This window comes from Armatimonadia bacterium, assembly GCA_039679385.1.
Taxonomy (GTDB): domain Bacteria; phylum Armatimonadota; class Zipacnadia; order Zipacnadales; family JABUFB01; genus JAJFTQ01.
Genome location: JBDKVB010000016.1, coordinates 1 through 57,671 on the forward strand (window position 1 = coordinate 1; position 57,671 = coordinate 57,671).

The 57,671-nt window shown below is 64.7% G+C and carries 42 protein-coding genes (1 of these 42 running past the window's edge); 23 read left to right on the forward strand and 19 right to left on the reverse strand.

Features of this window, described 5'->3' with window-relative positions; translation table 11 throughout:
- Positions 1 to 514 precede the first annotated feature (514 nt).
- Together ABFE16_01110 and ABFE16_01115 are read left to right on the forward strand one after the other, a co-directional pair.
- Positions 515 to 1,087 (forward strand): biotin transporter BioY, encoded by a 573-nt coding sequence (locus ABFE16_01110; protein MEN6343865.1) that lies wholly within the window; start codon positions 515 to 517, stop codon positions 1,085 to 1,087.
- 24 nt (positions 1,088 to 1,111) lie between these two features.
- A complete protein-coding gene (locus tag ABFE16_01115; GenBank protein MEN6343866.1) occupies positions 1,112 to 1,888 on the forward strand; it encodes an NAD-dependent deacylase in 777 nt (258 codons plus the stop codon).
- An 85-nt stretch (positions 1,889 to 1,973) separates the two neighbouring features.
- On the opposite strand, the gene ABFE16_01120 is transcribed toward ABFE16_01115, so the two are convergent.
- The gene (locus ABFE16_01120) at positions 1,974 to 3,011 is read right to left on the reverse strand and encodes a DUF362 domain-containing protein (protein MEN6343867.1); all 1,038 of its coding nucleotides are present in this window, start codon (positions 3,009 to 3,011) and stop codon (positions 1,974 to 1,976) included.
- 133 nt (positions 3,012 to 3,144) lie between these two features.
- Here ABFE16_01120 and selB point away from each other — a divergent pair, with 133 nt between their 5' ends.
- The 3 genes from selB (at position 3,145) to ABFE16_01135 (ending at position 8,545) form a co-directional block, all read left to right on the forward strand.
- Entirely contained in the window at positions 3,145 to 5,070 is a 1,926-nt protein-coding gene (gene selB / locus ABFE16_01125; GenBank protein ID MEN6343868.1) for a selenocysteine-specific translation elongation factor, read from the forward strand.
- An 86-nt stretch (positions 5,071 to 5,156) separates the two neighbouring features.
- Entirely contained in the window at positions 5,157 to 6,401 is a 1,245-nt protein-coding gene (locus ABFE16_01130) for a type II secretion system F family protein (protein MEN6343869.1), read from the forward strand.
- Positions 6,398 to 8,545, forward strand: coding sequence for a hypothetical protein (locus ABFE16_01135; GenBank protein MEN6343870.1), 2,148 nt, complete (start codon positions 6,398 to 6,400; stop codon positions 8,543 to 8,545). Before ABFE16_01130 ends, ABFE16_01135 begins: the two co-directional genes overlap by 4 nt.
- A 19-nt stretch (positions 8,546 to 8,564) precedes the next feature.
- On the opposite strand, the gene ABFE16_01140 is transcribed toward ABFE16_01135, so the two are convergent.
- The 7 genes from ABFE16_01140 to ABFE16_01170 all read right to left on the reverse strand — a co-directional run bounded on the left by ABFE16_01140 (position 8,565) and on the right by ABFE16_01170 (position 17,000).
- On the reverse strand, positions 8,565 to 10,373 hold the full coding sequence (locus tag ABFE16_01140) for a hypothetical protein (protein MEN6343871.1): 1,809 nt from the start codon (positions 10,371 to 10,373) through the stop codon (positions 8,565 to 8,567).
- Positions 10,370 to 11,203 carry a class I SAM-dependent methyltransferase gene (locus ABFE16_01145; GenBank protein MEN6343872.1) on the reverse strand — a complete coding sequence of 278 codons (834 nt, stop codon included), beginning with the start codon at positions 11,201 to 11,203 and terminating at the stop codon, positions 10,370 to 10,372. The genes ABFE16_01140 and ABFE16_01145 overlap by 4 nt, the downstream gene beginning before the upstream one ends.
- On the reverse strand, positions 11,200 to 13,164 hold the full coding sequence (locus ABFE16_01150) for an N-acetylneuraminate synthase family protein (GenBank protein MEN6343873.1): 1,965 nt from the start codon (positions 13,162 to 13,164) through the stop codon (positions 11,200 to 11,202). The genes ABFE16_01145 and ABFE16_01150 overlap by 4 nt, the downstream gene beginning before the upstream one ends.
- Before the next feature lie 3 nt (positions 13,165 to 13,167).
- Positions 13,168 to 13,875, reverse strand: a complete 708-nt coding sequence (locus ABFE16_01155) for an acylneuraminate cytidylyltransferase family protein (protein ID MEN6343874.1) — start codon at positions 13,873 to 13,875, stop codon at positions 13,168 to 13,170.
- A gap of 3 nt (positions 13,876 to 13,878) precedes the next feature.
- On the reverse strand, positions 13,879 to 14,895 hold the full coding sequence (locus tag ABFE16_01160) for a hypothetical protein (GenBank protein MEN6343875.1): 1,017 nt from the start codon (positions 14,893 to 14,895) through the stop codon (positions 13,879 to 13,881).
- A 282-nt stretch (positions 14,896 to 15,177) separates the two neighbouring features.
- Positions 15,178 to 15,843: an endonuclease III gene (gene nth / locus ABFE16_01165; protein MEN6343876.1), complete on the reverse strand. Its 666-nt coding sequence runs from the start codon at positions 15,841 to 15,843 to the stop codon at positions 15,178 to 15,180.
- A 47-nt stretch (positions 15,844 to 15,890) separates the two neighbouring features.
- The gene (locus tag ABFE16_01170) at positions 15,891 to 17,000 is read right to left on the reverse strand and encodes a DUF362 domain-containing protein (GenBank protein ID MEN6343877.1); all 1,110 of its coding nucleotides are present in this window, start codon (positions 16,998 to 17,000) and stop codon (positions 15,891 to 15,893) included.
- Positions 17,001 to 17,192: 192 nt separating this feature from the next.
- On the opposite strand from ABFE16_01170, the gene ABFE16_01175 reads away from it, so the two are divergent.
- From ABFE16_01175 to ABFE16_01215, 9 genes are all read left to right on the forward strand, one after another.
- A complete protein-coding gene (locus ABFE16_01175; protein MEN6343878.1) occupies positions 17,193 to 18,116 on the forward strand; it encodes a hypothetical protein in 924 nt (307 codons plus the stop codon).
- Between the two features lie 62 nt (positions 18,117 to 18,178).
- Complete coding sequence (locus ABFE16_01180; GenBank protein ID MEN6343879.1) at positions 18,179 to 19,225, forward strand: hypothetical protein; 1,047 nt, start codon at positions 18,179 to 18,181, stop codon at positions 19,223 to 19,225.
- A gap of 54 nt (positions 19,226 to 19,279) precedes the next feature.
- A complete protein-coding gene (locus ABFE16_01185; GenBank protein ID MEN6343880.1) occupies positions 19,280 to 20,302 on the forward strand; it encodes a hydroxyacid dehydrogenase in 1,023 nt (340 codons plus the stop codon).
- Between the two features lie 44 nt (positions 20,303 to 20,346).
- Positions 20,347 to 21,108 carry a dolichyl-phosphate beta-glucosyltransferase gene (locus ABFE16_01190; GenBank protein ID MEN6343881.1) on the forward strand — a complete coding sequence of 254 codons (762 nt, stop codon included), beginning with the start codon at positions 20,347 to 20,349 and terminating at the stop codon, positions 21,106 to 21,108.
- A gap of 80 nt (positions 21,109 to 21,188) precedes the next feature.
- Entirely contained in the window at positions 21,189 to 22,220 is a 1,032-nt protein-coding gene (galT, locus tag ABFE16_01195; GenBank protein ID MEN6343882.1) for a galactose-1-phosphate uridylyltransferase, read from the forward strand.
- A gap of 105 nt (positions 22,221 to 22,325) precedes the next feature.
- Positions 22,326 to 24,917 (forward strand): ATP-binding protein, encoded by a 2,592-nt coding sequence (locus ABFE16_01200; GenBank protein ID MEN6343883.1) that lies wholly within the window; start codon positions 22,326 to 22,328, stop codon positions 24,915 to 24,917.
- Positions 24,918 to 24,985: 68 nt separating this feature from the next.
- Positions 24,986 to 25,372, forward strand: a complete 387-nt coding sequence (locus ABFE16_01205) for a response regulator (protein ID MEN6343884.1) — start codon at positions 24,986 to 24,988, stop codon at positions 25,370 to 25,372.
- A 20-nt stretch (positions 25,373 to 25,392) separates the two neighbouring features.
- Positions 25,393 to 26,628 (forward strand): glucose-1-phosphate adenylyltransferase, encoded by a 1,236-nt coding sequence (gene glgC, locus ABFE16_01210; GenBank protein ID MEN6343885.1) that lies wholly within the window; start codon positions 25,393 to 25,395, stop codon positions 26,626 to 26,628.
- On the forward strand, positions 26,625 to 28,070 hold the full coding sequence (locus ABFE16_01215; protein ID MEN6343886.1) for a glycogen/starch synthase: 1,446 nt from the start codon (positions 26,625 to 26,627) through the stop codon (positions 28,068 to 28,070). Before glgC ends, ABFE16_01215 begins: the two co-directional genes overlap by 4 nt.
- Before the next feature lie 108 nt (positions 28,071 to 28,178).
- Here the strand turns inward: ABFE16_01215 and ABFE16_01220 are convergent, their stop codons facing one another.
- The 11 genes from ABFE16_01220 to ABFE16_01270 all read right to left on the reverse strand — a co-directional run bounded on the left by ABFE16_01220 (position 28,179) and on the right by ABFE16_01270 (position 46,439).
- Complete coding sequence (locus ABFE16_01220) at positions 28,179 to 30,092, reverse strand: ATP-binding protein (GenBank protein MEN6343887.1); 1,914 nt, start codon at positions 30,090 to 30,092, stop codon at positions 28,179 to 28,181.
- Between the two features lie 210 nt (positions 30,093 to 30,302).
- Complete coding sequence (locus tag ABFE16_01225; GenBank protein MEN6343888.1) at positions 30,303 to 31,328, reverse strand: AIR synthase family protein; 1,026 nt, start codon at positions 31,326 to 31,328, stop codon at positions 30,303 to 30,305.
- Positions 31,304 to 32,020 (reverse strand): HAD family hydrolase, encoded by a 717-nt coding sequence (locus ABFE16_01230; GenBank protein ID MEN6343889.1) that lies wholly within the window; start codon positions 32,018 to 32,020, stop codon positions 31,304 to 31,306. Before ABFE16_01230 ends, ABFE16_01225 begins: the two co-directional genes overlap by 25 nt.
- Before the next feature lie 42 nt (positions 32,021 to 32,062).
- Positions 32,063 to 35,014, reverse strand: coding sequence for a UPF0182 family protein (locus ABFE16_01235; protein MEN6343890.1), 2,952 nt, complete (start codon positions 35,012 to 35,014; stop codon positions 32,063 to 32,065).
- Positions 35,015 to 35,044: 30 nt separating this feature from the next.
- Positions 35,045 to 35,557 (reverse strand): bifunctional nuclease family protein, encoded by a 513-nt coding sequence (locus ABFE16_01240; protein ID MEN6343891.1) that lies wholly within the window; start codon positions 35,555 to 35,557, stop codon positions 35,045 to 35,047.
- Between the two features lie 83 nt (positions 35,558 to 35,640).
- Positions 35,641 to 36,432 (reverse strand): hypothetical protein, encoded by a 792-nt coding sequence (locus tag ABFE16_01245; protein MEN6343892.1) that lies wholly within the window; start codon positions 36,430 to 36,432, stop codon positions 35,641 to 35,643.
- Positions 36,433 to 36,827: 395 nt separating this feature from the next.
- On the reverse strand, positions 36,828 to 37,196 hold the full coding sequence (locus ABFE16_01250; protein ID MEN6343893.1) for a transcriptional regulator: 369 nt from the start codon (positions 37,194 to 37,196) through the stop codon (positions 36,828 to 36,830).
- Positions 37,193 to 37,894, reverse strand: coding sequence for a hypothetical protein (locus ABFE16_01255; GenBank protein ID MEN6343894.1), 702 nt, complete (start codon positions 37,892 to 37,894; stop codon positions 37,193 to 37,195). The genes ABFE16_01250 and ABFE16_01255 overlap by 4 nt, the downstream gene beginning before the upstream one ends.
- 258 nt (positions 37,895 to 38,152) lie before the next feature.
- Entirely contained in the window at positions 38,153 to 39,214 is a 1,062-nt protein-coding gene (locus ABFE16_01260) for an Ig-like domain-containing protein (GenBank protein MEN6343895.1), read from the reverse strand.
- A 122-nt stretch (positions 39,215 to 39,336) separates the two neighbouring features.
- Entirely contained in the window at positions 39,337 to 42,750 is a 3,414-nt protein-coding gene (locus ABFE16_01265; GenBank protein MEN6343896.1) for a S8 family serine peptidase, read from the reverse strand.
- Positions 42,751 to 43,013: 263 nt separating this feature from the next.
- The gene (locus ABFE16_01270) at positions 43,014 to 46,439 is read right to left on the reverse strand and encodes a M6 family metalloprotease domain-containing protein (protein MEN6343897.1); all 3,426 of its coding nucleotides are present in this window, start codon (positions 46,437 to 46,439) and stop codon (positions 43,014 to 43,016) included.
- A 706-nt stretch (positions 46,440 to 47,145) separates the two neighbouring features.
- Between ABFE16_01270 and ABFE16_01275 the strand changes: the two genes are divergently transcribed.
- From ABFE16_01275 to ABFE16_01315, 9 genes are all read left to right on the forward strand, one after another.
- Positions 47,146 to 48,654 carry a hypothetical protein gene (locus tag ABFE16_01275; protein MEN6343898.1) on the forward strand — a complete coding sequence of 503 codons (1,509 nt, stop codon included), beginning with the start codon at positions 47,146 to 47,148 and terminating at the stop codon, positions 48,652 to 48,654.
- A 147-nt stretch (positions 48,655 to 48,801) separates the two neighbouring features.
- Entirely contained in the window at positions 48,802 to 49,992 is a 1,191-nt protein-coding gene (locus ABFE16_01280) for a phage portal protein (protein MEN6343899.1), read from the forward strand.
- A gap of 56 nt (positions 49,993 to 50,048) precedes the next feature.
- A complete protein-coding gene (locus ABFE16_01285) occupies positions 50,049 to 50,990 on the forward strand; it encodes a hypothetical protein (GenBank protein ID MEN6343900.1) in 942 nt (313 codons plus the stop codon).
- Complete coding sequence (locus tag ABFE16_01290) at positions 50,991 to 51,932, forward strand: phage major capsid protein (protein ID MEN6343901.1); 942 nt, start codon at positions 50,991 to 50,993, stop codon at positions 51,930 to 51,932.
- Positions 51,933 to 52,074: 142 nt separating this feature from the next.
- Positions 52,075 to 55,476, forward strand: a complete 3,402-nt coding sequence (locus tag ABFE16_01295) for a hypothetical protein (GenBank protein MEN6343902.1) — start codon at positions 52,075 to 52,077, stop codon at positions 55,474 to 55,476.
- Positions 55,458 to 56,126, forward strand: a complete 669-nt coding sequence (locus ABFE16_01300; GenBank protein MEN6343903.1) for a hypothetical protein — start codon at positions 55,458 to 55,460, stop codon at positions 56,124 to 56,126. The genes ABFE16_01295 and ABFE16_01300 overlap by 19 nt, the downstream gene beginning before the upstream one ends.
- Before the next feature lie 139 nt (positions 56,127 to 56,265).
- Positions 56,266 to 56,808 carry a hypothetical protein gene (locus ABFE16_01305; GenBank protein MEN6343904.1) on the forward strand — a complete coding sequence of 181 codons (543 nt, stop codon included), beginning with the start codon at positions 56,266 to 56,268 and terminating at the stop codon, positions 56,806 to 56,808.
- A 96-nt stretch (positions 56,809 to 56,904) separates the two neighbouring features.
- Positions 56,905 to 57,597 (forward strand): hypothetical protein, encoded by a 693-nt coding sequence (locus ABFE16_01310; GenBank protein ID MEN6343905.1) that lies wholly within the window; start codon positions 56,905 to 56,907, stop codon positions 57,595 to 57,597.
- 54 nt (positions 57,598 to 57,651) lie between these two features.
- Positions 57,652 to 57,671, forward strand: partial view of a phage tail tube protein gene (locus tag ABFE16_01315; GenBank protein ID MEN6343906.1) — the start only. 886 nt of this gene lie beyond the right edge of the window; 20 of the gene's 906 nt are visible here — the first part of the coding sequence; its start codon is at positions 57,652 to 57,654; the stop codon falls past the right edge of the window.

A 57,671-nucleotide genomic window follows, 5' to 3' on the forward strand; every position in this document is an offset into this window, starting at 1 on the left:
GCTTTGAGCACCTGCTTCGCGCGCCGATTGAGACGCTCGTCGTGAAGGTTGAGCGTAGCGAGTTCCAACAGAAACCAGGTAGGCATGCTTGAGTCACCTCAAGCACCGATACTTCTTGCCGACCGGCCAAGAACCTCCTCCCCCCCCACGAAAAAGATGTGGGTAATGTATAGACGCGTGGCGAGGGGGAGTCGAGCGGCAGCGAGACGGGGGTGAGGTCAAGGCCCGTGGCGCCCCATCCTCAGCCATCAAGAGGACACCCTTCTCTCGAGGTACTGACGGGCACCGGCTCGGTTCTGGTCGACAGCTCTGGTTCCGTCCCTCACCAGGAAGTGGGTAACCGCCCAGGTCTGGCTCGCCTTGATACGCACCGCCCGGGGTGGTAGAATCGCCCCACGTGCCGAGCGCTGGGCCGCGGTGGCTGCAGGAAGGCCGAAGAGGCTGAGGAGCAGGGAACCGGCTGCTTGAGCACCCCGGGGACGCCTTGTATCTCACGTGGAGACGGAGCCTTTGGATGACGCAGGGAACACTGACCTTCGCAGTGCAGCAGGTCGTAACCAGGAAGTCGACGTGGGTTGAGCTTGGAGCTGTCTGTGGTGTGGCGGGAGCTATGGCCCTTGCCGGACAAGTGCGAATCCCGCTTCCCTTCACGCCGGTGCCGCTGACCCTGCAGACCATGCTGGCACTGCTGTCGGGTGCAGTTCTTGGAGCACGCACCGGCGCCCTGGGACAGGTGCTGTACCTGGGCCTGGGTGCAACGGGGCTGGGAGTGTTCGCGGGCGGGGCCAGTGGCCTCAGTGGGGCGACCGCCGGCTACCTCGTCGGCTTCGTTGCAGCAGCGGCCGTCGTGGGGTTGATGACCCGGCGACCCTCGCACGCAAGGGTGGGCGCGGGGCTGCTCGCCGGGACACTGGCGATCTACCTGTTCGGCGCCGGCTGGCTCGTCCTCGGACTGGGCCGAAGCGCTACGGAAGCAATAACCCTGGGCGTGATTCCGTTCTTGCCGGGCGACGCCATGAAGCTGGTAGTGGCAGGGATGTTGGCACAGCCGCTGCGCGCGATGTGGGGCCGTACTCGCGGAGCGTAGGAACGCCAGAGTGTGGGAGCCCTTATGCCCGAAGCCACCTTACACGAAGTCGCCGTCGCGGTCGTTGACAGGCTGGGGCCGGAGGCGATCATCGTCGCCTCGACCGGGGCCGGTATCTCCAAGGCGAGTGGGATCTCCACCTTCCGCGGCTCAGAAGGCCTGTGGAGCACCTACCGCTCGGAGGACGTGTGCACGCATGATGTACTCACGCGCGACCCGGCCATGTTCTGGCGGTTCCATGACCACCTGCGGGCGATGATCGTCAACGCCGTGCCTAATCCGGCGCACATGGTCCTGGCCGAGATGGAGGAGGTCCTGGGGGAGTCGGCTGAGTTCGCCGTCATCACCCAGAACATCGACCGTCTGCACCAGCGCGCAGGCAGCCGGCATGTGATCGAGCTGCACGGCGATGCACTGGAGTACGAGTGCATGCGCTGTGGACACGAGCCGGAGGACATCCCGGTTCCGACCCCTGAGTACCCGCCTCGTTGCGAGAAGTGCGGCGCGGTGGTGCGGCCGAAGGTAGTGCTGTTCGGCGAGTCGCTGCCATCTGAGGCCCTGGATGAGGCGCGCGATCTGTGCTCCGAGGCGGACGTCATGTTCGTCATCGGGACGTCGGTGGTCGTGGAGCCCGCTGCGTCGCTGCCCTTCCTGGCCCTCGCAGCAGGAGCGCTGGTGGTCGAGATCAACCCTTCGAAGACGCCACTAACAGGAGCTGCGCAGTACTCCGTGCAGTCGTCTTCGTCCTCGGCGCTGCCCGCTCTGTGGGAGCAGATGCAGGAGGCCCTGCGGGAGTCCTAGGCGGGCGCCCTAACCAAGCTTCGGAAAGAGACAGGGCCGGCAGATGCCGGCCCTGTTTTCGTAAGCGAAGCAGCCCTGCTCTGAGCTAGACGCGCGCGATCTTGAGGGCGTCGAGGTCCATGCGCCCGGCACCGGCCTCGGCAGCCAGCTTGATATGGGGCACCTTCTCAACCTTGATCCCCAGCATCTGCGCACTGAGCGTGTCGGCGGTGACCATGTCATGGGTGACGATGACGGCGCGAGTGTCCTTGAGGTCACCGGGACCCTTGGGGCCGTTCGTCACCAGCCCGGCGATGGCGTCCACGATGACGATGGTTGGACGCAGGGCTGTGGCAAGGTCGGCGATGTTCTGGTGAAGGTTGGGGCCTCTGGCAGCGGGCGAAGTGGCGTCGTGGTAGCGCTGCGGCCGCCAGATGGCACCCATCTGGTTCTTCATCGCCACAGACAGGACAGTGCCACCGTGGGTCTTGAGGCACGGCAAGTTGATGTAGACATCGCACTCGAGGAGGTCACGGGGGATCTTCTCCGACTTGATCGTGACTCCCTGAGGGATGGGGCGTTCCTCGTACATGGCCTCGTTGTCGAGGCTGAGGAGCTTGACGCCCAGGGAGGAGCAGACCTCCTTCGCGCCGGTGAGGTCGAAGGTGACCTTCGAGGGGTCGCAGGAGTGCTCGACGACCAGGACCCTGCTCGCACCGGCTTCCTGGGCCATCTTGATCACGGCGCCGAGAATCTCCGGCCTGGTGTTGGCTCCGACGTCCGGGGTGCGTCCCCAGGCGAGATTGGGCTTGATGACGACGACATCGCCCTTGTGGAGGAGAGTCTGTGGGCCGCCGTAGGCATCGACGGCAGCCTTGACCAACTCCGCGGGCTCCTTGTTGGTGGCGATCGCTGCATGGACGCGCGTGGGAGGCTTGTCGAAGACGCGGTGCTTGCCTAGCTTCCCGGCGGCCGGCGGAGTGGTTGTGCTGCCTGGCGAAGGGGATGGAGCTGAGGCTGGACTCTGGGCGGTCAAGGGCGCTCCGGCAGTGCCCTGGGCACCGCTCTTGCAGCCCGCCACTCCGAGAGTCGCCAGGGCTCCGGCTACACAGGCTCCCCGGGTGATGAAGTCCCTGCGTCTCATAGGATCTCCTTCTGGAACGCGGCGTCATGGGCAAGAACGCCCCTCAAGAGTCGAGGGTTCCACAGGGAGCCTGGACCGTCCTCCTGGCGCGGACGGGGCAGGGAATGCGGAACCGTCGGAGAAGCATAGGTGCATGAACACGCCAAGTCAGCCGCCAAACCTCATTCTTGGTACTGCCGGGCACGTGGATCACGGGAAGACGGCGCTCATCGAGCGGCTGACCGGGATCAACGCCGACCGTCTGCAGGAGGAGCGGGACCGTGGCCTGACCATTGACCTGGGCTTCGCCTGGCTGCGGCTCCCCAGCGGCGCCTGGGCCGGAATCGTGGATGTGCCCGGGCATGAGCGATTCGTCAAGAACATGCTGGCCGGGGCAACCGGGATCGACCTGTTTCTGCTGGTGGTCGCTGCGGATGAAGGCGTCATGCCGCAGACCCGAGAGCACCTGACGATTCTGAGGGTGCTGGAGATCGACGCCGGAATCGTGGTGATCACCAAGTCCGACCTGGTGGAACCGGAGATGCTGGAGCTTGTCAAGGAAGACATCGCCGAGGCGCTGAGAGGGACGGTCTTCGAAAACGCGCCGAGGGTGGCGGTGTCCTCGAAGACCGGCGCCGGGATCGAGGAGTTGCTCGGCAAGCTGGAGGAGGTCGCGGCGAAGGTGCGTCCGCACGACATCGCCGGGCCGGTACGAATGCAGATCGACCGCAGCTTCACGGTCAAGGGCTTCGGCACCGTCGTCACCGGGTCGCTGATTCGCGGGAGGCTGGCGCTGGATCAGGAGCTGGAGGTGGCGCCCCGAGGGCTGCGCACTCGTGTTCGTGGGCTCGAGGTGTACGGTGAGCACGTGCAGGAAGTGGTGGCACCGTGCCGCGTGGGAGTGAACGTGGCCTCGCTAAGCCGAGAGGAAGTCGCGCGTGGCGACCAGCTCATCGCCCCGGGGAGCATGAGTCCAAGCTGGATGCTAGATGTGCGGGTGCGACTCTCGGCTGAGGCGCAGCGGCCTTTGGTGTACCGTGAGCGGGTTCATGTACACCATGGTGCGGCGGAGCTGCTGGGCCGAGTGGTGCTGCTGGATGCAGAGCAGTTGCTGCCGGGCGAAGAAGGTCTGGCGCAACTGCGGCTTGAGGCACCGGCGGTTGCGGCTACTGGTGACCATTTCGTACTGCGTCGCTATTCGCCACCCTATGCCATCGGCGGCGGCGTGATTCTCGACCCCAGGCCGACTCGCCATCGACGTCGCGAGGAAGGGACCATCGAGCGACTGCTGACGCTGGAATCGGGGACCAGCGCGGACCATGCTCGGGACTGGATCCACTCGGAGGCCCTGCGCGTCTTCGGGGTGCGAGACCTGGCAAGCGGCTTGCAGCTTGACCCGGCCGAGGCCCAGCAACTCGTGGAGGCCCTGCAGGAGTCCGGAGCGGTGTCTGAACTCGCTCCCGGCCGGTTCGTCGATAGCGAGGAGGCCGATGGCCTGCTGCAGGCGATCCAGGAGGCTCTTGCGGAGTACCATGCGGCGAACCCGCTGCGGGCGAGCATGCCGCTTCACCATCTGCAGAGGACCGTCGGGAATCCGGCGCCGGAAGTCATGCAGTGGGCGCTCGGGGTTCTGAAGAAGGGTGAGCTGATCGTCGCGGAGCCCGGCGGTTGGCGCAATCAGGGACATGAGCCACGAATAGAGGAGTCGCAACGGGCACTGCTGAGGGCGGCTATCGCCGAGGCTGAGGCCGCCGCGAAGGCTCCTCCGATGCAAGAGCAAGTTCTGGCCAGGCTGGGCGGGACGGCGAATTCCCGGGCGCTGCTGGAGCTGGCTGTGTCCGAGGGCGACGTGGTCCTGGTCGGCGACTTTGTGATGGGGCGTCGCGCGCTGGAGCAGGCAGTCGAAGAGCTTGCCGAGCTGTACCGCCGCAGTGGGGCCTTCGGGGTCTCCGAGGTGCGCGACCTGTGGGGCTCGAGTCGCAAGTATGTCGTGCCGATCCTGGAGTACCTGGACGGAGCCGGAGTCACGCGGCGTGAAGGTGACCGGCGGCACTTCGTCCGTTCCCTGGCCGCGAAGTAGGCAGTTCCCGGCGGCTGTCGCGAGGCCGGGTCTTCTCACGTTTCTTGAGCGCTGCGGGCGAAGGTGCAGCGCAGTCTTCCTTACGGGTGATCCCCATTCCACTGTTCCGCTATCGTGCGAAGACCGAACGCGGCGCTGAAGTCACGGGCACGATCGAGGCGGCCACCAAGGCGCAGGCGATCGTAAGGCTGCGTCAGCGCGGGTTGTGGGTGGAAGTGCTGGCGGAGCCGGAGGCGATGGCCCGACGCACTCGTGTGGCAAGTGCTCCGGCGACCGAGGAGCCCTCTGCGCCACGGCCTCGGGAGCGCTGGTCCTTTCTCTATGGTCTGCTCCCGGTGACGGCGGGCGCACTGAGCAACTTCTTCGAGCAGCTCTCCAGTCTGTATCACGCCGGTGTGGGGATGCCGAGTCTGGTGTCCGACACGGCCTCCCGGGTCAACAGCCTGCGTCTTCAGCATGTTCTGGAAGAGGTTGCCCCGCGAGTGCAGAACGGCGAGAGCCTGGCCGCCTGTCTGGACGACTACCCACAGGTCTTCCCGCGTGGCGTGATTGGCTATCTGCGCGCCGGTGAGCTGAGCGGCAATCTGGACGAGGTCGCGCGTAACCTGGCCGACGATTACCGGGGCGAGCAACGGGTCTGGTGGCTGCTGATGATCCCGAAGCTGTACTTCGGCATCGTGTTGCTGCTGGCGATTCTGGTGCCAAGCTTCCCGTGGTTCATCAGCAAGGGTCTTCCCTGGTGGATCCATCATGTCCTGACGCACATTCTACCCATGCTGGGCCTGGTGGTCGGCGCATACATGCTGTGGCGGATTCTGTGGCACCTGCCACCGCTGTTTGGGCTGCGAGACCAGATGGCCTTCCGCCTGCCGGTGTGGTCGGCGCTGACTCGTCGCGCCGGTCTGACGCGCTTCTACCAGGCGCTTCAAGTGTGCATCCGTGCCGGTGTGGACTTCCCGCAGGCGATGCAGACGTCGGCGGAGGCAGCGGGTAACCGAGTGATGGTGCGGCGAATGCATGAGGCGGAGAGTCGGGTGCGAGCAGGCATGCCGCTGCATGAGGCTCTGGATGGCTGCGGGTTCGTGTCGCGCTCGGATGCGGGGATTCTGGGCTCGGCGGCGCTGGGCGGGACCTTCGATGAAGCGCTTCCCAGGATGGCAGAGCAGACCAAGGAGAGCCGCGACAACATGGTGCGCGGTCTGCGTATAGCGGCCATGGTGGTGGGGTACGGGATAACCTCGGTCATCGTGCTCATCGCCTGCGTGAGGGGATACACGGCGATCCAGGATGCGTTTGCACAGAAGTTCGGGGCGGAGGACTTGCTGCAATGAGACGTTCCATGATGGTGTTTGCGGTAGTGCTGGGTCTGGCGGGCGTCGCCGGCGCCCAGAATCTGGATTTCGAGGCCGGCCTCGAGGGCTGGACGCAGGTTGCCGGTGTGGTGTCGGCGGAGCCTGGGGCAGCCCAGGGGAAGCAGTGCCTCGGCCTTGCTGCGACGGGCACAGAGGGCGCCTGGGCTAGGTCGGAGGCGCTGCCCGGTGTGGAGCCGGGGAAGGCCTTCGAGCTGAGCCTGGCACTGCGCAAGGTGGAGGGTGACGGGTCGGTTGCAGTCGCGCTTGTGGGCGAGAAGGGGCGTCCCGCGCGACCCTATCTGTGGGAGGGTTCGGTTCGCGAGGATAGCCGGTGGCACCGGCTGGTCCTGCAGGTAGTGACGGGACTGAGCAGCCCGCGAGTGGCCCTGGGAATCACGGGCTCCGGGCGATGGCTGGCCGATGACCTGCGGCTCCGACCGGTGCAACTGCGGGACGTCACGAAGCCGGTGGCGAAGAAGCTCCAGCCTCAGTATGCGGGCGAACTGCCCCAGGGCTGGGTTCCGAAGGATAAGCTGGACCTGCAGACGCGCAACTTCCTGGGCCGCGACAGCTACTATGTGCGTCCCGGTCCCTTCGAGCTGAACCCGCAGGGAGAAGTGACGGTCCTGCAGGGCGAGCGCACGGGTGGCGAACTCGACGTGCTCAGTCGTGGGAAGGCGCGCAATGACCTGGGGGTCGAGGTGCAAGGCCCTCGAGGATGGCGCAGTGAGGTGTGGTCGGCGACCATCCCGGGCGAGTCACGAGTGAGCCTGAACGTGCCGCTACAGTCGATGACCTGCGGAGATAGCTACCTGAAGATCGGGTTCAGCTCCGGCGGCGAGGCCAAACTGGTGCCGCTGCTGGTGCACACTCAGCGACGCTTTCCGGTTCTTGGCACGTGGTGGCCGCAGGGCTCGAAGGCGGATCTCACAAGCAAGCTCGATGCCGGGGCGATCCAGTTCCACGAGGTGCAGTGCTCGAGCGCCGCAGAGCTGAAGGAGGCTACCAGCACCTTCGGGCAACCGGGGGACGTGGCGGTTCGCTTCAGTGGCGAGGTGAAGTCGGCTGTGGCGGCCCTGACCGACCTCACGGTGCAGCAGCGAGGACGCATCTGCGCTTTCGGGCTTGAGGGCGAGGTGGCGGCTGCGGACCAGCAGGCTCTTGCGGCAGCACTTCCGGGGCTGATCCCGGAGGCAGCCGTTCTGAGCCCCGCTGTGAGCGTGGCGGCTGGTCAGCAGGGGCTGCAAGACGGCGAGAGGCTCCACAGTTTGCTGGCAGGCGGCGTCGGCGAGTCCTCGGAGGCGCTGGACGTGCAGATGCCTGCGCTGCCTTGCAGTGTGGTCCTCCGGGAGACGCTGGACGGTGCTGCACCAGCCGGTCCCATGGCCTCCTGGGGTGCTCTGGACAAGGCGCTGAGCCTGCAAGGCCTGCGGGATCAACTGAACCAGGCCGGGGCAGCACTTCCGCTCTACGCGCGCTTCAGCACGGGGACAGGAACTGCTGCGCCAGGGCTCGATGCGCTGGTGATGACGAGGGCCCTGCTGCAGGTGTTCTCGGTCGGGGCCAACGGTGCGGCGATTCCGGCAGTGCAGGAGAAGGCAGGCGGTCTCGGTCTACTGGACGCACAGGGCCAGCCCGTCGATGCGGTGAGTGGGACCTATGCGGAGCTGGGCAGAGAGCTGGCCGGCGTTCGGGCGTTGGCACCGCCGCCGGACACCCAGATTGCCGGGTACTCGGGCGACAAGCCGATCACGTACCGTCCCTTCCTGCGCGGTGACGAGGGAATCGTTGCGCTCTGGAACAACAGTGGGCAGCGCAAGGCTGTGGCGGTCGAGGTGCGCTGTCGTCCGTGGCAGGTGAGACTGCTGCGTATCTCCTACCCCGGCGAGACCTGTCAGCGTGAGTTCGACGGTAGCTTCGAGTGGGATGAGCTTGCGAAGCGTTTCCGCCAGCCCGCGGTGTATGTGGACGTGGAGCCGCTGCAGACCGTGGTCCTGTCGCTGAAGCTGCGCGGCGCCCATGCTCAGTGGCTGCGGGAGATCGGCGAGAAGCCGATCGCGCCGCCCGCGGTCGACAGGATGGACATGAAGGAGTTCGACAAGGAAGTGTGGGGACCGAAGTAGCGCTGCAGCAGCAGGAGCCTCAGGCGGTCGGGGAAGTCTGGGAGAGGTGGCGCAGGAGGGTGTCGACGACGCGCTGAGTGGCCTGACCGTCGGCGGCACCGGTGTGCCGGGAGAGGAAAGCCGGTCGGGTCTGCTGAAGCTGCCGACCGCCATCGTCGAGAACCTGCTGCAGAGCCGGCAGGATATCACCGTAGCTGTACACACCGACCGCTCCCCCATCGGCCGCAAAGGGGAAGCGGTCGTCGCGTCCTGTGAGGTTGACGGTCAGCACGGGCACCTGCATCAGGTTCGCCTCGAAGACCACCGTCGAGTCGCGCGTCACCAGCACGTCGCACTTCGCCAGGGCCTCGGCCATGGTGCAGGAGGCTGCCGACAGAAGGGTCACCGTGTCGGGAAGCTCCTGCGCAAGGGCTTCGTACATGCCTGTGTAGAGGTCGCGCGGGTGTAGCTTGATCTGCAGCGTCGCATGGATCTCTCGGCAGACCAGCGCAACCCCTCTCACCCACCACTCAGCGGACGCCACATCGTAGACTTGCTTCTCATCGGGCTGGGTCGCCAGGAGCACCACACGACCGGGCCTTCGGCCTGTGCGGTGTGTCAGGCCGCCGGTCACCACCTCGTCGTACAGGCAATGCCCCACGGGCACCACTGGTCCACCGCAAGCACGCCCCTGCAACGCCTCCACCGCCGAGTGACCGAAGACCATGTACTCGTCGAAGGGCAGGGGCCGAATGCAGTCGTCCTTGGCCAAGTACACCCCGTGCTGCAGGTACAGCACAGGAAGGCCACGCTTCCGTGCCGCGAGAACCACCGGCGCGAGGCGATGCCAGTACAGGTGAAGCGCCACAAGGGCTCGCGGCTGCAGGTGGTCGAGGAGGCGATCGGCAGCGACGAGATCGGCGAGAACCTGCTGAGCATCGCGGGCCAGCGCGACCAGCAGACGGCCTCGCAACCCACGCCAGAGCTCACCGTACCGGGCTGCGCCGAGACGTGCGGCATGTCGGTACCACGAGCGCCAGTGAGTCAGCACCTGACAGGCGACTGTGTGGGGTGCCGGATGGAAGCCGCCGAGGTAGTAGTAGGGCACGTCAGCGGTCGAGCGCTCCTCCATGCCGGCGTCCTCGGCAGCCAGGAGGAGTGCCGCTGTTCGCAGGTCGTGCTGGTCGCGCAGAGGCGAAGCCAGGCGATCAATCAGGGGCACGCTGGTGCCGCCGATGGCCAGGAAGAGGACGTCGCAAGGCTCCGGGTCGGCCGAGGGGCCTGGGAAACTGCGGGCAAGGCGTGCATCGGCCCTCAGGCGCGTCAGGCCGGTCGGCCAGGCGATCAGAGAAGGGCTGAGGAAGTCTCGCAGGAGGCGCAAGGAGGAACCCGGAGAGGCCTGTAGGGGCACACCGTCGAGGGCGCTGCCCAGAGCCTCGGCCACCTGCTGGCGGTAGCTCCACCACCCGGCTCTGCGCGGGTTCTCCAGGGCGAAGGCGGCGTCGGCCTTGTGCATCTGCAAGGCGCGACGGGCAAGGGTTCGGTTCGCAAGAAGGGGAGCCACGGCCCAGGAACGGAAGAACTCGGCATAGGCGTCCCAGAAGGACACGCCCTGGCCGTCGCCAGACTCCACCAACTCGGCCGGCAAGAGTTCCCGCAGCTCTGAGACGATCTGCTGGGATTGCGTGGCAACCTGGACGATGTCCTCGGCAGTCAGCGGCACCTCGCGGAGGACGCGGAGTTCGTGCTCACGCTGGACCATGGGCACCGCAGCGCAATCGCCCCGACGCTGAGCCAGAGCAGCGGCTGTCGAACGCGAGCCGTCGTCGTGGAAGACGACGGTCTTCATGGGCGCGCCCCGAGAGGTTGGTCGGTGGCGGCCTCAGTCATCGGGCGCCGAGCCACGACGAGCAAGGTGAGCGCTGTCCGCGGGCCAATCAGCGGCAGACGGCAGGCCCGGCGACTGAGGGCACGAAGCTGCGAAGGCGCAAAGAGGCGCTTGAGGGCTCGCAGGCGGTCGGAATGGAGCATGCTGGCGTGGTACTCGTGCTCCAAGACCTCCAGACCAGCCTGCCGGGCAACCGAGAGCAGCCCGGGCAGATCGAAGGCAAAGAGGTGGTCCTCTCCCCCGGGTCCGAACTGCCGCTGAGTGAGGTCCGGCTCCGCGTTGCCGTCGTACAGTCGCTCGCGACTGCGCAGACGGGCACCGTTCGGCGTGGTGAGGAAGACCATGCCGCCGGGCTTGAGGCAACCGCAGAGCGTCGCCAGCACCTGTGCCGGCTCGGCACAATGCTCGAGAAGCTCGCCCACGACCAGAGCATCGCAGACACCCGACCTCAGGGGCACGGCCGCGGCTGAGGCACAGAGGGGCAGGAAGACCCCGCGCTCGTACTTGCGGCGAGCGTAGGAGAGGGCTTCGGGCATGAGATCGAGGGCCACGACGGTATAGCCCTCCTCGGCCAGCAGCAGCCCGAGATTGGCCTGAGCACACCCGATCTCGGCCACCAGACCGGGAGCGGGGACGTGACGCCGGAGGGCAGCCCGAACGGCCTCCAGCCGGTCGAGGTACTTGAGAGCGAAGTGGGAGCGCTGATCGTCCGCGTCGATCTCGCGCAGATCGTAGTCACGCAGGCGGGATTCGGCGGGGTCGCAGGGCTCCAGACTCCGAGCGCTCTTCATTGCTGCGGAGCCTCGTCCCCGTGAGACCTTCGGTCTCCAGACCGGAGGTCTCGAGACCGCAGGTCTTCAGGAAGGAAGCGGGACAGGCCCTGAAGCGCGAAGACAAAGCCCTCGCCACCGTTGCGATGGGCCAGCCAGATCTCGGGGACCAGGGTCGCGTCCATGGCGGCAATCAGGGGCATCAGGGCGGCGAAGTCGATATCGCCCTCTCCGATAGCCAGGCCCTCGCCATCAGTGCCCGAGGCGTCGGCGAGGTGCAGGTGCGAGACGTGAGGCGCCAACTCACGCACGAACTCCACGAGGTCGCGGTGACCTGCGGTGCAGGCCAGAGCTGCATGGGAGAGGTCGAGGCAGAGGCGCACCCTCGCTCTTGACGCGAGCTCGAGCATGTCCTCCGCGTCGAGGAAGGCGTTGTGGTACCACTGGCCACCGAAGTACCAGGGGTACGGCGGCATGTTCTCGACCAGCAACTCCACGTCCGGCTCGCAGGTCAGGAAGGGCAGCACGTCACAGAGACGCTTGACTGCTTCCTCGCGCTGAGCCGGTGCAGGTTCGTAGCTCATGGCTCCGGGATGGACGACAATCCGCACGCGCTCAGGGGTGCCGGTGAAACTGCCGCGAAGGGTGCGGGCAACCTCCATGACGCGCCGAAGCAGATCGCAACTGCGACCAACGGTGTCGGCGTCGGAGGAAGCCAGGTCAACCAGGCGTCCGTGGTCGTACTCCGGGGCATGGACGACCAGCTCCTGTGGGCTCTCAGGAAGCTGCGGCGGTGTGCTGTTCAGGTCGGCATCGGTAAGGTGGAACTCGAACAGATGCGGGTTGAAGCGGGTCATCTGTGCGAAGTCGCGGTAACGCACTACCGGTCCCCAGCGGAGCGGGAAGGCGGCTGCGAGCTCCTCCACCGGCACGTCGGTGAGGTCGGAGGCACGGAACTGCTCTTCAGCGGCGATGTCGCGGTGAGCGACTCGGCCGACCAACTCGCGCATGCGCTGAGGTGAGATGCCGTGGCCAGGCCCCATCACCTTGACGGCGTCGTCGGTGATGGTGTCGCCGGGCTTCAGACAGCGAGCGGCCACCAGGCTCTTGCCGAGCGCCAGGCGGTTCATGATCTCGCCGCGCGAGAGGCCGCGGTGCTCGCTGCCCAGGGCCTCCTCGATGATACGAACGTCGCGCACCTGCTTCTGGATGCCCTGGGGCTCCAGGCTCGCGGCGTGATCAGGGCCCAGCATGGTGCGATCGAGGGTGATATGTCGCTCCAGGATGCAGGCGCCCAGGGCGACAGCGACGGTAGAGACGGAGATACCGCGCTCGTGGCCGGAGTAGCCGACGGGCACACCGAACTCCCGGAGGCGGTTCATGAAGCGCAGGTTGACGTCCTTGAAGGCGGCCGGATAGGTGGACTGGCAGTGCAACAGCGCAAACACGACCCCACGCGACTTGAGGAAATCGACGGTGGCAGCGATCTCGGAGAGCTTGGACATGCCGGTGGACAGGATCAGGGGCTTGCCTGTCTGCGACAGACGCTCGAGCAGCGGCATGTTGGTGAGATCAGGCGAGGAGACCTTGTAGGCGAGCAGCCCGATACGCTCAAGCAAGTCGAGGCTGGCGACATCCCAGGGGGTGCAGAGGAACTCGAGGCCCTGCTCCCGGGAGTAGGCGGCCAGGTCAGTGAGGACCGCGTCGGAGAGCTCGAACTCCCGCAGGAAAGGCAGCAGGAGACCGATCTCCTTCTCCTCCCTGGTGGGGTCGAGGAGCGTCTCCGCCGGGTACAGGGAGCTGAGCTGCCGCTTCTGGAACTTGACGGCATCTACCCCGGCCGAGGCCGCGACGTCGATCAGCCGTCGGGCAATCTCCGGGTTACCGTTGTGGTTGATCCCGACCTCGGCGATGAGGTAAGCCGGCTCGCCGGGACCGATGCGGCGGTCGCCGATCTTGAAGTGAGTGAGGTAGGGAGTCATGGGTTAGGGGATACGAAGGCCCTGGAGAACCTCCTGCGCCAGAAGGAAGTCCTGCTCGCTGTCGATGTCGATGGAGCGGACGGCATCCATGGGCACCACACGCACATCGCCGCCGAGGCGGTTGCCGACCCGGCGCAAGGTCTCGGTGCGAGTGACGTAGACGGCGCCGTTCTCGCGGAACTTCTCCGGCATCTGCTGCGAGAAGGGGCGTTTGTGGTAGTCGTACTCGGGCAGAAACCGGTGGTCGTCGCCCATCCGGCCGCACAGATACCAATGCTGCATGTGAGTGACGGTCATGACGGCGTCGCAGCCTGACTCAAAGAGCAGGGCGATGCAGCGATCAATCAGGTCGGCCCCACGCAGAGGCGAAGTGCACTGGAGCAGTGAGACCGCCTCGGGGACATAGCCCTCGGTTGACTGGAGCTCGTCGAGAGCGTGCAGAAGGGCCAGCTCCGACGAAGCCGTGTCACCGGCGATCTCGACCGGCCGATGGATCACCTCGGCACCGGCACCGGCCGCAACCTGCGCGATCTCGTCGTCATCGGTGGAGACCACGATTCGGCTGAGGCGCCGTGCACGCAAGGCGGCCTCGATGGTCCACACGATAAGCGGCTTGCCCGCCAGGGGTCGGACGTTCTTGCGAGGCACCCCTTTGGAGCCGCCACGGGCCGGGATGATGCCGAGGACGGAGCCTATCTGGGGAGCGTCCACGAGTTAGAACCTCTCAATAGTGAGACCCGGGCTCGGAACGAGCCGAATCAGGCGCTCAGCCCCCGCAGCGAGAAGCTGCTGGCCCATCCAGTCGGGATCTTCGTGGAGGGCGATGATGGTTCCGCCGCGTCCTGCGCCGGAGAGCTTGGCACCGAGGGCACCGGAGTCCATCGCGGCACGGATCAAACGCTCGTTGGCCTCACCGGCGCCGATGAGGTCCTGAACGATGGCGTGGTTCTCGTTCATGAGGTTGCCCAGGCGCTGCCAGTCGCCGCGTACCAGGGCCCGTTTGCCGAGACGTCCAAGTTCGCCAATGCGCTGGAAACCGGCAACGTAGCTCGGGTCATCCTGCTCCCAGCGTCGGCGCGGATTCGCATGGTACTGACCGGAATGGCGCTGGATACCGGTATTCGCCAGGATGAAGGGCAGATATGGGATGTCGGCCGTAAGGGGCTCGACGCAAGCATAGGGCACGTCGGGCCCATCCTCATGGTTCTCTTTGTCGCGCAGGTCGACGCAGTTGATGCCGCCGAAGACGATCATGTACTGGTCTTGATAGCCGCACTGAACGCCGAGCTCGTTGCGCTCCACCCTGCGAGCAAGTTCCGCGAGCCCGTGGCGCTCGACCTGAATCTCGAAGTGCGCCAGGACGCCGGCCAGGATCGCCATGAGCATGGCCGTGGAGCCCGCGCATCCCGACATGAGCGGGATGTTGCTCTGGGCGCGGACATGGAAGGTCGCTTTGGGGTCGATGAGGCCGCGCTCGGCATATCCGGAGGTGCGCAGGTAGCGCCAGACGGCCTTGGCGACGTTCAGGTAGTGTAGTGCCGGGTCGTCGCGAAGCTGCTCTTCGGCCTCAACGACCTCGAAGTGACCGTAGATGTCGAAGATGAGACGCGGGCTCGGCGAGATGGTGGCGTCGGCGCGCTCGCCGATGGTGCAGGAAACGACGGTTCCCCCATAGATGTCGGAGGGATTGCCGATGATTCCTCCGCGCCCGGGTGCAGTCACCCTGATCATGCCTTATGGTCACCTCTTCAGAGTCGCCCAACAGGTTCGTATTGTTCAACAGTTCGGGCAACGAGTCAAGATACGGCCCGTCGGGCTCCTGCCCTCTTCTGCTGCCGAGAGGCGAGGCAGCACTCCACCCTATCCCCACTCATGGAAAGGTAGCGTACCGCCAGCCGGCGCAGCCGGGGTTCTCCCTGGGCGACGGGATGGCTGATCCGCCACAGCCGCAGATCGTGGCGGTTCCCGCCGCCAGATAGCGGCAAGGTCTCTGCCCGCAGAGAGGCTGGAGGATCAGTCGAGGCCCTTGCGGGGACAGACCTCGCGGAGTGTGCAGGTGTCGCAGGCGGGCTTACGGGCCTCGCAGACGCGGCGTCCGTGCCAGATAACGGCGTCGCCGAAGTGGGTCCAATGGTCCCTCGGGATCAGTGCCATCAGGACCTGCTCGATCTTCTCGGGCGTGTTCGCCGAGGCGGGCACAAGGCCCAGACGAGCGGTGACTCGAGCCACATGGCGGTCGACGGCGATCCCCTCGGGGCTGTCAGGGCGCAAGGCATGGGACAAGACCACGTTGGCGGTCTTGCGGGCAACGCCCGGAAGCGTGAGCATCTGATCCATGCTCGCCGGGACCTCTCCCCCGTAGTTCTCCAGAATCGCTCGAGCTGCACCGACCAGGCTTTTGGCCTTGTTGCGGTAGAACCCTGTCGGGCGGACCAGCTGCTCCAGGGCCTCCAGATCGGCCTCCGCGTAGTGTGTAGGGGTAGGGTAGGCTCGGAAGAGGTCGGCGGTGACCTCGTTGACCTTGTCGTCGGTACACTGGGCCGAGAGGATCGTGGCCGCCAGCAGTTCCCAGGGCGTGGTCCAGTTGAGGGCTGTGGTAGCCTCCGGGTAGGCGGCCTCAAGACGCTCCAGGATCGTGAGCGCGCGTGCCTTCAGGGCCGACTTGGTCTCGCGAGGCATGGTGTGTACCTCCCAGGCAGGATTGCCGGTTTGGGGCTCTGCGCCGTCTACAGGGACGGGCTGGTCAAGGCCTCCAGGATATCCTCCACCCGGGGAGGGCAACCGCGAACGGTTCTGCCGTCACCGCCAGGGGAGCCCGCGCACTTGCCGATGCGTAGAGCGGGACGGTCGACGGCGGGCTCGGTGCCCGCAACCAGGCAGTCGGCAAGGACGGTCTTGCCCTGCTGATGGGCCATCTCCAAGGCACGGAACAAGTTCATCACACAGCCACTGCAGGCGTGCTCGGTCAGAACGGTGAGGTCGGGGAAGCTCGCCGCCAGGGCCTCGTAGGGCAGGGCAAGGCGGCGACGATGGTCCTGGGGTGAGGCGCCGACGGTGCGGATCTTGGTCAGGTCGGTCTCCCCCACACCGCGCTCAGCACAGGCACGGAGCAGGCGAGCCGAAGCCGGGTCGATCCCCATCAGGTCACAGGCGACACTATCGACGGCAGCGACATCGGAGGAGGCCAGCAGCAGGTTCATCGGCACCGGAGTCGCTGCGGAGGGCCCCATGCCCTCATAGGCTGTGGTGGCATCGAGGACGGTGGCGCTGACCCAGGGCTTCAGCAACCGGGCAACTGAGGCCAGGGCGGCATTCAGCTCGAGCTCGTGTAGCGTCTTCTTGTCGATCTGGCGCAGGCAACCCTTGAGGTTCTTGACGCCGAGGGTCACGAGGGTGTTGAAGTGGGTCTTCATCACCGGCAGGTTGATCACGACGTCGGCCTCGACCAAATGCTGGGAGAAGCCCAGGGTCGGTGGCAGGTCTGGTGAGTGGGTCTCGATGATGTGGTACTCGCCCGCATGGAAGTCAACGGGCGTTGCGCCGGTCTCCTCGCACACCTGAAGCATGCCAGTCTGCTCGAAGTAGCCCATCGGGTTCTTGTGGCCCCAGAAGGGCCCGTCCCCGACGACGACGGAGGCAGCTCCCTGCGCAAAGGCCCATTGCACGCCGGCGCGAATCACGGCGGCCGAGGTGTAGCCCTCTCCCCCATGCTGGTTGGGCTTGAAAAGGACGCGGCTGCCGGGCTGGACAAGCCCCGCAAGCCCGGCGAGATCGAGGACACGGCCGAAATCGGCGGCAGTTGGTTCAGAAGTGGCGACAAGCGCAACGAGACTCAAAGGGACGGCACCCACCTTGCTATGCATTTCGAGAACAGCCCCGAGGGGCCCGTCAGGTATGATACGCAACCCGGGCCGGCCGTGCAACCTGAGGTCGTTTTGACGCAGTCGACAGTGGCAGGTATAATTCGGGCCAGCGTGTGAAGTGCCAGCAAGAGGCCCACCTTTGAGTGGGCCCGGGAGGCAACGGACGTGTCTGATCTGACGGCCGAATTCAAGGAGTACTGCCGGTCAAGAGGTGCAGACCTGGTAGGTATCGCCCCGCTGGAGCGTTTCGAGGGCGTGCCGGCCCAGAACGACCCGCGGACGATCTTCCCTGACGCCAAGGCGGTAGTAGTGATCGGGCGACGGATCACCCGAGGAAGTCTCAGAGGGTGGGAAGAGGGCACCAACCGAGACATCTATGAGCTGTTTGGCTATAGCTGGCTGGACAAGGAGTTCCTGGCCCTGACGACCTTCGAGGCTACGGAATGGCTGGAGGACCACGGCTGGGAGGCAACTCCAGTCATGTCCTATCCACCGGAGACACCGGCGCAGGGCATCCCCGTTCGCCCCAATCAGCCGGGGCCGAACGTCAACATCGACATGCAGCATGCGGCCGTGGCGGCGGGTCTGGGCGAGATTGGCCTGCACGGCGTCTTCCTGAGCCCGCGGTTCGGTCCGCGGCAGCGCTTCCAGGCGATCCTTACCGATGCGCCGCTGACCGCCGATCCGCTGTGCGAGCGCTCCATCTGCGGCAACTGCGGTGTCTGCGTCAGTGTCTGCCCGCTGCAGGCCATCGACGGGGAGAAGACGCAGGAAGTCGATATCGCCGGCAAGAAGATGACCGTGGCGGCCGTGGATGATGACAAGTGCCGTCGTTGCCAGAATGGTGCTCGCAGGAACCTGTACCATCCCTCCGGCAAGCCGGACCGGATCGCCGCTCTGTGTGTGCGGTCTTGTCTGGACATGCTGGAACGCAACGAGAAGATCGACGACCAGTTCGCCTTCGGGTTCCGACAGCGAGAGCCGTGGGCGCTGAGCGAGACGGGGCAGAACGTGACAGTAGAGGCCAAGGCTCAGGGCGGCGGTTGTGCGGACCCCGAGGGCTTCCGCAAGCGCGAGCAGGATGCCTGACCGGTGGTACTAGCGGAAGGAAGGCAAGGCCGCAGAATCTGTCAGATGTGAAGGGACCCACAATGGCTGAGTTGACTTCTGAGCGAATCAAGGAGTATGCACTGACGACGGGCCTGGACCTGGTGGGCATTGCCAACATCGAGCGATTTGAGGGCGCCCCGGAACGCATGCACCCGTCGGAGATATTCCCAGAGTGCCGGTCAGTTATCGTTACTGGACGCCGAATCCCGCGAGGGACCTACCGGGGGATCGAGGAAGGCACTCTGTGGAGCAATTATACGTTCTACTCGTACAATCGGCTGAACACGTGGTTCCGGCCGAAGGGGACCTATGACCTGGCCTGCTTCATCGAGGATCATGGCCGGGAGGCCGTGCCGGTCTACCCGGGCGTGCCGGAGGCCCAGCCGGATAGCAAGCCACTGCGACCGGGATCGCCTGCGCCGGATGTCCAGATGGCGATCCGGATTGCCGGTTGCGCCGCCGGCGTGGGAGAGATGGGCTGGTCGAAGGTGTTTCTGACCCGGAAGTTCGGACCGCGGCAGCGTCTCGGGATGATCCTGACCGACGCCGAGCTTGAGCCGGATCCGCTGATCAAAGAGGACGAACGAGTGTGCAACAAGTGCATGGCCTGCGTGCGGGACTGCACCGGGCACTGCATTCCGCACCTCAAGGACAAGGATACGATCAGCATCGAGATCGAGGGCGTGAAGTTCGAGTGGGCGAACGTGGACATGGGCAAGTGCACCCTTACCCACCACGGCCTTAACAAGGAGGCCTCGCCCTTCCTGGCGAAGGACTGCCCTGGACTGCGGCTGAACGTGGCAGAGCAGAAGCTGAGCGAGGAGGAGGCCTACAAGCTCACCTACACGCTTGCGGGAGCGACCTGGCGCGCAACCAAGGAGTTCCCCTCCGGCCGCATCATCGACTACTACAAGACAATGCTGGACACCGTCGGGTACTTTGCTGTGTGCGGGGCCCGAGGATGCGTTCGCGCCTGCATGATGAACCTCGAAAAGTCGGGGCGTATTGAGCAGAACTTCGAGAACGAGTTCAGACGGCGCCCGATGTGGGAGCTCGGCTGGGACGGGAAAGTCGCGCCGGAGAAGTAACCAAGAACCCGGCCTCGTGCATTCCGGGGCAAGAGTTAACGGGAGCGATGAGCGATGTCCAAAGCCAAGGTATGGTACGTTCAGCCGGCGAGTCATACAGAGCGCGTGTTCCATCCGGACCACTATAAGGCAATGTTGGAGGAGTTCGAGGTCACGGTCAACGAGACCGGCAAGAACCTGACGGCAGAGGAGGTCGCTGCTGGGATCGCCGGGTATGACGCGATCGTGACGGGCTGGGGCGCTCCGGCCATGCAGGCCGAGATCCTCGAGAAGGCCGACAGCCTGAAGATCATCGCCCACTCGGCGGGCTCGATCAAGGCCCTGGTCTCGCGGGAGATGATCGACAAGTACCTGATCCCGCACGGGACGGTGCTGTTCAGCGCGAACGTAGCGATTGCCTACAACGTCGCGGAATCAGCCGTCGGGATGCTTCTGATGACGATGCGGCGTTGGCCGGATCTGAACGCGTACTACAAGCGAACGGGCAAGTGGAAAGACCCAGAGGTCCGGTGGAACGGCCAGTACCTGATGGGCAGCACCGTGGGCGTCGTGGCAGCAAGCTCCGTGGGTCGTGAAGTGATGCGTCTGTTGCAGCCCTGGCCGCTCAAGGTTCTGCTGTACGATCCGTATGTGAGTTCAGAGCAAGCCGCAGCGATGGGTGCGGAGAAGGTCGAGCTGAACGAGCTGTTCCAGCGGGCGGACCACGTGACGATCCACCTGCCGAGCATCGAGTCCACGAATAGCCTGATCGGCAAGGAGCAGTTGGACCTGATGAAGCCCGGGGCGACGCTGATCAACACCTCCCGCGGCTCGGTGATCGACCACGACGCTTTGATCGAGAAGTGCAAGAAGGACGAGATCTACGTGTGTCTCGATGTGACCACGCCGGAGCCACTGCCAAAGTACAGCGAGTTTCGGATGCTGGACAACGTCTACATTGCACCGCACGTGTCGGGGTCGGGCTTCTACGGATACCATCGCATCGGCGAGCAGACACTCCAGGCCTTGCGCGATTGCTTCGGCGGTCGACCGGTACAGGGCGCAGTGGACTATGGTCGCTATGAGTTGCTCGCCTAGAGCAGCCCTTAGCAAGACGCCCTGACGGCTGAGGAGATGCTGGAGTGGACGCAAAGGTACCGGTCCGGAGTTTGTCGATTGTCATTCCTGCCTACAACGAGAAAAAGCGCCTGCCGCCCAGTCTGGAGAGGATCTGCGACTGGGCGGCAGACCAATCCCGTGCGATCGACATCGTGCTGGTCGATGACGGGAGCACCGACGGGACGCTGGAGGCAGCCGAGGCAACGGTGGCAGGTCGCGTTCCCCTGCAGGCGCTGGTGAACAAGCCGAACCGTGGCAAGGGCTTCTCGGTTCGTCGGGGGATGATGGAGGCCGAGGGTGATTGCGTCCTGTTCACGGACGCGGATCTGTCAACACCGATTGAGGAGGCCGACCGTCTGCTTGAGGCGATCGAAGCCGGCTCGGAGGTGGCGATTGGGTCGCGAGGCATGAAGGAGTCCCAGATCAAGCTCCACCAGCCCTGGTGGCGTGAGAAGGCCGGCAAGCTCTTTGGCCTTGTGACGCGGACGATTGCCTTGCCGGGGATCCGCGACAGCCAGTGCGGGTTCAAGTGCTTCCGGCGAGAGGCTGCTCAAGCGATCTTCTCCCGCCAGACTCTGGACGGCTGGGCCTTCGACGTCGAGCTCCTGGTGATCGCGCGGCAGCTTGGCTACGAGATTGCGCAGGTTCCGGTGGAGTGGGTGAACGACCCAAATACCAAGGTACACATGCTGACAGACGGGCCGAAGATGGTACTGGACATGATTCGTGTGCGGCTGAAGCACCGGCACCTCACGCCGGCGGACCGCAGGGATCAGGGGCGGTAAGCCGGGGCGAAGCACCAAGCTTGCAGGACGAAGGTGCGCAGCCCAGGGGGCCGGTGTCAGCGGAACTGGTGGTGCTATTCATGTCGGAGCTGCGCAGGGATCCAGTAACAGACCGGTGGGTGATCATCACACCGGAGCGCGGTGTTCGCCCACGAGACTTCGTGCCCGAGCCGGAGGACGAACTCGGTCCCCTGGGGTGTCCGTTCTGCGAGGGTAACGAGCGGATGACGCCGCCGGAGGTGCTCGGGCTTCGCGACCGAGGCGAGCGCGACCGTCCGGGCTGGTACGTACGAGTGGTGCCCCACAAGTTTCCGGTCTTGCGTGTCGAGGGAAGCACGGAGATTCACGGGGAAGGGCTCTTTCGGTCCCTCGACGGCATCGGGGCCCATGAGATCGTCATCGAGAGCCCTCGGCACGACCTGGACTTGGCCTTCGCGCCCGTGGAGCAGGTGATCCGGGTCATCGGCGCCTGCCAGCAACGGGTCGAGGACCTGCGCCGCGACCGCCGCTTCCGCCATATCATCGTCTTCCGCAACCACCGCAAGGCAGCGGGGGCTTCGACCAACCACCCCCATTCACAGGTGATCGCCCTTCCCATCGTCCCGCAGCTTGTTCAACGCGAGATTTCGGCTGCGCGGGACTACTTTGGGGAACAGGGGAAGTGCCTCTTCTGCAGCCTGATCGAGCAAGAGCGGGCTGCCGGTGTGCGGGTGGTGGCTGAGACCGCGCACCACGTCGCTATCTGTCCGTACGCTTCGTGTTTCCCCTTCGCAGTGACGATCTACCCTCTGCAGCACTGCCATGATTTCGTGCAGATGGGCGTGGCGGAACGTGCCGACCTGGCTGAGCTGCTACGCAGCCTGTTGGCAGCGCTTCGCTCGGCGCTCTTCAACCCACCCTACAACCTCGTCTACCAGACAGTTCCAGGTCCTGACCGCGCTGTGCCGGACGCGGCAGCCCCTCCGAGTGTCACACAGGTGTACCATTGGCATGTCAACATCATGCCGCGGTTTACACCGGCGGCCGGCTTCGAATGGGAAACCGGGTTCTATACCAACCCTGTCGCACCTGAGGAGGCCGCAGCGGCTCTGAGGGAGCACATGCAACTCTAGACCGAGGAGCGTCCAGACCCCTGAGTAACGTCGGGGCGCTCTCCCCGGGTTCGATCAGACCTGGAGGGCATAGGTGATTGGACCTTACGTGAGGCTGAACTGAAGATGGAAGACAGGACGGGGCTGAGACAGCGTCTCGCGGCCCTGCTGATCGAGCAGGAGCCTGCGATCGTGCAAGGATGGCAGGGGAGGGTCGCGGAAGGCGCCGAGGGCCCGGCTATCACTGCGGAGGAATGGCAGCAGGGAGCGCCGGAAATCCTGCGAATCCTGGCAGAGCGGCTGCGGGACGAGGACACCAGCACTCACCGGGACCGTCTGGTGGCGCTGCTCCAGCAGTTCCACGACGCGCGGCCGGCCGTGGGGAGTGCTGCGGCTGGTCTGAGCGCACTGGTGACGGCCAGTGTGCTCAGTCTGAAGGGCCATCTTGGCGCGGGAGACAAGATGGAGGAGATCGAGGCCGAACTGGAGTCGGAGGTCACCGCTCTGCGGGCTGAGGTGTGGGCTGCGGAAGCAGAGCTCTCGCAGGGAGATGTCGACGACCTGCAGGGGCAGTTCGATTCCCTGCTGGAGGTCGTGCCCGATCCGGTTCTGGTGGTAGGTGTCGCAAGGGGCAGAATCCGAGCAGCGAACCCGGCAGCGCTGGCGCTGACCGGCTACTCACCCGCGCAACTGCGCACCCTCCTCCTGCAAGACCTCATTCCCGCTCTGGACGGGACTGGCCCCGGCAAGTTTCTCGACGAAGTGGTCGAGACCGGCACGAGCATCCGAGACGGCCTGGAGCTGGTGAGCAGGAGCGGCGACAGGATCAGCGGAGACCTGCGAGGGGCACTAGTCCGCCGAGATGGGCTTCCGGCTGCCGTATGCATCTATCGCGTGGGGACGTCGGACGCTCCTGGGACGGGAACTGCGGTCCCAGAGGAGGCCTTTGCCAGCAAGTACGAACAGCTAGATGTGTTCTTTGAGAACGTGATCTCGGCGCTCCCGCTGCGACTGGTTGTGTTGGACTCGGACCTGCGGGTCATCCATGCGAACCCGGCCTTCTACGTACAGCGCGGGATGGCCAAGGAGGAGGTACTCGGACAGGACATCGACGCGGTACTTCCGCCCGAGTTGCTCGACGACGCCGGCCTGCGTGCGGCGCTCCAGTCGGTGCTGCTGACGGGAGAGCGCGTGCGGTGGACAGGGTATCGAGACTACACGCCACGTCAGGGCGAGCGGATTCTGAATGTGCGGCTTGACCCGTGCGAGGGTCCTGCCCGGCAGCGAATGGTGCTGCTGACCTTCGAGGACATCACCGAGCGCCACTACCAGTTGTATGAGCGCTCCGTACTTCAGCAGATCGCGAGGGCATTGCTGGGTGAACTGAACCTCCCGAAGCTGCTGTACGCGATCCTGACCGGGATGACTGCCGGTGGCGCTGTCGGGCTGGGGTTCAACCGGGCGATACTGATGCTGGTGGATGAGGAGGCCGGGGTGCTACGGGCTGAGATGGCCGTAGGGCCGGCCTCGCTGGAGCAAGCTGCGGCGATCTGGACAGAAGTCTCGGACGACTACCGAACGCTGGACGATTTCCTGGCAAACTACGAGAAGCTGCCACCGGCGGAGGAGCGTCCTCTTCATGAACTCGTGCACCGAATGGTGTTCCCGCTGAAGGCCACGCAGAACCTGCCGATGGCGGCGATCACGCAGCGGCAGACGATTCATGTGGTGGATGCGGAGATGGACGAGCGCGTGCCGTCGGCGCTGCGGGAGATGCTGGAGACCGATGAGTTCGTGGTGGCGCCGCTGGTAGCGCGGGACAAGATAATCGGCGTAGCGATTGCGGACAACCGATTCTCGCAGCAACCGATCGGCCACTCGGCAGTGCAACTGCTGACGGCGCTGGCGGACCAGGCAGCTTTGGCCATCGACTCGGCGCGGATGTTCAGCCAGGCCACGGAGGATGCGCGTCGGCTGGACCAGGCGTTGACGGACCTGAGGTCGGCGCAGGAGGAGAGTCTCCGGACGGCCAAGCTCGCGGCGATCGGTGAGGTGACGGCAATCGTCGCCCACGAAATACGCAGCCCGCTATCGGCGATCGGTGGGTTCGCACGCAGTATTGTCCGAGAGCCGCACAGGGTGGACCGGAACGCTCGGGCTGCGAAGATCATCGTGGAGGAGGTCGTGCGTCTGGAACGGATCCTGGCGGAGTTGCTTGACTTCACGAAGCCGTCGGAATCGGTTCTGGAGCCGGTCGATCTTGCACCACTGGTGGCAGGCGTAGTGCAGAAGATGCGGGCAGCACCCGAGAGCGCCGAGGTGGAATACCACGTGAGGATCGAGGAGGGGCTGCCACTCGTCGAGGCGGACCCCAAGCACGTGACGCAGATCGTGCAGAACCTGGTGATGAACGCGCTGCAGGCGATGCCGCAAGGCGGGTCGCTGACAGTGACTGCTCACGCGAAGCCCTCTGAAGTCGAGGTCTCGATAGAGGATACGGGCGAAGGTATCGCGGAGGACCGTCTGGAGAAGGTCTTCGACACCTTCTACACGACAAAGCCGACGGGGACCGGGCTGGGGCTGGCGCTGTGCCAGAAGCTCGCGGCGCAACAGGGCGCCGAGATCAAGGTGAAGAGCACGGTGGGCAAGGGTACCACTTTCATCGTGTCCTTCCCGGTGAGACCAAAGACGCGGGCTCTGGAGCAGGGAGTGCAGTGAGTTGATGCCAAGGACGCTCGCCTTCGCCATGCTGGTGAGGGAAGGAGCGCGGCAAGGAGCGTGACGGAGTGCCAAGAGTGCTGGTCGTGGACGACGAGGAGCATCTGTGCATGCTGTACGAGCAGGAGCTTCACTACGCCGGGTACGAGGTCGTGACGGCCTCAAGCGGCCCTGAAGCGCTGGCGGCTCTGGAGCAGCATGACATTGACGTCGTGGTCCTGGACATCGCGATGCCGGGGATGGACGGGATCGAGACGCTGCGCAAGATCCTGGCGGTCAACAACCGCATGCCGGTGATTCTCAACACGGCGTATGCGAGCTACCAGGACGATTTCATGACATGGGCAGCAGAGGATTACGTGGTGAAGAGCAGCGACGTGTCCGAGCTTTCGCAGCACATTGCCGACGTGCTGCGCAAGCGAGGTATCAAGCCTCCTGAGCCCCCTGCGGCTTAGGGTCGTTAGAGGTACGGACTATGGATCGGAAGGACAACGCCGATGCTGCACGGGACATCGTGGTGATGGTCCTCGCCGGTGGCGAGGGCCAGCGCCTGTACCCTTTGACGCGGCGGCGGGCCAAGCCGGCGGTGCGGTATGGCGGGGACTACCGGATGATCGATTTCACGCTGAGCAACTGCGTGAACTCCGGCTACCGGCGGATCTACCTGCTTACGCAGTTCGCCGCCTCGTCGCTACACCGGCATGTTCGGCGTGGCTGGGTGCCGCTGCTGAGCGATGAACTTGGGGAGTTCATCGAGATGGTGCCGGCACAGCGGATGGCGGAGGATCGTTGGTACGCCGGGACGGCCGACGCCATCTACCAGAACCTGTTCATTCTCCAAGAGGAGCGGCCCTCACTGGTCATCATCCTGTCGGGTGACCACGCGTACAAGATGGACTACCGGGGGATGGTTCGCCAGCACCTGGAGACCGGGGCAGCGCTGACGATTGCGAGCCTGAAGGCGCCGCGCACGCAGTGCACGCAACTGGGCGTCCTGGAGGTTGACCGAGACTGGCGAGTGGCGGGCTTCGAGGAGAAACCTGTCGACCCGCGGGGCGTGCCTGATGACCCGGACCACTCTCTCGTGTCGATGGGCGTGTACGTATGGACGACGGCAGAGCTGGTGCGGCGAGTGGCCGACGATTCGACGCGCGATACGAACCACGACTTCGGCAAGGACCTGATACCGACGATGGTATCGGAGGGCAGTGGGGTCTGGGCGTACCACTTCGACCGCGACCCCTCGGGCAGTCCGAGCTACTGGCGGGACATTGGGACTCTCGATGCATACTGGCAGGCGAACATGGAGCTGGTGGGGATCCTGCCGGAGTTGAACCTGTATGACCGTGAGTGGCCGGTGTACAGCCACAAGGTGCAGCTGCCGCCGGCGAAGACCGTGCATGGCAGCCTGTGCTCGGTGACGGACTCGCTGATCTCGCCGGGGTGCGTGATCTCGGGGGCGCGGATACACTCGAGCGTCCTCTCCCCCGGCGTGTATGTGCATCGGGGTGCGGAGATCAGTGAGTCGATCATCATGGACGACTGCGAGGTCGGGCGGGATGCGGTGCTGCATCGGACAGTCGTGGACGAGGGAGTGAAGGTTCCGGAGGGGTTCCGCGCCGGCTTCGACCGGGCGGAGGACGAGCGACGCTTCCTGGTGACGGAGGGCGGCGTAACGGTGATTCCGCAGGGAATGGTGTTGCACAAGTGACGGTATCGACGACTCCAGTGAAAGTGCTGTTCGCTTCGGTCGAAGTGGCACCCTTCGCGTGGACCGGCGGGATGGGGGACGTCGCGGGAAGCCTGCCGAAGGCGCTCCACAAGCTCGGAGTAGACGTCCGGGTCATCATGCCGAAGCACCGGGGCTGCGCCGAAAGGGCCGGCTCGATGCGGCGCATTGTGAATACGTGCGAAGTCCACATGCCGTGGTGGGTCACGGGTTGCGCTGTCGACGAAGGGCGGCTACCGGGCTCGGAAGTGCCGGTGTACTTCGTCGAACATCAGCAGTACTTCGACCGCGAGGGGGTGTATGGTCCGCCGGGAGCAAGTTGGCAGGACAACCTCGAGCGGTTCTCGTTCTTCTGCCGATCTGTGGTGGAGGTCCTGCGGCATCTGGACTGGCAGCCGGACCTGGTGCACCTGAACGACTGGCACACCTCCCTGCTGGCGCTCTACCAGAGGCTATGGGGACTGGACTTCCGCACCATCTATACGGCCCACCAGCTTGGCCCGGCGTTCCACGGGACCTTCCCGGCCGCGCAGCAGACACTCGCAGGGATCGACCTGGGACGACTGGAAACGCGGCGGTTCGTTGCGCACGGTCAGATCGACCTTGCCCGTGCCGGCCTGGCGCTAGCGGACAGGGCGAACACTGTCAGTGAACGATATGCGCAGGAGGTTGCCGCTCCGGGCTCCGAGGAAGGGGTTTCGGATCTGGTTGCGGAGCTTGGCGACCGGTTCTGCGGCATCCTCAACGGGATCGATACGGAGGTATGGAACCCGCGCCTCGATCACGTGATCGCAGCTCAGTACAGTGAGGAGGATCTGGGCGGCAAGCTGGAGTGCAGACGAGCACTGCAGCGCGAAGTGGGGCTGCCGGTGACGGATTCCGTGCCGCTGGTCGGCATGGTCAGCCGACTGGACCAACTCAAGGGCTTTGACTTGATACAGGCGGCTCTTCCGCAGCTCGGGGGCGCTCAGTTCGTGTTTCTGGGCTCGGGTGATCCAGGCTACACGGCCTTCCTGGAGGGAACGGCCCGCTACCGGGAAGACGTCGCCGCCGTGTGTCGGTTCGATTCGGAGCTGGCGCGCAAGATCTACGCCGGGGCCGACATGCTGCTGATGCCGTCGCGTCGCGAGCCGGCCGGACTTGCCCAGATGATCGCCCTGTCCTATGGGACGATCCCGGTGGTGCACTACACGGGCGGGCTCGCGGACACGATCAGTGAGGATCCGCGGCACCAGAACGGCTTTGTGTTCCACGAGTACCGGCCAGACCATCTGACGGCGGCGCTCGGCCGGGCCTTCAACGCATACCGAGAGCATGAGCGGTGGCAGGAGCTGATGCGGCATGCGATGCGCTGTGACCACTCCTGGGGTGCCTCAGCGGCCAAGTACCAGGAGATGTACCTGCGGGCGCTCCAGGCCCCGTAGAAGCACAGCAACGGGCATAGGAGACACTGCGCAAGAAGATACACACAGGAAGCCCTGCCACTAAGGAGTGGCGGGGCTCTTTGCTTGCTCAGGAGCTGAGGGTTGAGCTTAGTTGGGGCGCAGGCGCCCCGGTGCATCGATGCTGTGGAGGACAGAGGCGATGGTCGTCTCGTCCTCGGGCGGGATTGCGATGGGGACGGAGAACCAGAAGGTGGCCCCGGCGCCCGGCATGCTCTCCACGCCGATCTCTCCGCCATGCAGCTCGACCAGGTTACGGCTCAGAGGTAGACCCAGACCAGCCCCACCAAGTTGGTCCTCCTGGCGTCCGACCTGGACGAACTCCTGGAAGATGGCGCCATGCAGTTCGGGCGGGATACCGGCACCACGATCGGTAACGGACATGCGGGCGAAGTCGGCATCGGACTCCACCGAGATATCAACGGCGGTGCCCTCAGGGGCGTACCGGATGGCGTTGGTGAGCAGGTTGAAGAGAATCTGCTTGATCCGCCTCTCGTCGGCAAGGACGACGGGCGGATCGTCCGGCATGTGGACCTGGAGGCTAACGCCCTTGTTGCGTGCCATGCCCTTGATGATCTTTGTGGCCTGGTCAACGACCAGGTCGACACGAATCGGCTGGAGGTCGAGCTTGATGGTGCCGGCCTCGACCTTGGAGAGGTCGATGACGTCGTTAATGAGCTGGAGGAGATGCTGCCCGGCGTCGATGATACGCTCGACGAAACCGCGCTGCTGCTCATCGAGGGTGCCGAAGGAGTCGTCGGCGAGCAACTCGGCGAAACCGTTGATGGCGTTGAGCGGCGTGCGTATCTCGTGACTCATGTTGGCGAGGAACTGGGACTTAACGACGTTGGCCCTCGCAAGCTGAGCATTGACGCGCTGCAGCTCGGCGCCCTGGACCTCGAGGTCACGGTTGGTCTTCTCAAGCTGCTCACGAAGCTTGCGGCGCTCTGAGACATCGTGGAAAACGAGCTGGACGAGGCGCTTGTCCTGATAGGTTACGAGACTGCCGCTGAGGTCGACGCTGACGAACTGACCGTCACGGCGCCGCAAGGGGATCTCGGAGAAGAGCACGCCGGTTTTGCGGATCGTCTCCTGGACGATGTTACGGAAGCGCACGACGCCGTCGGCATCCAGGATCGCAACAGTCTGGTCGAGGAGCTCCTCGCGGGTGGCCCCGATCACCTGCAGCGCCTGAGGATTGGCGTCGCGGATGACGGTAGTGTCGGCGTCGACCAGCAGGACAGCGTCCATGGCCTGAGCGAAGAGGGCGCGGTGGCGCACTTCAGAGGCTGCAAGCTGGCCCACGCTGTCGGTGAGCTCTTGGTTGGCGGCACGGAGGGCTTCGGAGCGACGTTCGAGCTCTTCCTCCATCGCGCGTCGCTCGGTCGTGTCGTGCAGTGCGATAAGCGCGACGGGACTGGCAGACTCTCCAAGCATACGGGAGTACATGTCGAGCCAGACGATCGCGCCATCGCGACGGATCCAGGGGACCTCGCGTGCGTGCGAGAAGCGCTCGGTGGCCAGCCGCTGCAGGCCGAGTTCGGCCCGAGTGGCCACCCACTCGGGGCACAGTCCGAGGCCGATCTGGCCCTCGAGTTCCTCGCGGGCGTAGCCGAGGAGCTTGGCGAAGTCGTCGTTGACGTAGAGCATGGTGCGGCTTGGGACATGGAAGGCATACATGGGCGTGGGACTGGCCTCGACTGCAGCAGCGGCCTCGCTGTGAGCGGCGAGGGTGGGCTGGGTCTCAGAGCGGAGTGCAATGTTAGCCCAGGCTTGCAGGCCCGAGATCCCGAGTATCGCAATAGCGACCGCAAAGGCCTGCAGGAGGAACCATTCGCGTTGCCCTGCGAACACGACGAGTATGGCGCCACCGACTGCCAGGAGCGACCACCATAGCCCAATCTTCTCCGCTACGGCCCGCAAAGCCCGGTGACTGAGCGCGGCGCCATTGGTGCGTTTTGGAGCGGGCTGTTGACTGGGGCTTACCGTGTTCAGATAACTCACCGTCCTTCCTGCAGTCATACGGACGAAGATATGAACGCTTTAACGGTGTACTTGGGAAAAGTGTAACTCTTCTCCGTGGCAAGGTCAATATCAATGCGGCTGGCTGTTGCGTTGTCGTTACGTGCGTGTGTGCGCAACCTGAAGGAGAGCATTGGTTAGCTGTAACAGCAGTCAAGGTCCCCTCACGACACAGCCCTTCGCCCATGTATTTCACGTAAAGACCCGCGTGAGTTCATCCTGGTCGAACCGAGGTAGCGGCACCGCGCCTTCGGGTGTTCGAAGGACGCAGTCGCCACCGGGCTGCGTCACACGCCCAAGGAGGGTGCAGTCGATTCCTCCGCGAAGGCAGGCCTCGATGACCGCAGGAGCGTCTTCCGGTGCCACGGCCAGCAGCAGGGATCCGGAGGCGATGAGCCCTAGCGGGTTGAGGCCCAGGTGCCGGCAGAGCCTGGCTCCCTCGGAAAGCAGGGGCAGTGCAGAGCCGTCGACCTCAAGGCCGACGTGGCCTGCGGTGGACATCTCCCACAGTCCGGTAGCGAGTCCCCCCTCCGTGGGGTCATGCATTGCGTGAACGCGTGCTGTCTCACAGGCCAGCTTCGCTTCGGCCAAGACGCCGATGCCCGGACGGTGGAGCAGGTCGGCACAGGCATCGAGGAACTCCGGAGCGAAGCCCTCCTCCAGAAGACGCGGCCGGAGCTCCCGCGCGAGGAGTGAGGTGCCCTCCAGAGGCACCGCCTTCGTGACGAGAAGTGCGTCGCCGGGCCGGATCCCGCTGTTGGTAACCAGGCGGTCTCGCGCGACCTGGCCAACAACGGTGCCCGAGATGACCGGGCGGTCGAGGCCGAGGGTGACCTCGGTGTGGCCGCCAACAAGGGACATCCCGTAGTGGTCGCACGCGGACCGGACCTGGGTCAGGAGTGAGGAGACCGAGTCCGCGGTCGCGTCCTTCTCGGGCAGCAGCACGGTGGCAAGGAACCAGCGCGGAGTGCCTCCGGCGGTAGCGATATCGTTGACGTTGACGGTGACGGCATAGAAGCCGATCTCGTCGGTAGCGAAGGTGATGGGATCGCTCTTGAGGAGGAGCAACTCAGGGGCACCGACGTCGATCACGGCGACGTCGCGTCCGATCCCAGGGCCGACGACAACAGAGGGGTCACCTCCGAGAGAACCCAGGAGCGTAGCAAGAAGGTCGGCATCCAGTTTGCCCGGTTTCAGAGGGATCTGCGAGGGGAGCATGCTATCAACTCGGAGGTATCCCCGGAGAGAAGGAAACGGGCGACGACGGCCAGATCGGCCGCGACGAGATCGGCCCCGTAGTCAGCGAACTGCTCCCGGGTAGTACGGTCGGTGAGCACGCCACAGGTGAAGGCCCCGGCAGCCTGCCCACACTCGATGTCAGTGCGGTGATCGCCGACAAGGAGGGCATGGTCGGGCGCCACGTGCAGGACTTCAAGGGCTGCGAGCAGGTGGCCCCTATCAGGCTTGACGGCAGGGACGTCGTCGCGGGTAAGCAGGAGGTCGAAGTAGAGAGGATGGCGAGCCAGAAAGGCCTCCACAGCGCGACGGCAGTTCCGGGTGATGATGCCGATGCGCATCCCGGCGTTAGCCAGGTCCATCAGCGCATCGGGAATACCGGGAAAGGGGCTTCCCTTCGCGCAGAAGCCAATCTCGACGTCCTCAAGAACCGCGTCGGCCTCCCGACGGAACTGCGAACGGCGGAAGGGGTCTGCAGCAAGACGGTCCTCGGCGACCTCGATGAGCTCGAGGACGTAGAGGCCCTGATCCATTGTGGCTTGCCACAGACCCCAGGTTTTGATGAGCTCGACGGTTCGGCTCCGCATCTGGGCGAAGTCGATCTGCGTGTGTGCCAGCGTGCCATCGAAATCGCAGACGACGGCCTGGATTTGGTCGATGGCGAAGCTGGACATACGTGCAACCTCTATCGGTTGGTTAGCGTTAGGGCAGTCTGGCTACTGGGCCAGCTTCTCGATCTGGTCGAGGATATTGGCCAGTTCGCTGTCAAGGCGCTGGAACTCGCCCAGGTTCCCGGAGTTCAGGGCCTTCTCCTTGCTCTGCTGCAACTCCAGTGCCTGCTCCACAAGGCTCTTTATGGTAGCGGCCTGGGCCTGTCCGGCCGGGGGTGCCTGTGACGGCGAGATGCTGCTCGCCGCAGCTTCCTCCGGAGTGCGCCCGAAGAGCTTAGCGAGGGCGGAATCCAGGTCAGTACCGAAGGCAACGCGGTTGCCGTTCACGAGGAGCACGAGTTTGAGTTCAGGGATCGGGCTCTTGGCCGCGGCGATGTAGACCGGCTCAGCATAGAGCAGGGAGTTCTCGATGGGAATGACGAGAAGGTTGCCGCGGATGATGGTGGACCCTCGCTGTCCCCACAGGGTCTGGTTCTTGGAGAACTCGGGGTCCTGGCCGATGCGTGACTCGACCTGCATGGGCCCGTCAACAAGGGCGTTCTTGGGGAAGCGGTAGCAGACGATCTCGCCGTAGTGCGCCGGGTCGCAACGGGCAGCCATCCAGGCGACCATGTTCTTGTCCTCACGGCCCTTGGGTGTGAAGGGCAGCATGAGCAGGAACTCTTCCTTTGTTTCGCCCGGCAGCTTCATGACGGCGTAGTAGGCCTCGGTCTTGCGGGCCTCAGAGCCGTAGATCTCGTTGGGGATGGCCCAGCTATCCTCCCGCTGGTAGAAGGTGGTCGCGTCGGTCATGTGGTAGTCCGCGTAGGTATCCGCCTGGACGGTGAAGAGCAGTTGCGGGAATCGGAAGTGCTGCTGGACCTCTCTGGGCGCCGGCTCTTTCTTGAGCAGCGTCGGGAAGATGCTCTGGTAGCACTGGATCATGGGATCAGTGGGATCAGTGCAGTAGAACTCGGGAATGCCGTCGTAGGCGTCGCAGACGACCTTCACGGAGTTGCGCATGTAGTTGACGCCCACCAGGGAGTGCGGTGTGGAATACGGATAGGTGCGCGAGTAGGTGTAGGCGTCGTTGATCCACTTGAGTTTGCCGTCGATGACCGTGATATACGGATCCGGATCACAGAGCAGGAAGAGGGGGCACAGAGTCTGGATGCGCTCCGGCAGGGTGCGGTTAATGATAACCCGACTGTCCTTGGTGAGGGACTGGGTGAAGAGGAGCTGCCAGTCCTGGAACCGAGCGAAGAAGGCGAGACGACGCCAGAAGCTAGCGACGGGTATGCCGCCCTTGCCGGTGTAGCGTGTGTAGGCGTTGCCTTCCTGGGCGTTGGCCGCGTTAGAGCCACCGCGAGCGTAGTCGAGTTCGTCAACCTTGGTGTTGGCGATGACGTAGTCCTCGATCTTGGCCAGGGGTTCGTCCATGATGCGCTGCTCAGCCGCACCGGGTCGATCCTGATCCTGCTGCGGTCCGCCCTGCTGTCCGGACTGCTGGCCGGTAGCGTCGGTGCCCTGGTTGGACTGGTCAGGCTGACCGGCTCGCTCGTGACGTTCGATGCTCTGGATGAGCTCGATGAAGCGTGGATGAATGCTGGTGAAGAAGTAGACGCCAGGCTGGTTGATCTGGAGGTCCTTGATGGACTGGGGCGGGATGTCCTTGACCCAGAAGTTGGGCAGGCCCTCCCCCGTCTCGCCGCGCCCAATCTCGTTGACCGGGGCTGCACAGACACCGTAGCCATGGGTGTACTGGAGGTGGCTCTTGACCCAAGTCTGGGGGGCCGGGATGCGATTGGAGTCGACCTGTCGAGGCGCGATCATGACCTGACGCACATGTCCGTCGATCGTGTAGCGGTCAACGTCGACGTCTGGGAAATCGTAGTAGGCCCGAAGTCCCTGGCGCTGATCCATGGTGCGCTCAAGGGGCCGGTGATCCCACAGGCGGATGTTGTCGATGGTGAGACGGTTGCGCTCGACCTGGTCCCAGGTGAGGTTCGTGACGACGTTGTGTAGGCGGTTCTGGATCTTGTCGAGGCCGAAGGCCTTGTTGGTGGCCTTGATGTTGGACTCGATGAAGGGCTTTTCCTTGTCGAACTGGGTCGGGTTGACCACGAGCCTCTGGACAGCCACGGGGTAGACCGTGCCACCCAGGAAGGAGAAGAGGAGGAGGACAGCGAGAGAACCCGCCGGCCAGAAGAGGCGGCGTGAGCGGATGCTGGCGATCATCACTACGGCACCGACAAGGCACAGAACCATCAGGCCATACATGACCGGAAGCCGGCCATAGACATCCGCATAGGCGGCACCCCAGAGGACGCCTCCCTTGTTGGACAGGAGCAGGCCGAACTGGTCGATCCGGTAGTTGATGATCTTGACGAGGAGGCCAAGGGCAACCAGAGCGTAGACATGGGTCCGGGCCCTCTGGGTGGTCTGGATGGAGTTGCCGACCACGCGGATGGCTTCCTGGTAGAGGTGGACCAGGATGGAGGCGATGGTCGCGACGACTACAGCCAGGAAGGCCGAGCGGACGAGATAGCGCAGGAAGCCGAGCTTGAAGACGTAGAAGCTGGCGTCCTTGCCGAAGATCGGATCGACATCATTGAAGGGGACAGCGTGGCCAAACTGCAGCCAGGGCAGCCATTTCCCGCTGGCGACGACTCCGGCCATAAGCCCGCCGAGGAGGGCGAAGACAAGCAGCGCCTTGTCGGCGTACTGCTCGATCTGCGCGCGCTCTTCGTCCGGCAGAAGGCGCTTGCCGAGAAGGGCGACATCGGGCGGCAGCGGCTTGCGGGCAATCCTGAGGTTGATCCACAACCACAGGAAGAAGAGGACACCGATGATGAGGCCGAGGACGATACGAGTGGAGAGAATGGTGGTAAACACAGCGCCCTGGGAGAGCGCGCTGAACCACAGGTAGTCAGTCCACAGTGTGAGAGCTTTGGCGGCAAGGATGAGGGCCAGGATTGCACCGAAGATGTAGTAGAACACTTTGGACGGCAGCGTCACAGTCATTCTCCTAGGGGGTAGTGGGCCGGCTTAGTGGTCGTCTTCGTCCTCATCGACGTCGGCAGGGGGTTCGTCCGCGTCGAGGCCCATGTTGCCCATTATCTTACGGAACTGTGTGAGTTCATCGTTCTCGTCGTCTTCCAGGTCAGCCGCCCAGACTTGGGCTTCGCCCAGCACCTGCTCGGCGACGAAGATGCGGGCATTCGTTCGCAAGGCGAGAGCGATGGCGTCGCTAGGTCTGGCATCAAGGGTTACGGAGCCGGTCGAGGTCGTAAGATGCAGGAGTCCGTAGAAGGTGCCGTTCTCCAGCTTCGTGACCTCAACGCGGGTCAAGCGGTGTCCAAGGGCCTGCAGGGCGTTGGCGAAGAGATCATGGGTAAGGGGTCGCTCGAAGGTCTCGCCGCGCAGGGCCAGGGCAATGGCATAGGCTTCGTACTCGCCAATGAGGATCGGGAGCAGTCTGACCTGCTGCAGGTCGGCGAGAATGACCAGAGTGTGTCCCTGCTGGTTCATGCCGATACGGTGGACGAGCATTTCTACCATCGGTCCATGACCTGCCTGTCAGATGGCCGGGGCCTCGCCAGAAGCGGGCCTTCCGGGTAAGCAGAGGACAGTTGGCGAGCCAGTCACCGGTCCTGCTGGTTGCTGTTGCGGCGCACGGCGTCGTAGTCAAGGCCAGCAGACTCGACGGCGTCGCGCCAAGTTCCGTACATCGATGGTTTGCGGGCTGCTGCGACGAGACTCCCCCATCCGTGGGTGCGCAGCCAAGAGACCGTGAGGCGTCCTCCCTGGGCGTGGATCTGCTTGATGGCACTGAGCACAGACTCGCGCGTCCAGTGGTGCCGCACGCGCTCCTTGTACTCAAGCCCCGCTGACCTGACAGCAGCGGCCCAGGAGCCGAAGTAGCGCGGACTGATCGCGGCGGCAAACAGGTCTGGTTGAGTGGCCCGCACACTCGTGGGGCTGAGGCCCCCCGGAGCCGTTCGAAGCTCACGCAGGGCGGCAAGGATGGCCTCACGAGACCAATGGCGCCTGTGTTCGTGCTCAGCAGGCTCCAGCCCTGCAGCGGCGAGGGCGGCACTCCAACTTCCGAGGTCTGGATGACGGAGTGCAGCCTGCACCAAGGGCGGGCTGAGACGTCTGGCCGCCGAGAAGGACAGGCGATGCCCTTCCCGAGCGAGGCGACGGATGTCAAGAAGGATACGCTCACGCGACCATTTGGAGCGGTTATTCGGCGGCGCATCTACCTCGGCCGCCCGCAGAGCGCTACGCCAGTCGCCGAAGAGCTTGTAGGCGGTAGTGACCATCCCGCCGAGGCCCAGATCGCGCAGTCGCCGAACTGAGAGCCTCTCTCCGCGGGCGTGCAGTCTGCGGATCTCGAGGAGTATGCGTTCGGATGTCCATTTCTGACGCTGCATGGTGGCAAGGCATCGGGCGCAACCCTCTTCCGGGCCCGACCGACGGCCCTCCCTAGTGGCACGAAAACCTGCCGGTGCTCCGGCAGGCTTGGGTTGCTGCCCGTGTTGAGCTTGTGTGAATGGTTCGAGTGTAACACAGGCAGACAGGGCAAGTCAACTTGGCGACCGCCTGGGAAACCGCGTCAGGGGGCCAATCAGGCGCCACAAGGCGTCGGTCGGAGGGAACGGGTGAACTGGGAGGGGAAAGCATTCGGCCACCGGGCGCGATCCGGTGGCCGAAGAGGGCCTAGGAAGGGACAAGTCGCCTTGTCGCAGATCCAATCGACACTACTATTGTACGGCAGCGGCACGTGGAACTTGATCAGATTATGCGCATGGGCGGGTCAAGTTTTGGTCTAGTCTCCGCCGCCGATGTTCTCCGCTCTAGACGGTGCAGAGGCAGAGGTACTCGAAGGCTTGGCAACTCCCTGCCGGATACCGTCGAGCTTGCTCCAGTAACCCAGGAGGGCGGCACGTCCGGCCTCCGTGATCGAGTAGGAGGTGTTGGGCGTGGCACCGATAAAGCGCTTCACTACGACGACGTACCCTGCCTCCGCGAGCTTGGCCATGTGGGAGGAGAGGTTTCCTCGGCTGAGGCCCAAGGCAGCTAGCAGGTAGTTGAAGTCGACCTCGTCCACACCACTAAGCATGGATAGGATTGCCAGGCGTGCCGGCTCATGAACCAGTCGATCAAGGGTCGGCACGCCAGCACTGATGGCTGTCATCGCTCGCCGGCCTCCCTGGCGTGACGCCGCATCTCGACCAGCAGCCAGCGGTTGTAGGCATGAAGGGCAACCGCAGCAACAAGCCAGGCGACAAGCAGCCATACGGAGATTGTCACCGCCGCGCTTTGAGCGTAGAAGGCGGAGGCGATCTCGGGCGCAACCGGCAGCGCTCCCCCCTGAAAGACGAGCTGAGGTGCAGCGGCGAGGATGCCGCCGAGGAGTACGGTAGTCGAGCCGATGATCTCTGTACCAGGCTCGCGAAGGCTGTACCTACCGACGATGTAAAGGTATAGTCCAAAGACCGTCAGGCCGATCACAGAGGCCTGCCAGGAGTCGACGTGGCCCGTGGCGGCCATGATGATTGGCAGCAGGATGCATGCGGGTCCGACCACTCGAGCCCAAAGCGGGGTCCGACGTGGCGTGGCGCAGGCGTTGCCGACCTGCTCGTAATAGACCTTCTCGACGGCACCGGGCGCCATCCTGAGCGCCAACCAGACGCAGAAGAGGAAGAAGGCACCGCCCAGAACGTACATCCCGGCGGTCTCAACCGGCGGCACGAGACCAGCGACGCGCAGCACAAAGAGCAGGGGGATGATGCCGATCGTGAACAGGATTCCCTGGGTGATCAGCGTCAGGCCCTTGGAGCGCGCGTAGAGGCGAGTGCACCCGGCCAGTATCTGGAGGCGGCTTCGGTCCATAGCTCGACGCCCGTCGGTCGGCAGATTGGTTTGCCCCACAAACTGATTTGCAGGCAGTATAGCTCTCGGTCAGCGGAAGTCAAGGGGTCTGCGCGTTTTTGTGTCGTGTGGCTGCAAGGCGCGGAGATGGAGCGGAGCGAGTGGAAGACATGGAAACCGGGAGGCCTGTTGCGGAAGGGCCTCCCGGTGGAGTACGAACTGAAGTGGGCCATACATGCAAGGCAAGGCCCGGTTGCTGGGTTGTTCAGGCGTTGTGCCCTAGCCCGGCGGTGGCGGCACATCAACGCCGGCTACGTAGAAGTCGTAGAAGGCTGAGTAGGAGACTTGCCCGTTGAGGTCCCGGGCAACGACGCGGACGCTGTACAGCTCAGGAGCCTGGGTACCGTCCGAACCGATGGAGTGAGAGTTTGGCGGGACGGCGTAGTTGAGGGACCAGGTGCCGTCGTAGATTGTGCCGGCCGTGGGAGCGCCCGGCGCCAACTCGGTCACGCCGCCGGTGGGACCGTAGACTTCGAACCGGAGACCCTTAGGCGAGCCGGAGGTGGAGGTGTTGATGCCATCGGCATCGGAGATCGCAGCGGTAAGGGTGAGCTGGCCTCCGGAGGCGCTGATCGGGAGCTCTTTGCTGGCAGAGAGCAGCACGGAGGTGATCTGCGGCGGCAACGGGCCAGTGACGTTGACGGAAGTGGCGCTGTACAGGCCACCGATGGAAGCGGAAACGTTAGCAGTTCCGGCCGCGAGGCCCTGGAAGACACCAGCGGCGCTTATCTGGCCGATGTCACCGGTGGCGGGGTTCTCGACGACCCAGGTGGGCTGGAGGTCGACCTTGTCGGCACCGACGTAGATGGAAGCGCGGAACTGCAGGGTTCCACCGACCTGAGCGCTGGGGCTCTGAGGATCAAGCGCAAGCGATGTGGGTGTGCCAAGGGCGGTAGGGATCATCGCGAGGCTGACGGCGGTGGTGCGATGTGCCAGGGTCTTGATGCGGACGGAGGTGTTGCGGTAGTCGCCGGACTCAGGGCTTTCAGCGGTGAGTACGACGGAGCCGCCGGGCAGCCCGGTAAGTGTGAAGGCCCCGTTGGCATCCGCGGTGGCGGACTGGCCGGTGACGGGTTCGCTGACGACGGCACCGGGAATGCCGACGGAGACGTCATCGGCCTCGACGACCTTGCCCTGGATCGTGGCATTGTCGGGGCTGGGGTGCGGTCCCACGTTGGGTGCGGCGCCGTCGCCGCCTCCACAGCCGGAGAGCAGCGATGCAGTGAGGATGAGACCAGCGACCAGCGCGAGCGGTGCGGAAGCAGTGGCGAGCCGTGACATGTAGCAGAGCCCCCTGGCCGGAGGGAGAGACCAGGCCCCTCAGGTGGTTGGTGTGGACGCAGCCGTCGTGCCGGTACCCGTCAGCCGACAAGGAGCGACCGGCGGGACCGACGGTATGTATTTTAGCGGGCAACCCGCACAAGACGCAAGGCCGACGCCATAGTTCCATCGTCAGCACAGGCAGAAACTCGAACCAGATACTGTCCGGAGGGCACCTGAGTGCCCGTGGCACTGCGGCCGTCCCAGGCGACGGAGTTGACTCCGGCGGTATGCAGACGGGCGGATTCGATCGCGCGCACAGGGCGACCGGCGATGTTCATCACGGAGACCTCGCACTGGGCATCGCGCGACAGGGTGAAGACAATCTGGGCACCGGAACCAGTCTGGGACACCGACATGGCGGTCACCTGAAGACCTGCGGAGGAGCGCAGAGAGGCTTCAAGGGTGAAGACCCTCTCCCCTGCCGTCTGTCCGGTATCGAAGGTGTACTGGGTCTGGTGCCTCATGCTGGTGCGGACGCCGGTGGAGAGGTCCGTCAGGTACAGATTGTAATCGGAAGGCACCTTGCTCAGGTCGGGCCAAGTCAGCGCGACCTTGCCCTGTGGGCTATCCCACGCCAGCCGTGCCTGCCACTTCATTGAACTCGCAGCGTGCGAGAGGAAGGAGGTGGCGTAGCCGGCGGAGGAGGCTGACGCCGTGCCGACGGTCGCGAAGGACAGGTCGAGGCCACCACTGAGTCGCGGCGGCGACTGGATGCCGTTCGCGGTCGAGCAAACGCCGAAGTAGTTGGCAGCATCGACCGCCGTGGTGCTGCGGGCGATGAGCTGGACGGGCCACTCCTTGGAGGCCACCGCGGAGGTGGTGACTCGCGAGCTCGAGGAGACCGCGCTTGTGCCGGAGGGACGAGAGATGGTGAGCGTGCAGGCCTTGTCAGCATAGACCCAGAAGCCGCGCCACGGGGCTACCAGGGTGGTGGCGCCAAACAGCGGGTGAACCAACTCGTAGTCGCCCGTGGAGGTGTTGTAGGTCCACGAGTAGCTGCGCATGATACCCGCGGCGTCGGCACTTGTGAGGTCCATGGTGGTGGTGCCATAGGTGACAGTTGAGGCGCTGAAGTCGACCGGAGCAAAGAAGGGATTGCCGAGCTGCTGCCATCCGGGCTGGACGGCGATGTCGAAGTTGCCCGCAGGCGCCGTGGTTCCGGAAGGAGTGACCGTACTGGGAGCGGGCAGCTTGATCCAGAAGCCTCGCCCGAGTCCCAGCTTGAGGAAGTCGCTAAGTGGCTCACCGGAGTAGACGGCATAGGTGTCCGAGGTGGGCTGATAGCGGGCGTACTTGAGCGCGCTTGTACTCAGGTTGAAGAGCGTCGCCGGATGGGCATCCAGGGGAAGGGCAGGGGCGCCGAGCATCTGGAGACCGGCCGGGAAGCTGACAGCGCCGTTCGCATAGCTCTGGACCGGGCCGGCCGCGACGACGTCCTTGCGCTCGTTGCCGAGCGTATCGATGCCGGTGATGGCGTAGTAGTAGTCAGCACCGTTGACGGTGGTCGAGTCGGTGTAGGTGCGCGCCGAAGGGTCGCTCAGTGTGACCAGGGGAGTGCGTCCCGATGCCGAGGAGAAGGATCGGGTGTCACGGTAGATGCGGAAGCGGGCCAAGTCGGAGGGTGCGACGTAGCCCGACCAGTCGAGCAGGATGACGCCGCCAGAGTCAGCCGGACGATCCTGGACGGTCAGTGTCTCCACACGTGTTGGTGCGTTGTCGTCATAGGAGTGGATCGGCCCAACGGTGCTGGACTCGACGCGATGGACTCCATCGGAGGCGGCCACACGGTAGTAGTAGTCGACGCCGTCGGTGGTCGTGTTGTCGACGTACTCGACCGTACCCTTGGCGCGGGTAGCGAGGTCGGTCCAGGTGGAGGTGGCAGACCCCTGCGCGCGGCTCACGATGTAGGAGGTGACAGTGTTGCCACCGGAGCCGTCATCGGCCGACTTGGTCCAGGTCAGCGTAATGCTGCCCCCCTGGTCGCCGGTCGTGTCTGCTGCGGCGAGGTTGGTGGGAGCACCCGGCGGAAGGGCTGCGCCCATGGCCCTGGCAGCGTTGATGCGACCGGCACCCAGCTTGCCGGCGTAGCCCGCATTCGAGGAGTCGATGTTGTCGCAGGAGGCGCGGAGGATGCGCAAGATGTCGGCGCCGGTGCGGGTCGGGTCCTGGGCTTTGAGCAAGGCGGCGAGCCCAGAGACCAGAGGCGCCGAGAACGAGGTGCCGCTGTTGTTCGTGAAGTAGCTCGTGAACCCGGAGACGGAGGGGTAGTAGACCCCGTCGCCGTGCAGGTTGACCCCAGGAGCGACGAGGTCAACGAAGTTGCGGTTGGTGGAGGCGTCGTAGTTGCTCCAGGAGGCCTTGCGGTCCTGAGAGTCAACGGAACCGACGCCGATGTTCATGTTGTCCGTCAGTGGGCCATTGCCGTTGTTGCACGCGGGCGAAGACCAAGTGGACTGGCTGTCGGTGAACTGCTGGTTGTCATTGCCTGCGGCCGAGACGGTGATGCCGCCCAGATTCCAGAGCTCGACAATGGGCCCCGTGAAGCTGGCCTCATAGCCCGCGCCGATGCTGAGGTTGAGGATGAAAGCGCCGTTGTCGACGGCATAGTACATGGCTTCGACGACGGTGGAGACGGCGGTCGTGCCATCATCGGGGAAGACCTTGAGCGGCATGACCGTGGCTTGCCAGGCAACACCGACACAGCCCCAGCCATTGGCAGCCGCAGCGGCCAGGCTGGCGCCGAGAGTGCCGTGGTTCACCTGCTCATCGGGCTCGCCGTCGTGGTTCTCATCGCGGCCGTTGGGTATGGCCTGGACGTTGTTGTTGTTGTCGTAGAAGTTCCAACCGTGGACATCGTCGATGTAGCCGTTGTCGTCGTCGTCGATGCCGTTGTTGGGGATCTCGTCGGAGTTGGTCCAGATTCTGTCGACGAGGTCGGGATGATCCAGGTCGATGCCGGAGTCGACGAAGGCGATCACAACGCTGCTGCTACCGGTGCCGATATCCCAGGCGGCCGGGGCCTTGATCTGCGGCAGATGCGTCTGGCTGGCATACTCGGGATCGGTTGGCGTGGCGGCGAGGTAGACGGCACGGTCTGGCTCAGCGAAGGCGACGTCCGGCAGGTTCTGGTACCGGGCGGCGGCAGTGAGGATGTCCGAACCGGCAGGGAGGTCTACGACCAGAAGGCGGCCGCGACCGAGCTGGCGGTTGACGGTGCCGCCCAGGGCGCGGACGCTGCTCGTTGCGACTGCAGCGGAGCGGACCCCAGGCTTGATACCGACGAGGAGGCGGTCAGCGACGGCAAGGTCAGGGACCCAGCGACTGGCCGTTCTGACCATGTGGCCGGCACCGCCGAGCTGAACGAAGCTCGTGTCGCCGGGAACGGCCAAGGCTGCCGCCGGCAGAAGGGTTGCCATGAGGAAAAGGATGGAGAGCGGGACTCGCGAGGCCTTCGGGGAGACTCTCCCAAGAAGGTGGGCTGGCATGTTAGGCATTGGGCTCCTCTTGGTGGGTCCGCGACGCCAGGGGTGTCGGGACGACACAGGCAGACAGAGAATGGCGCTGGATCGCGCGAAGGTGGCGTGCGCGCCCAGGGCCCCTGGCATCGCGTGGACCCCACAGAGGACGCTGATCCTGTGAGGGGTCTACGCGACATTACCCGAGGCTGATGCCCGGGCGGAAATCCACGCGCACCTGGACCAGCGGGTGCTTAGGGAGATGACCTCCGCCGGGCGCGAAAAGTTCCCGCCGTCGGAGGCTATCTGTTCAGGTTGAGGGCGGTTGTCCCAGAGACCGTCTGCCCGTCCTCGCAATTGGCAGTGATGCGGAGCAGGTAGCGACCGCTGGGCACCCGTGTACCTGCCGAGCTGCGACCATCCCAGGCGAGCGTGGTGGTCGTGCCGCCGGAGACAGGTGTGGCAAGGGCAATCGAGCGGACGACGCGACCAGCGACGTTGAGGACGTCGGCACGGACGGTGGCGTCCTTGCTCAGGGTGAAGACCACTTCAGCGCCGAGGCCACTGGTGTGCGCGGCCAGACTGCGCACGGCGAGGGTACCGACGGCGTCGTCGCGATTGACCTCGAGAGAGAAGGCACGCTCGGAGCCGGCGTCCGCATCGAAGGTGTAGCCGGAGACCGTGCGCATGTAGATGCGCTTGCCCGAGGCGAGGTCGACGAGGACCGGCTTGACGTCGGAAGGCAATCCGCTGAGATCGGGCCACTTGACGGTGACTGACCCGGCCTGCTGAGCCACGACCTTGACGGAGGCAGTGAAGCTCTGGGACGTGCGGTCGGCGAAGCAGGCTGCGGTGCGCGCCCCGTTAGCTCCGTCGAAGTAGAGGTCGACGACCTGCGCCGGCGGTCCCACGATGGTGTTGAGAGCCGCGGCCTGTGGGCTGACGCCGACGAAGTTGTCGGTGTCGGCGCCGTTCTGGGTTTCGGCGGCAAGGCGCAGAGCCCAGTCAGCCTGGATAGCGGCGGGATTGGACGTCTGCGAAGAGACGACCGGCTTGGCGAACTGGAGGGTTCCGTCGCTGAAGGCGCGGATGAATACGCCGCGGCCCTTGCGTAGGGTCTTGTCGGCGAAGCTGATGGTGGGGCTCACGAGCTTGTAGCTGCGCGTGAAGGCGTCGTAGGCCCACATGTAGTCACGGATCCAGTTGCGGGTAGCAGCACCTGCGAGCGTATCCGTGATTCCGGCGACGACCACAGAGAGGCCGGTGGTAGAGACGTCGGCAGGATAGGGGTTGCCGACCATGTTCCAGCCGGTGGTGAAGGACACCGGATAGGTGTCCTCGGTGGTAGGCAGTCCTGCGATGTCCACGGAGAGCGCACTGGACAGGGAGAGCCAGTATGCGCGGCCAAGGGCGTGCTGCAGGAAGCTATCGGAGGGGTTGGACTGATAGGTTCGGTAGGAGCTGGTGGCCGGATCGTAGCGTGCGAGCAGGAGGTCTGCCGCCGGGATCCCGAGGATGGTGGCCATGTCAGTGGACACGGGTGTCGCACCGATGGCGATCATCGACGTGCCGACCGGGAAGTTGAAGGTGTAGTTGGGGCTGGAGAAGACCGGGCCCGACGCCAGGACGGACGGGTTCTCGTTGCCGTCGGGAGCCACGGAGTCGGAGACATTGTCGGAGGCGGTGACGGCGTACCAGAACCTCGTGCCGTCAGCGGTGGGCTTGTCGACATAGGTCTGAAGGCCCACGTCGGTGATGGTGGCAAGGCGGGTCACACCGGTCTCGGTGATATTGTTGAAGCTGGCCGAGGAGCGGTAGATATTGAAGCGCGCGAAGTCGAGAGGCGCCGTGTATCCGCTCCAGGAGAGTGTGATTGAGGAGCCGTTGTCACCGGGAGTGTCGGCCGCGACGAGATTGGTCACCTGAGCCGGCGGAGCATCGTTGCGTGGGACGGCCGGGCCAGCAACCTTGGACTCGGTAACGTTGCCAGAGGCGTCCTGGACGGCCACCTTGTACCAATAGGAGAGACCGTCGGTGACGGTAGCGTCGGCGTAGGAGGTCGTGCCCTTGGGGAGCATGGAAGCGGTGACCTTGGTGAAGGGACCGCTGGCTGAGCTGGCCCGGAAGACGTTGTAGCCGACGACGTCATTGGCTCCGCGACCGTCGTCACCGGACTTGGACCAGGTGACGGTGGCGCTTCCGCCCTCATCGTTGGGGGTATCGACGGCCTGGATGGTCTTCGGCGCCAGCGGGAAGGTGATGTCCATGATGTCGAGGGTCATGGAAGCGCCGGAGTTGCTGATGTTGCGGACCACCAAGGGCGAAGTCGTGCCATCGTAGAGGGCTGCGGTCGGGTTGCTGGTGTCGTCGAAGGTGCGGTTGCCCGAGGTGCCAGGATAGGGGTCGCCGCCATCGCCCTCGTTGTTGTAGTGCTCGAGGTCGTAGCGGTTGTCAGCCTGCTCGAGAGCAACCTGATAATGGGAGATGGAGGGCAGGCCAGGGTACCACTGGCTGTCGTTGCCGGAGACGGAGTCGTCAACGTGGTAGATCAGCAGGCCGGCGCCGGGTAGCCCCGCATCGAAGCCGGTCTTCTGGCGGTTCTCGATGAGGAAGTACTCGCTGCCGGTGGTACCGGTGGCCTCGATCTTCATGATCCAAGGGTTGGTCTCGGTCTGGGGGACCACGACGCCCTGCTGGTGGACGGCGATGTTGGGTGTGATCCAGCCAAGGCTTGCTTTGCACCAAGCATCCATGTGCGCCGGAAGGTCGCCGGCGTTACCGTTCCAGCTCCCGCCAGCCATGAGTGACCAGTTGCCGAGGCCGCTCGAGTCGTAGCCGTAGTCGTAGAAGTCGGGCAGCCCGAGGGCATGCCCGTACTCGTGGCAGTAGACGCCGATGGTGACGAGGGCCGTGCTGGGGTACTGGTGCTCCGGCTGGATGATGAAGCTGTTAACCTTGACGCCATCGTTGGTGGTGACTTCGCCGGTACCATCACCAAAGGCCTGGGCGGAGTTGAGGTCCCAGCTGCAGGACCAGATGTTGGCAGCGGCAGCACCGTACTCTTCGCCTGTCCCCTGGTGGATGACGGAGACGCTGTCTACGTATCCATCCTTGTTCTGGTCGTAGGGGGCGAAGTTGAAGCCAGCAGCGTCGGCTGCTTTGATGGTCTCAATGACCAGTTCGGCGAGGTGCACATCGGAGCCACCGGCGCCGTTCTGGCCGTAGTAGTCGTGAGTGTTGGAGGCAGTGTACCAGCCGGCAACCCCGCCGGGCCCCGGGCCGACGGTGAACTTGCCGCCCGAGACCTCCGTGTAGTAGGCCTTCATGCTCCGAGCACCGGAGAAGAGAAGGGTGTTGAAATCAGTGGGTGCGTAGGTTGTGGTGGTATCGGAGAAGTTGACGCACAGGACGGCGATGTTGTCGGTGCCTGTGGTGGGAATTCGCTGTGGCGACACCAGGGTTCGCCGCCGGGCAGAGGCAGCCGCAGTGGTCACGGGTCGCGAGGAGGGTAGCCAGCTGCCACTCCGGGGATCCTGAGCGATGATCTGTCCGTCGAGGGTCTGCCACCAGTGCCCGCGCTCGTCGCCGCGGAGGACGGCCTGGACCGTGGCGCCGCTGGGTTGGGTAAGGGTGTGCACAGTCGGCGCTGCAGGGACCGCAAAGGCCGCCGTTGATCCCCACAACGAAAGAGCCATTGCGAAGGCCAAGGCGAAGGTGGGTTTGGTCACGGGAGTCCTCCCTATGCTGCGGCGAGCAGTTGGTAGAAAAAGAATGCCGAGCACGCACGGCCGGGTTTGCGGCAGAAGGTATGGTCTGCGCGTCCGGTCGGCGCGTGGGGCACTTTGGATGCTGGTGTCAAGGACGGGACTCGCACGGACATCTCCTCCGGAGCTTGGGCGGGCCACTGAGGCTCAGCTTCGGAGGGCCTAGGTGATGATAGCACGGCCTTTTCCAGCGAGTCAACGTGTGCTGGACTGCAAGGCAGTCCCAGGAGCTGGGCACTGCAACTCGCGGTCCAGGGGCCTGTCGGGCCCGTAATCACCGGTAACAGCGACCGCCCGTCGTGGAGTATTCCCCTGGCGGCGACGGAGTCCTGCAAGGAATCGGGACAAGGTTGGGGGCGTCTGTGGCACAAGACGCACAAGGAGGTGAGTGAAGGGTAGGTAGGCGTTTGGGGCGAGAGTGAGCGGGGCGGCCATCTGTCAATATTCTTGTCAGTTACATTTTCGTTGAATCATGAAGGCGCGACGTTTTGTGCTGAATAGGCGAAGGGTACTGGTACGCAGGGATATTACACACGAGTTACTTTGAGTAACTGAAGACACCATGCACCGATTGGCGGTCAATACGGACCTGTGATAGTGGAAGCGGCACGGTGGCCTGCCTCAAGGCAGCAGGCCATGCCGAGACGAGTGAGTGTAGGGAGAGTGGCTGGTGCAGGAGCGACCGTGGCTCCTCGGTGAGGGGCATCTGCGAACCGGACGAGCGGGTGTGCGGGAGTTCGTGCAAGCTCCGGAGTACCTGGGACTTGGCGACACAGTGTTTCCGGGAGTGCTGGAGACGCTGGAGGAGATGTTCAGCGGCGGATACGACGAAGCGGTGATCTGCTGGGGAATTGGGTCGGGCAAGTCATATCTGGGCGCGTTGGCGCTGGCGTACATGGCTCACTCGGTGCTGTGTCTGAGGGATCCGCAACGGTCCCTGGGAGTAGCGCCGGGTAGCAGCATCGTGTTCCTGGTGGCGGCACCGAGCGCGAGGCAAGCACGGCAGGTGGTGTTTGCGACGGTGAAGCGCCAGGTGCAAACGTCGCCGTGGTTCCGGGCATACGCCCCACAGACGGCGTTTCTGGCGACGGAGATCCGGTTTCCGCAACAGGTTGCGCTCGTCGCCGGGAACTCCTCGACGACGTTCCCGCTGGGGTACAACGTGCTGGGCGCGGTGGTGGATGAAGCGGCATGGTTCACGGCGGAGGCTCAAGGCGAAGAGGAGAGTGTGGAGGAGGTCTACAACGGTCTGAAGCGGCGGGTGCTGAGCCGGTTCAATGACCGCGGGTTCGTACTGGTGATCAGCTCGCCACGAACCGGCGAGGACTTCCTCGAACGCCGCCTGCGTGTGGCGGAGAGTGATCCGCGGGTGTTGGGATCGCGGCGGCCGACCTGGGAAGTGAGACCGGCGCGGATGTACTGCGGTGAGACCTTCCGATACGAGGGAATGGAAGTGCCCGTGGAGTACCGTCGTGAGTTTGAGGTGAACCCGCAACGGGCGCTACGAGACCTCGCGGCAAGACCGACGGCAGCCCTGCACCCGTACCTGAGCGACTGGGAGTGTCTCGAGGCGGCGAAGGACGAGAGGCAGCGACACCCCTTCGATGCCCGGGGGCGGCTGGAGGAATGGTTCCGTCCGAAGGGCGGACAGACACGCTATGTGCACATTGACCTGGGACTGAAGCATGATGCCTGCGGGGTCGCGATGGCGTACTGCGAGGACTCTGCGGGAGAGGGTGGACGGCCCCAGGTGGTCGTGGAGCTGATGCACCGGATGAAGGCTCCGAAAGGTGGCGAGGTGGATCTGGCGACCCCGCGCGAGATCGTGCTTTCGCTGCGGGAGCGAGGGTTCCCCATCGGGCAAGTGAGCTACGACGGATGGCAGAGCGCGGACAGTCGTCAGATTCTCGGAAGGCATGGTGTAGCCACCCGCACAGTGTCCGTAGACCGGACGATGGAGGCGTATGAGACGCTGAAGGGGCTGCTCGTTGAGCGTCGGCTCCGCACCTACGCCTATCCTCCCTTTGAGGAGGAGATGCGGAGACTGGAGCTGGTGGCGGGTCGGAAGGTCGACCATCCGCCGGGAGGCTCAAAGGATGTGGCGGATGCTGTGGCGGGGGCTGTCTGCGAGGCTGTGAAGCGTGGGAGCGGACGTGGGATGAGAGCAACTGTAGTGTAGCGGCGGAGAGACAGGGGATGGAAGTGAGTCGCAAGGAGGGGGACAGAGCCCTGAGGGGTCCTGTCCCCTTTGTGTTCCGGGTGAGCAGGCAGAGGCGGAGGGCACCTCCGGGACGCGGTGCCATCCAGTTCGGGAGGTAGCACGAGAATGTCGAGTGTGCTGGCGAAAGCGCATGTGCTCGGAGAGACTGCACGCGGTGAGACGAAGCAGTTGCCGGAGTCACCGTGGTGCGGGCTGTATGAGGACGGCACGGTGGTCGAGCCACCCTATGACCTTGACGCCCTGGCGGCGCTCTACGGGAGCAACGCAACCCACAAGGCATGTGTGGATGCGAAGGTCGCGACCGTGGTGGGGCTCGGGCACCGGTTCGTGAGCGTGAGTGCAGAGAGTAAGGACGAGGAACTGGCACGGTTGGAGGAGCTGTTCGGGTCGTGTAACCCGGAGATGACCTTCACCGAGGTTATGCGCACCGTCTGGGCCGACGTGGAGACGATCGGCAACGGCTACCTGGAGATCACGCGGGACGCGCAGCGGCAGATCGACGGGTTCTACCACGTGCCCGGGACGACGGTTCGTGTGACGGGCGATCGAGGAGGCTACGTGCAGATCCGGGGCGCGCGGCGGCAGTGGTTCCGGGCCTTCGGCAGTCGCGGCCAGGGCGCAGAGGATGCGAGTGAGATCCTGCACTTCCGGAAGTACACACCGGAGTCGAGCTACTACGGGGTGCCGGACATCATCGCAGCGTTGCCCGCAATCGCCGGGGATAAGGCAGCGCGCGAGTACAACCTGGATTTCTTCGAGCACAACGCAGTGCCGCGGATGGCGATCATCGTCGAAGGCGGCCAACTCTCGGAGGCCCTGCTACGGCAGATCCAGGGCTTCATGGAGAGCGAGGTCCGCGGTCACGGGCACAAGACGCTGGTGCTGGACGTCCCCGGCGATGGGGTGAAGGTGCGCCTGGAACCGCTGACGGTGGGCATGGCTGATGATGCGGCGTTCCTGGGATACCGCAAGGCGAACCGGGACGAGATCATGATGGTTCACCGGGTTCCGCCGAGCAAAGTGACGGTGATTGAGAACGCCAACCTGGCGAACAGCCAGGATCAGGACAAGACCTTCCGCGAGCAGGTGATCCGGCCCGAGCAGCGGGCGATCGAGTACCAGATGAACCGTCTGATCCGCGAGGCCCTGGGAATCCGGACGTGGGAGTTCCGGTTCCGCGAGATGGACCTGGGTGAGGAGCGGGAGCATGCGGAGATCGCTCGACTGTACCAGGAGATGGGCGTCTGGACGCCCGAGGAAGTGCGCGGGCATCTGGGTCTGAAGGCATCCGCCTAGGGGCAGGGAGAGGCGCTGTCGTCCGGTGAGACAGGGCATGAGGAGCGAGGTTCGCAGTGGCGATGGAGAGCGAGGAGCAGCAGGAATGGCGGTTCGAAGGGCTGGCGGCCTCGACCAGGATTGACCGCCAGCATGAGCGTCTGGGTCACAGGGCGCTGGAGAGCATGGTGCGCCGGCTGAGGGGCGAGACGGAGGGCGGCTCCGCGCACAGGGGTGGCGGAAGGAGACCGGCCCTGACCCTGGGGCACCAGGGAAGAGACAGGACTGTACTGGGTGTGGTGGAGGAGAGCTGGGTCGATGAGGAAGGGCTGCACGTCCGAGGCCGGCTGGACCGAGGGCATGCTGAGGCCAAGAGCGTGTACGAGAACCTCAGGCACGGCGGGGAGTACGGGCTGAGTGTAGGCGGTCGCGTCACGGCAGCGCACCGAGTGTACGACGAATCGGCCGGGGAGGTGATCCGGGTGATCGACGATGTGACGCTGGATCATGTCGCAGTATGCAAGCCGGAGCAGGCGGCGAATCCGGCCACGTACCTGCGGGCGTTGGAGAAGGAGGGTGAAGCAGTGGAAGCAGAGGATGAGCCTGAGAGCAGAGAGGCAACAGAGGGCGCTGGTGAAGAGGCGAACGCGAGTGGGGCTACGCGTGGAGGGAAGCTCGGAGGCCTATTGCAGGAGCTGCGCCGAGTTCTAGGGCGTGGTGGCCCCAGGGCGCAGGAGACGGAGCCAGCAGAACCAGGGCCAAGTGACGAGGCCGATCCTCCCGGCGACCTGTGGGATGAGATGGAAGCGCTGGCACAGAAGCTGGAGGCGCTTGGTGGTCAGGTGGAGGCGCTGGAGAAGGCGATCGCTGAGGGCGAGCCATCCGGCGAGACGATGGAGGGCACGGCGCTGCGGCGCGACAGGAGCCTGCGTCGCAGCTTCGAGGCACAGCAGAGGACGGATGTGGAGTACGGACCCAAGGGGCATCAGGGAGCCCAACTGTGGAAGGGAGTGTTGTAGTTGAGCGCGGAGGAACTGCTGCAGAAGGCTGTAGACACGACGGATCTGGAGGCTGGTGGCGTACTCAGCACCCAGCAGGCGAACCGGTTCATCGACCTGGTTGCGGACCAGTCAACGATGGTCAAGCAGGCGCGGGTCGTTCGGATGCGGTCTGCGTCGATGGAACTGGACCGGATTGGGACATCCGGTCGCGTGAGCATGCTGAGGAGCGAGGGTGTCGCACCGGGGTCTCTGAGTGAGCCGGCATTCTCGAAGGTGAGCCTGTCGGCGGTCGAGGTCATGACCCCCTTCGAGATCACCTTTGAGGCGCTGGAGGACAGCATCGCCGGTGGTGAGCTGGAGAGCACCGTTATCACGGCGATGGCCAAGCAGACGGCAACGGACCTTGAGGAGCTCGCCATCCAGGGCGACAAGACCTCGGCCGACACCTTCCTGCACGGGATGAACGGGTGGCGGAAGCTCGCAGGCGACGGGCACGTGGTGAACGTCACCGGCGACACGCTCGACAAGAGCGTGCTGCAGGCGATGTACAGGGCACTTCCGGACAAGCACAAGCGCAATCACCGCGATCTGCGATTCTTCTTCGCGCCGGCCTGCGTCCAGGACTGGCACGACAGCTTCGCGGACCGGCCGACAGCCGGTGGCGACAGTGCGCTGCAGGGCATCGCGACGCCGCCCTATATGGGCGTGCCGGTGATCTCGGTTCCCAGCATCCCGACGAACCTGAGTGGTGTCAGTGAGTATGTGGGGACCAACCTCTCGTACGGTTTCCTGACGCCGCGTGAGAACCTGGTGTTTGGGGTTCACCGGGAGATCCGGATCGACAAGGACCGCGACATCCTGCGAGGCGTGAACATCTACGCGATCACCACGCGGGTAGCCGTTGAGTTCGAGAACGACGACGCGGTGGTCGTGGCTGTGAACCTTGCCCAGACTGCCTAGAGGATAGGTCAGGAGCAGGCGAAGGTGGCAGCAGGGGTCTGGAGGACGCCGCCCGGCAGCGATGTCGGGCGGCGTCTGCGTGAGGCGGGAGAGAGAGGCTAAGGCCGGAAAGGTGCGTGCCCGATTGGATCGGAGACAGTTTTTGTGGATCGATGCTCGCGGCGCCGGGGCGTGGTATCCGGCAGCGGGGAACATCCGTGCAGGAGCCGGTGAAAAGGGCACACTAGCCATCTGGCAGTGGCCCCAGTACACCCACGACAACACCGACCTGTACTGGCGGCTAGAGGTCAACAGCTCGAACTACATCCGGCAGTGCAGCGGGCGAACGCTCGGTGTGTGCTCAAACGGCACGGTCTGGTACGCGAGCACGGAGTGGAAGACGACGAACGTGGCGTGGGAGCACCTGGTCTACACGTGGGATTTCACAGTGGCAAACCAGGGGCACCTGAGGGTGTACTGGAACGGCGTGGACGCGGGCTACCACATTGACACCGCAAACGCGCCAGTGGGAACGCCGACGAAGCTGCAGTTGGGTCCAGTGATCGGGACCATAAGCCACGGCCCGCACATGATGCACTCGATGGCAGTGTGGGACGATGCGATGACTGGGGCCCAGGCAGCCGCCCTCTGGCAGGAAGGCCTTCGGTACCGGGTCACGGGAGCCGAGGGGAACGGGAACCTGACGTTCTACGCGGGCTTCAACGACCGATTGAACGCGGACTACGCCGCCGGGGACGGAACCTTCCATGTGGATGGTGCAGCGGACCGGTACTGCCTGGTGGATGACGGAGCCCGGGAGCAGGGGATACGGCGGTTCCTGATTGGGATGCCCCGACACGACTTCAGCGAGGACGACCGTTTGCCCCTGGGCGTTCCGTGCGCTCTGACCCTGGACGCGGGACGCGCGTCCTACGTACAGGACACCAACTACACGAACTATGCTGAACTGAAGGTGCTCCCGGGGTATGGCGGCGACCGCCGGATTGGAGCAGCGATCCCGGGACGTCCCGTGCTGGACAACTGGTCAGTTCCACGACCGGGCACGTACCGGCAGCGAGTGCACGTTCCGAAGGACAACCCGTCGGGGCGATACATCCGGCTCGGGCCCGTCGACTATTTGCACTACCCGACGCTGGCAACGAACGTGTATGACCAGTGGACGACCGGGCGCTCGTTCTCGGTGGTCAGCGACGCGGGGAACACTGCGACCAGCTTCAAGACGGACTTCGCGGACGGGATACCGTCAGACTACTGGAATGGCGCGTCTATCACGTTCCTGACGGGGAACTGCGCGGACCGGCGCGTAAAGGCAGCCGACTACGACGCTACGACGAAGGTGCTCACGCTGGACAGTCCCTTGCCCGCGATTCCTTCGGGCGGGAGCCTAGGTGTGGCGGACCACGGGGCACGGCTGACCGGGTGCAGGTCGTGGGGCAGCACGCAGCAGGGGCAGCGGATCCCCGAGATGACGATGGACGCCTTGCTGTGGGAGTTCCACGGCGACCAGCGGTACTTCACGGAGCTGGAGTGGCAGTACGCAGAAGAGGGCAACACGGACTTCGTGTCGCCGAATGTTCTGCGGTACGACCGAGGTCGGACGGCGTTCATGGATGGCAGCGGGACCTCGTGGTACGAGAATGGCGCCTGCTACGGGAAGCCGTCGACGTGGGAGACGAACACGCTGGAATGCCGGGTTCTCCTGGAGCGGGTTGAGGTTGAGGGGCCGACGACGTACCAGGTGCTGCGCCGGGACGCGAATGGTGCCGGGCCGGATCTGGCAGACAACTTCATGCTGGCCCAGGCGGATGGGCAGAGTCCAAAGGCCTGGCGAGTGAAGCGGTTGTCGCGCAAGATCACGCGTCCGACGAAGCAGACCAGCCCTGAGGCTGTGCGAGCGGATCTGACCGCGTCCGGGACGTGGCGTCACGACATTGGGTCGGCGCCGATTCCAGTGCTGTACGACGAGGCAACTGAAGAGTCCGTTGCACTGATCGTTGGGGTGGACAGCAGCGGTGTGTCACGGGCTGGGTACATACGCGGGAGCTGGAACACAGAGACGGGACGCATCCGGTGGGTGGACGACACGCCTCCGGCAGGGAAGCAGAATCCCTTCCTGGCGGTTTCGGACATGCGGCCAGGTAAGGAGAGGGATGTCGCCTGCAATACGGGATACCCCGTGTCCGTGGTTCGGTGCCCTGACGGCACGTGGTCGCTAGTGTATGTCGCGCAGTCGTCGCACCCAGACCATTTCATGGGCTACCAGCTCTGCGGTGCGCCGGACCGGTGGTCCTTCAGTCGCGAGAAGCACTGGTGGGACGGGAACCCCATCTGTCCGATCCTGGGTGGCGCGGATCGCCTGGCGGCGCAGCTGAACGGGTTCGGGGTGTGGGCGAACCGAGACGCGGATTGGAAGATCATCGAGAACCCGTACGAGAAGGCAGGGGCGAGGCGCTACTGGGGCATCGCACGCGGGAAGTCGATTCACGACCGGATGACCACGAACTGCGCGGACCTGCGGCCGGTGATCGGGGTTCGCGGCAGCGACCCGCGTTCGCTGCAGCCGCTGCCGCACGGGAACACGGTGTCGCCACTCGCGGGGCCTCTCGTTCATGCGGGGGAGTGCGCAGTGCTGGACCAGGCGGACTGCCTGGGGCTGTACACGGATACGGCGACCGCTATGTCGTCGGGAGTGTACTGCTACGTTAGCGAGGACGGAGTGCACTTCCAGCAGTTCGCGAACGACGGGCAATGGATCCCGAGGTCGGAGTTGTCCGGGGAGCCGAGTCGCCTGGTGCCGGACCGTCCGTTCCAGTTGGGTGATAGGCGGGTCTACTACTACGAATCGTGGCCGTGGGTGAACTTCGCTTCGATCCGTCTGAGCGGCGAGGCCTGGTACGAGCTGAGCGATGGTCAGACCACCGGGCTTCTGGAGACGCCGCTGCTTGAGAAGCCCGCAGAAGGCTGGGGGACGCTGCGCCTGAACTGCACACCGGGAGCGGGGCATATCGCGGTTGAGGTGCTGGACGGGACGACGGAGCAGCCGATGGCGGGGTTCACGGCGGCGGACTTCGATGGGTGCGTGGATGCGGTCTCGGTGGAAGCACTGTGGAAGGGCCAACGTCTGAGTTCGCTGACGACGGGCCTGGTGCGGTTGCGGTTCGTGTTCGGACGGGCGAGCAGCGCAGAGGCGACGCCGAAGCTGTATGCGTGGCGCATCGCAGAAGCTCCGGAAGCGGCGCGACCCCGAGTCAGTCAGTTGCGCGTCGAAGGACAGGAGAACCCGACGAGCATCGCGGACCCGACGCCGGAGTTCGCCTGGCAGTACGCGCACGATGAGGGTGGGGCTCAGAGCGCCTATCAGGTGATCGTGGCGTCGAGTCGGGAGCTGCTGGAGCAAGGGATCGGTGATGTGTGGGACAGCGGGGTCGTGTCCTCCAGCGAGAGCCGTGCGGTGTATGACGGCGGGTCTCTGACCAGTGAGCACCTGTACCGGTGGCGCGTGCGGGTACGCGATGAGAAGGGAACGTGGTCCGAGGAATGGTAGCTGAGGGCATCTTCGGGATGGGGCTGTGGAGCTCCTACTGCAGCACTGCAGACGTGCTGCGTCTGCTGGCCGGATACGATCTGAGCGGAGTTGGCGACAGCGACCAGGTCCAGACACGGGTACAGGAGTTGATGGCGGCAGCGCGTTGTGCCCTGGAGCATGAGGCGGGCCGGGACTTCCTATACCACGCGGATGACGAAGTGGTGGTCGACGGTAAGGGTCGGGACAGGCTGATCCTGGCTGCGAGTGGCATCTACCCCGTGGTGAGGATTCAGGAGCTGCGAGTTGGCGGCGAGGTGGTTCCGGCAGACGAGTACGTCACCTTCGGTGAGGAGGGGACGATTCGGCTGAAGGAGGAGGGGAAGCTGCTGGGGGCCTTCCCGCGCGGCGTGATGAACGTGCACCTCACGGTTGACTGGGGCTATGTGACGGCGCCTGCAGACATTGCGCTGGCCCAGGCGAAGCTGGTGGCGGCAGAGGTGTTGGCGGAGGGAACTGGAACGCAGGGAGCGGTCTCAAGCCTGCGGATCGGGGACTACGCGGTGAGCTACGACGAGGGTGGCGAGAATGCGGGGACAGTCCTGAGGTGGGCCTCGGAGGCTCGCAAGGCGGCCAGGTCGTACCGACGAATCGGTCTCGTGGCGGTCTGAGGGCAGACCGTCTGGCGAGACTAGACGGGGTTGGGCGAGGTAGAGGGCGTGGAGGACGGGACAGACTGAGTCGGGCCCCCGTGAGCCTGCGGACAGGCAGCCACGGGGGCCCGTCTGATTCCACAGGAGGCGGTGCTGATTGTCCGACCCATGCTTGCTGGCGCTGATGAGAGACGTAGTGTCCATTCGCCGGCCGCGGGTGGCGCAGACGGGACTGGGTGAGGTACTGACGGGAGTGTACGAGCTGGCGGCTACTGCGGTGCCGTGCGCCCTTCAGCCAAGAGGGGCAAAGGCTGCGGAGACGCTGGTCGGCAGACTGGAAGGGGCAACGCATGCCTGCTACCTGGAGCCCTGTGACGTGCAAGTAGGCGATCTGCTCACCGAGGCCAAGGTCGGGGATACGCTGCAGGTCGCGGTAGTCGCAGGACAGACACAGGTGACGGTGGCGGTTGGGCTGCTGCAGAGCGGAGACCGGGTGGAGGTTGGTCTGGGTGAATGCTCCGAGCTGAACAGCGTGGTGGCGGTCGACGGGCAACAGGTGACGCTGGGCACAGCGCTGCGGGCAGCACATTCGGTCGCGGAGCCAGTGACTGCTGTGGTCGTCTACGAGGTGTTGGGCGTTGAGGACCAGGCCGGGGCAGGCCATCACCTCAGGCTCGCGGTGAGACGGCAAGAGGTCTGAGGGCCGGCAGCGGCGTGCTGTCTCGAGAAGCTGTCCGGTGTGTAGCGAGGGCGGCCATCCGCAGGGAATCAGCAGAGTGGTAAGGGGGTAGGTCGGATGGGTGTTGAGATGTTCCACCACGGAGAGATCCTGGAGGCGTTGCGCCTGCTGTGCCAGGGCGCCGTGCGGCTCCGAAGTGACGCGGAGCTTGAGGACACGCTTCAGGTAGGGAGCAATCGTCTCTTCGCTGTGGGCACGGAGGTCGAGGTGACCGAGGACGGTGGAGTCACCGAGCGGCGGACGGTTCAGGGGCTAGTAGGACTGGAGCAAGTGGTGCTGACGGAGGCGCTCACGGGGAGCTATCACGTGGCGAAGAACGCGGTGGTGAAGCTAGTTCAGACGGGCGTGCCCGAACTGGCATGGATCGGGCAAGGCAAGCCTGCGGTGACCCCGCGGCCGATGCCCGGAGCCTTCCCGTGTGTCGTGGTGTCGCCGGTGGCGATGGAACAGCCGCTGAAGGAAGGGACGAACCGGTCGTACACGCAGGGGTATCTGAGCAGCGTGTACTACGTGCGGAAACGCCTGGAGGGTGAGGTTGAGGAGCAGAGATTCCAGAGCGAGGTTGCCGGGCTGTTCAACCTGCTGATGGGCGATCCGTACCTGGGCGGCACCTGCTGGTACGGGCAAGTGACACGGGTCGACTACCGTTGCTCCGAGGAGCCTGCTTTACATGAGCGCGGTTCGGCGGTGAGAGTGGCGAGACTCGAGGTGCTGGCGAGACGGTCGGAGGTCTGGGGCGCTGCGTCCTAGGCACGGACCGGCCAGCTCCAGAGGGATCAGCGAGGATGCGAGGAGGGTGACCAGATGGCAGTTGCGTTGTCGCT

What these genes read in the sequence shown, in the direction of transcription:
- ABFE16_01120 (MEN6343867.1), bottom strand. Translation starts at nt 3,011, where the DNA reads ATGAGACGCAGGGACTTCATCACCCGGGGAGCCTGTGTAGCCGGAGCC.
- selB (MEN6343868.1), top strand. Translation starts at nt 3,145, where the DNA reads ATGAACACGCCAAGTCAGCCGCCAAACCTCATTCTTGGTACTGCCGGG.
- ABFE16_01150 (MEN6343873.1), bottom strand. Translation starts at nt 13,164, where the DNA reads ATGACTCCCTACCTCACTCACTTCAAGATCGGCGACCGCCGCATCGGT.
- ABFE16_01115 (MEN6343866.1), top strand. Translation starts at nt 1,112, where the DNA reads ATGCCCGAAGCCACCTTACACGAAGTCGCCGTCGCGGTCGTTGACAGG.
- ABFE16_01110 (MEN6343865.1), top strand. Translation starts at nt 515, where the DNA reads ATGACGCAGGGAACACTGACCTTCGCAGTGCAGCAGGTCGTAACCAGG.
- ABFE16_01250 (MEN6343893.1), bottom strand. Translation starts at nt 37,196, where the DNA reads ATGACAGCCATCAGTGCTGGCGTGCCGACCCTTGATCGACTGGTTCAT.
- ABFE16_01240 (MEN6343891.1), bottom strand. Translation starts at nt 35,557, where the DNA reads ATGGTAGAAATGCTCGTCCACCGTATCGGCATGAACCAGCAGGGACAC.
- ABFE16_01230 (MEN6343889.1), bottom strand. Translation starts at nt 32,020, where the DNA reads ATGTCCAGCTTCGCCATCGACCAAATCCAGGCCGTCGTCTGCGATTTC.
- ABFE16_01200 (MEN6343883.1), top strand. Translation starts at nt 22,326, where the DNA reads ATGGAAGACAGGACGGGGCTGAGACAGCGTCTCGCGGCCCTGCTGATC.
- ABFE16_01140 (MEN6343871.1), bottom strand. Translation starts at nt 10,373, where the DNA reads ATGAAGACCGTCGTCTTCCACGACGACGGCTCGCGTTCGACAGCCGCT.
- ABFE16_01135 (MEN6343870.1), top strand. Translation starts at nt 6,398, where the DNA reads ATGAGACGTTCCATGATGGTGTTTGCGGTAGTGCTGGGTCTGGCGGGC.
- ABFE16_01310 (MEN6343905.1), top strand. Translation starts at nt 56,905, where the DNA reads ATGGGTGTTGAGATGTTCCACCACGGAGAGATCCTGGAGGCGTTGCGC.
- ABFE16_01160 (MEN6343875.1), bottom strand. Translation starts at nt 14,895, where the DNA reads ATGATCAGGGTGACTGCACCCGGGCGCGGAGGAATCATCGGCAATCCC.
- ABFE16_01225 (MEN6343888.1), bottom strand. Translation starts at nt 31,328, where the DNA reads ATGCTCCCCTCGCAGATCCCTCTGAAACCGGGCAAACTGGATGCCGAC.
- ABFE16_01145 (MEN6343872.1), bottom strand. Translation starts at nt 11,203, where the DNA reads ATGAAGAGCGCTCGGAGTCTGGAGCCCTGCGACCCCGCCGAATCCCGC.
- nth (MEN6343876.1), bottom strand. Translation starts at nt 15,843, where the DNA reads ATGCCTCGCGAGACCAAGTCGGCCCTGAAGGCACGCGCGCTCACGATC.
- ABFE16_01255 (MEN6343894.1), bottom strand. Translation starts at nt 37,894, where the DNA reads ATGGACCGAAGCCGCCTCCAGATACTGGCCGGGTGCACTCGCCTCTAC.
- ABFE16_01280 (MEN6343899.1), top strand. Translation starts at nt 48,802, where the DNA reads ATGTCGAGTGTGCTGGCGAAAGCGCATGTGCTCGGAGAGACTGCACGC.
- ABFE16_01265 (MEN6343896.1), bottom strand. Translation starts at nt 42,750, where the DNA reads ATGCCTAACATGCCAGCCCACCTTCTTGGGAGAGTCTCCCCGAAGGCC.
- ABFE16_01185 (MEN6343880.1), top strand. Translation starts at nt 19,280, where the DNA reads ATGTCCAAAGCCAAGGTATGGTACGTTCAGCCGGCGAGTCATACAGAG.
- ABFE16_01245 (MEN6343892.1), bottom strand. Translation starts at nt 36,432, where the DNA reads ATGCAGCGTCAGAAATGGACATCCGAACGCATACTCCTCGAGATCCGC.
- ABFE16_01260 (MEN6343895.1), bottom strand. Translation starts at nt 39,214, where the DNA reads ATGTCACGGCTCGCCACTGCTTCCGCACCGCTCGCGCTGGTCGCTGGT.
- ABFE16_01180 (MEN6343879.1), top strand. Translation starts at nt 18,179, where the DNA reads ATGGCTGAGTTGACTTCTGAGCGAATCAAGGAGTATGCACTGACGACG.
- galT (MEN6343882.1), top strand. Translation starts at nt 21,189, where the DNA reads ATGTCGGAGCTGCGCAGGGATCCAGTAACAGACCGGTGGGTGATCATC.
- glgC (MEN6343885.1), top strand. Translation starts at nt 25,393, where the DNA reads ATGGATCGGAAGGACAACGCCGATGCTGCACGGGACATCGTGGTGATG.